Here is a 56925-nt window from a genome sequence, read left to right as displayed (position 1 = left end):
CCACGAGTTGTCCACCCGCCGCATGCACATCGCGAACCTGGCTGGCGCTCAGCACCGTGCCCGCGCCGACCATGGCAGCGGGCAGGGCTGCGGACATGGCTTCTATGCTTTGCAGCGGCTGTGGCGAATTCAGCGGGACTTCGATCAGCGTCCAGCCGACGCCTAGCAGCGCGTGGCTGACGGACAAGGCTTCATCAGACCGCAGGCCCCGCAGAATGGCGACCAGCGGCAGGACTTGCAGGGCGGCGGAAAATTTGTCGTGCGGTGTGTTCATGCCTGTTTATCCCAGCTTGGGTGAATGGTTTGGGCCAGCGCCCAGAGGCCGCACCAGGTGGCTTCGGCGCCGACAGCTTGCACAGAGGTTCCGCGCTGTGCCAGCGCGCGTTGGTAGCGCTCGGTCAATGTCGGTGCACCGACGACGATGACTTGCGCGCCGGAGTCCAGCGGCTGCGTGCGTATTTCCTCGCCAATCACCAGGCCCGACAGATAACTCGGCAGCTGCGCGGTGGCCATGCGCCCGAACAGCGACAGCGTGCGCACACTGAAAGCGGTCCGCAGCAGGCTGCTGCCGCGCAGTGCCAGCGCCACACCCTCGTCGAAGGCAACCCAGTCCACCTCGCCGTCGATGTCGGGCAGGCTGCGCGCCAGCAGCGAGTGCTGGCGCAGCAGTGCGTAAAACTCACCCGTCATGAAGGTGGAGAAGTTTTCTATCTTGCCGCCTCGCACCGTGACCCACTTGCTGTGGGTGCCGGGCAGCACCAGCAGGCCGTCCTGGATGCCCAGCAGTTGCAGTGCGCCAAACACCTGGGTTTCCTCGCCGCGCATCACGTCGGGGATGCCCTCACGTTCGCAGCTCAGGCCGGGCACGATGGCGATGCGTCCGGCCTCGACCCAGGCCAGTTGCGATGCGACTTCGTCAAAACCTGCGGGACAGGCGCAGTAGGGGGCTTTGAGCCAGCCCTGTTTGCTGCCAGCCATCCCGGAAATCAGGCAAAAAGTGCCTGCAGCTCTCGTCCAATGGGCGAAGCATGCTTCAAAAACAGTAGCAAATTCGCCGGGCGCCACAGTCAGGATGCCGCGCGGGAAAGAACGCTCCTTGAGGACCCGGCCCTGGCCGTCGAGCAAGGCGCCGCGCAGGGACGAGGTGCCCCAGTCCACCGCCAGCAGTTGCTTCATGGGCTGGCTGGCTTCGGCTGGTGCGGCAAGGCTCAATGGTTGTCCCGGGGCACAAACGCGCCGCGTTTGCCGACCAGAAAGTCTAGGTCCACGCCCTGGTCAGCCTGCAGCACATGGTCCACGTAGAGCTTCCAGTACCCCGAGGACAGCGGTGGCGGCGGCGCCGTCCACAAGCTCAGGCGGCGCGCCAGCTCCTCGTCGCTGATCAGCAATTGGAGGCGGCGCTCGGGCACGTTGAGTTCGATCATGTCGCCATTCTGGACGACGGCGAGCGGCCCGCCGGCCGCCGCTTCGGGCGCGGTGTGCAGCACCACGGTGCCGTACGCCGTGCCGCTCATGCGCGCGTCGCTGATACGCACCATATCGGTGATGCCTTTTTTGAGCACCTTCGGTGGCAGGGGCATGTTGCCAACCTCGGCCATGCCGGGGTAACCTTTGGGACCGCAATTCTTCAGCACCATGACGCAGGTTTCGTCGATGTCCAGGCCGTCGTCGTCGATGCGCGCGTGGAAGTCCTCGATGTTTTCAAATACCACGGCGCGGCCGGTATGCACCATGAGCGCGGGCGTGGCGGCGCTGGGCTTGATCACTGCGCCGCGCGGTGACAGGTTGCCGCGCAAGACCGCGATGCCGGCCCTGTCCTTGAAGGGCGTGGCCAGCGGCTGGATCACCTCTGTGTTGTAGTTCTGCGCGTCAGCAATGTTGGCGCCTATGGTCTGTCCGTTGGCTGTGATGGCGTCCAGGTGCAAATGCTGCGCGATTTCTTTCATGACCACCGGCAGGCCGCCGGCGTAACAGAAGTCCTCCATCAGGAATTTGCCCGAGGGCTGCAGGTTGACCAGGCAAGGCAACTCGCTGGCAAGACGGTCGAAGTCGTCCACCGTGAGTTTGACGCCGATGCGTCCGGCCATCGCAATCAGGTGAATCACCGCGTTGGTCGAGCCGCCAATCGCCGCCAGGGTCTTGATGGCATTTTCAAAGGCTTCACGCGTGAGGATTTTCGAGAGTAGCAGGTCTTCATGCACCATCTCGACCGCGCGCCGGCCCGCCATGCGCGCCAGCACATTGCGCCGGCCGTCTACGGCGGGGTAGGCCGCATTGCCCGGCAGGCCGATGCCCAGCGCCTCGACCATGCAGGCCATGGTGCTTGCCGTACCCATGGTCATGCAGTGGCCGTGGCTGCGGTGCATGCAGCTTTCGGCCTCAAAAAAATCCGCAAGCTTGAGCGTGCCAGCGCGTACCTGCTCGCTCATGCTCCAGACCCCGGTGCCCGAACCCAGTTCCTGGCCACGCCATTTGCCACTGAGCATGGGGCCACCGCTGACGCCCACGGTGGGCAAATCCACGCTGGAAGCGCCCATCACCAGCGCAGGCGTGGTCTTGTCGCAGCCCATCAACAGCACCACGCCGTCAATCGGGTTGCCGCGAATGCTTTCTTCCACGTCCATGCTGGCCAGGTTGCGGTACAGCATGGCGGTCGGGCGTAACAATGTCTCGCCCAGCGACATCACCGGAAACTCAAGCGGGAAGCCGCCGGCTTCGTAAACGCCGATCTTGACCTGCTCGGCCAGGATGCGGAAATGCGAGTTGCAGGGGGTCAGTTCGCTGAAGGTGTTGCAGATGCCGATGACCGGCCGGCCGTCAAACTGGTCATGCGGCACGCCCTTGCCCTTGACCCAGCTGCGGTAGGCAAAACCGTCACGGTCTTGCCTGCCAAACCATTGCTGGCTGCGCAGTTCTGAGGGCTTCTTTTTCGGCGTCTTGGGGTCGGTCATAGGGAAAATCCTTAATTGATAAACGTATTATCGTCATACCATTGCGCCGCGAATCCTAGTAATAACCAGCAAAGCACTTCGAGAAATTCAGAATTTCGGGATGAAGTGCCAGGCGCACGGAGCGTAGCCGCCGGAATGTACCCAGGTACATGAGGATGGCGAGCACCGCGCAACGACGCAATTCGCCCGAAAAATGAATTTACAGGTGTGTTTTTGATCAAGAACGTCCACGGCAATACGGTTGACCACCTCGGCGAAGCCATCGTCGCGGGACGTTATGGCGTGGGCGCATCGATCCCGCCCGAGCCGGTGCTGTGCCAGGAACTCGGCGTCAGCCGCACGGTGGTGCGCGAAGCCGTGAAGTCGCTGATCGCCAAGGGCCTGATCACCACCGGCCCCAAGGTCGGCACGCGAGTTTTGTCCGAGGACCACTGGAACTGGTTCGATCCCGACGTCATCATCTGGCAATCCAAGGCTGGCCTGACACCTGAGTTTCTGCGCGACTTGCAGGACTTGCGCCGCGTCGTCGAGCCCGCCGCGATGCGGCTGGCGGCGGAACGCGCTACGGCTCAGGACATCGCCGAGGTCGAGGCCGCCTACGCCGGCATGAAACACGCGGTCGAGCATGGCGGTGACTACGTGACGCATGACCTGCGTTTTCACCAGGGCTTGTTGCGTGCCAGCCGCAACCGCATGCTGGTGCAGATGAGCAAGGCGCTGGGCGCGCTGCTGCGCACCAGTTTTGAAATTTCCACGCGGCGCAAGGATGGCCCGGTGCATTCGTTGCCACTGCACCGCGCGGTGCTCGACGCAGTGATTGCACACCAGCCCGACGAAGCGGAAATCGCCATTCGTGTGCTGATCGATGGCGCCAAGGAAGACATCGAGGAAGTGCTGGCCTCGCGCCGTCGCCTTCCCGTGCTGAGCAGCCCGGCGCGGCAGCTCAAGGCCGCCTGAACAAGACGCAGGACAAGAGGAGACGCAAACGTGCAAAAAGCGGTCGATACATCGATTTACTGGTTCTACAAGCTGCTGGAGTTGCTGGTGGTGGTTTGCATGGTCGCCATGGTGGTCATGGTTTTTGGCAACGTGGTGCTGCGTTATGCCTTCAACTCCGGCATCTCGGTATCAGACGAGATGTCGCGCTACTTCTTCATCTGGCTGACCTACATCGGTGCCATGCTGGCCATGTACGAAGGCGGGCACCTGGGCGTGGACACCCTGATCAAGCACCTGCCCATCCTCGGCAAAAAAGTCTGCCTGTTTCTAAGCGAGGCCTTGATGCTGTTTTGCAATGTGCTGTTTTTCATGGGCACCTTCAAGATGCATGAGTTGCAGGTCAGCAATGTGTCGCCGGTCGTCGGTATTTCCATGATCTGGATCTACGGTATTGGCTACATCGTCAGCGTGGTGATGGCCATCATCAACCTCAATGTGCTCTTCCGGCTTGTCACCGGGCGCATCAGTGAGGAAGAACTGGTTCAGGTGATAGAAACCGAAGGCCTGGCCGATGTGGAAAAACAAATGCAGGGAAGCAAGGCATGACTGTTAGCGTTTTCATCCTGAGCCTGCTGGCGGCCATGGCCATCGGCATGCCGATCGCCTATGCGCTGCTGGTCTGCGGCGTCACGCTGATGGCTTTCCTCGCGGCCACCAGCGGCCTGGTGACTTTCGACAGCCAGATCCTGGCCCAGCGTTTTGTCGATGGCGCTGACAACTTCCCGCTGCTGGCCGTGCCCTTTTTTCTGCTGGCCGGCGAGTTCATGAATGCCGGTGGTCTGAGCCGCCGCATTGTGAATCTGGCGATGGCATGGGTTGGGCATTTTCGCGGCGGCCTGGGTTACGTCACGGTGATTGCCGCCGTCATCATGGCCTCGCTGTCCGGATCGGCGATTGCCGATACCGCCGCGCTGGCTGCGCTGCTGATCCCGATGATGCGGGCCGCCGGCTACAACGTCGGGCGCGCGGCTGGCCTGGTGGCGTCAGGCGGCATCATTGCACCGGTGATTCCGCCGTCGATTGGCCTGATCATCTTCGGCGTGGCCGGCAACGTGTCTATCACCAAGCTGTTTCTGGCGGGCATTGTTCCGGGCCTGCTGATGGGCGTGGCGATTGGCCTGACCTGGTGGTGGGTCGCCAGAAAGGAAAACGTCCCGTCAGCGCCCAAACTCTCGATGCCGGAGCGTTTGCACCTCACGGCCCAGGGCGGCTTTGCGCTGGCCTTGCCCATCGTGATCATCGGGGGCATGAAGTTCGGCATCTTCACGCCGACGGAAGCCGCCGTGGTGGCCGCGGTCTACAGCTTTGTGGTCGGCATGTTTATCTACCGCGAGCTCAAATGGTCGGAACTTTATGGCCTGATCCTGTCGGCGGGCAAGACGACGGCCGTGGTGATGTTCCTGGTCGCGGCCGCCATGGTCAGCGCGTGGCTGATCACCGTGGCCAACATTCCCACGGAAGTGGCCGCCATGATGGCGCCTTTCATGGGCAACAAGATGCTGTTGATGTTTGTCATGATGGTGCTGATCGTGATTGTCGGCACCGCGCTGGACTTCACACCGACGGTGTTGATCCTGACGCCGGTGCTGATGCCTGTGGTGCTCAAGGCCGGCATCGACCCGGTCTATTTCGGCGTGATGTTCATCATGAACAACGCCATCGGCCTGATCACGCCGCCGGTGGGCACCGTTCTCAATGTGGTCTGCGGCGTTGCCAAGATCAGCATGGACGACGCCTTCAAAGGCGTGCTGCCTTTCCTGATAGCGCAACTGGCCGTGCTTTTCCTGCTGGTGCTTTTCCCCGAGATCGTTACCGAGCCACTCAAGTGGTGGATGCGGTAACCACTTTTTTCCCAACCCTGTCGTTTATATAAAGGAGACAACCATGTTCAAACGCAGAACCCTCGCCTTGGCGGCCGCCGCCTTACTCGTCGCTACCTCGTCGTTCGCGCAGTTTGCGGATCGCACCATCAAGTTCACCAATGGCGTGAATGAAGACCACCCGGTCGGTGTCGGCGTCAAGAAGATGCAGGAAGTGCTGGCCGCCAAGACCGGCGGCAAGATGAAGATCAATGCCTTCTGGGGCGGCGCTGCGGGCGGTGACCTGCCGGCCACGCAGGCGCTGCGCGCCGGCACCCAGGAGATGGTCTGCACTTCTTCCTCGCCTCTGGTTGGCATCGTCAAGGAACTCGGCGCTTTCGACCTGCCTTTCCTGTTTGCCAATGAAAAAGAAGCTGATGCCGTGCTCGACGGACCGGCCGGCGCCTACTTCAACAAGAAGCTGGAAGAAGCCGGCCTCATCAACCTGGCCTACTGGGAAAACGGTTTCCGCAACCTGACCAACAGCAAGCGTCCGGTGGCAAAGGCCGAAGACTTTGACGGCGTCAAGGTCCGCGTGATGCAGAACAACATTTTCCTGGACACCTTCAAGACCCTGGGCACCAACGCCGTGCCCATGGCTTTCGGCGAGGTCTTCACCGCGCTGGAAACCAAGACCATCGACGGCCAGGAAAATCCGTTTGTGACCATCGAGACCTCGAAGTTCAATGAAGTGCAGAAGTATCTCAGCGTGACGCGCCATGCCTACACACCTTTCCTGGTGCTGTACAGCAAGAAACTCTGGGACCAACTTAACCCGCAGGAGCAGGCCGTGTTGCGTGAAGCCGCCATGGAAGGCCAAAAAGTCCAGCGCGCAGCCAACCGCAGCCTGAATGAAAAATCACTGACCAGCCTGAAAGCCAAAGGCATGCAGGTCAATGAAGTCAGCGCAGCCGAGCAGAAACGCATGTTTGACAAGGTCAAGCCGGTCTACGACAAAAACGTGCCAACGATTGGTGCCGAGCCGGTCAAGCTGGTGATGGACGCCCTGAAGAAGGCGCGCGGCGGTTAAACGGCTAAACAGAGCGCTATAGCCTGGAATCGTCCAAGGCCGCAAGGGTTCACTCTTGCGGCTTTTTTTTTCGGAGCCATTACTTGAAAATCACCAAAGTTGAAACCCTGAGACTCGGCGAGTTTCCCAACATCATCTGGGTCCGCATCTACACCGATGAAGGTCTGGTCGGACTCGGCGAAACCTTCATGGGCGCGCAGGCGGTGGAAGCCTACCTCCACGAGTGGGCCGGACCCAAACTGTTGGGCAAGGACCCGCTGGCCATCGAAGCGCGCAACAAGGACATCACCGGTTATTTGGGCTGGCGCGGCTCCGGCGTCGAGACGCGTGGCAACTCCGCCATCGACATCGCGCTGTGGGATATTTTTGGCAAGGCGGCCAACATGCCGCTGTACACCGCGCTGGGCGGCAAGAGCCGCGACAGCATACGCATCTACAACACCTGCGCCGGTTACCAGTACGTGCGCAGCACCGTCAACCAGAATACCGCCAACTGGGGCATAGGCGACGCCAAGAAAGCCAATGCCGGGCCTTATGAAGACCTCGAAGGTTTTCTGCACCACGCCGATGAACTGGCGCAATCGCTGCTGTCCGAAGGCATCACGGCGATGAAGATCTGGCCATTCGATCCGGCCGCTGAAAAAAGCGACGGCCAGTACATCAGCCATGGTGATCTGGAACTGGCGCTGGAACCGTTCCGCAAGATTCGCAGCGCTGTGGGTGAACAGATGGACATCATGGTCGAGTTCCACAGCCTGTGGCGGCTGCCGATGGCGCAGAAGATCGCGCGCGCGCTCAAACCCTTCAACACCTTCTGGCATGAAGACGCGATCCGCATGGATTCGTTGGACCTGCTCAAACAGTATTCGAAAGACTGCGACGCGCTGATTTGCGCCAGCGAGACGCTGAGCTACAAGTGGGGTTTCAAGGACTACCTGCAGACCGGTGTGGCCGGTGTCGCGATGCTGGACCTGAGCTGGTGCGGCGGCCTGACCGAAGCGCGCAAGATTGCCGCCATGGCCGACGCCTGGCAACTGCCGGTGGCGCCGCACGACTGCACCGGCCCAGTGGTCTGGGCCGCCTCCAGCCACCTGTCGATGCACGCGCCCAATGCGCTGATCCAGGAAAGCGTGCGCGCCTTCTACACCGGCTGGTACAAGGAGCTGGTGACCGAGCTGCCGACCGTTACCAAAGGCATGCTGAGCCTCAATGACAAGCCCGGCCTCGGCCTGGAGCTGCTGCCCGACCTGCACCTGCGCGCCGACGCCACGCTGCGTAGCTGTCTGCCCACCTGATGCCGAACACAACACCGGAGACTTTATGAAAATTACGTCCGTTCGTCCGTTCATCCTGCATGTTCCGGTCACTGGCTCGCAGATCGCCGACAGCACCCACAGCATCACGCACTGGGGCGTGGTGGGCGCACAAATTGATACCGACGACGGGCTGACCGGTTACGGTTTTACCGGCACCCATGCGCATCTGCCCAGTGATCAGCTGATCACGCGCTGTATCGAAACCTGCCATGCGCCCCTGCTGATCGGTGAAGACGTCAGTGACATCAACCGCCTGTGGAAAAAGCTGGCGCGCAACCCGGCGCTGCAGTGGGTGGGGCGCGCTGGAATTACCACGCTGTCGCATGCCGCGATTGATCTGGCGCTGTGGGACATAAAAGCAAAAGCTGCGCAACAACCCTTGTGGAAACTCCTGGGCGGCCAGGTGCGTGACAAGGTGAGGGCCTACAACACAGACGTCGGCTGGCTCAGTATCGACGACAACAAATTGGTAGCGGGCGCGCAAGCCGCCGTCGCCCAAGGCTTTACCGGCATCAAGATCAAGGTCGGCTCCACCGTCGAACGCGACCTGCGGCGCCTGGCTGCGGTGCGGCGGGCCATTGGCCCGGACGTGACGCTGGCCATTGATGGCAACGGCAAGTGGGACCTGCCGACCTGCCAGCGCTTTTGCCGCGCGGCGCAGGATGCGGACGTGTACTGGTTTGAAGAGCCGCTGTGGTACGACGATGTGAAAGGCCATTCGCAACTGGCGCGCGCTACATCCATACCGGTTGCGCTCGGAGAGCAGCTTTACACGGTCGATGCTTTTGCGGAGTTTTTCGCGCAGCAGGCCATTCACTGGGTTCAACCCGATGTGACGCGCATGGCCGGTCTGACTGAAGTGTTGCGTGTCTGCGAAACCGCGCAGGCTTTCCGCCTGCCAGTGGCACCGCACGCAGGCGACATGAGTCAGGTGCATGTCCACCTGTCGTATGCACACCCGGCCTGCGAGGTGCTCGAGTTCATCCCGTGGATCAAGGACTGTTTCACCGACCCGGCCGAGGTGGTGGACGGTTATTTTCGGCGCCCCGAGTTGCCTGGAGCCGGCACAACGCCGACGGCCGCCGCCTGGACGCAGTTCCGGCAGGCGACCGCCTGAGCAAGATCAGGCCTGTGTTCACGCGGAGGCAAAATAGGCGGTGATGAATTCCGACATTTTTGTGGTCATGGGGGTCAGCGGCTGCGGCAAAAGCACGGTGGGCGCGCTACTGGCCGAAGCACTGAAGTTGCCTTTTCTGGAAGGCGATGTGCTGCACCCTGAAAGCAACGTGGCGCGCATGGCCGCCGGTGTGGCCTTGAGCGATGAAGACCGTGAGGGCTGGTTGCAGGCGTTGGCCGAACGCCTGCGGCAGGCGCAGGCCGCCGCGCGGGGCCTGGTGCTGTCGTGTTCGGCGCTCAAGCGCTCTTACCGCGACATACTGCGCAGCGGCGCGCCCGGTTTGCATTTTGTCTACCTGCACGGTGAGTACGAACTGCTGGCGGTACGCATGGCGGCGCGGACCGGCCATTACATGCCGCTGTCCCTGCTGGCCAGCCAGCTTGCCACGCTGGAGGTGCCGGGCTTGGGGGAAAATGTGCAAAGTTTTGATGTGGCGGATCGGCTTGAAGACATCGTGGCTGCCGTGCTGGCTGGCCTGCCTGAAATGCGCAGCACGGCTTCTTGAGCTTCTTCCCAAGTTTTTCCAGTTTTCCCATTTCCGGATTGCCCATGACCGATTTCACCAAAGTCATCCTCTACACCGATACCGATGGGCGCGCCAAATTCCGCGAGGAACCTGTCGCGCTGAACGAAGGCACCCCGCAGGCCTTGCTGTCCCCGCTGGCGCCGTCCTCGGGTTACCAGTTGCGCCACAGCCCGGTGGGTTTTCGCAGCCAGTTCCACTGCACACCGACGCCGCAATGGGTGTTCATTCTGGGTGGGCAGATGGAAATCGGCTTGCAGGGCGGCGAGTCGCGGGTGTTCAAGCCGGGCGAACATTTTTATTCCGCCGACCTGCTTCCGGCAGGTGCCATTTTTGATGCTTCCGTGCACGGCCACTGGAGCCGCCAGGTTGGGCCGGAGCCGCTGGTCACGCTGTTTCTGCAGGGCTGACAGGCTGATTTGCTATTGAATCTATAGCTGCTTGCGCAAGCTGAATATGGCTTGGAGGCCAAAAACGCTTGAAGTTATCCACGAGGCTGCATCTCACCCGAAAGCAGAACCCTCTGGCCCGAGGGTGTGTTCTGCAGGGTGCGCACCAGCGCAGCGGCCACATCCGCAGCGGCAATGGCGCGGTAGTTGGCGGGTGTCACGGGCCTGAGCAGCCGCATCGTCGTTGCCGCAAATTTTTCGGCAGAGCGCCTGGCTTGCCCCAGGATGCTGCGGTCGCCGCTCAGCAGTGAGGGCCGGGCGAGCACCACGCTGTCATAGCCCAACCGGCTGACGGCAGATTCCATCTCGCCTTTGACGCGGTTGTAAAAGACACTGGATTTGGCGTCGGCACCCATGGCGCTGACGATGCCCAGCCTGCGTGCCCCGGCTGCGCGCGCCGAACGGGCCACAGCCAGTACCGCATCGAAATCGACAGCGCGGAAAGCCTGCTGGCTACCCGCGACCTTGATGGTGGTACCCAGGGCGATGAACACCTCGTTCGCTGCGGGGGCCTGGAATGTGGCGAAGTCTTCCGCAAGGTGGCTCACCAGTTTGGGATGCGTTATCCCAGGTTGTCGACGGCCTACACAGTGAACCGCCGAATAACCTTTATCGGCCAGTAAACGAGCCAGAATTTCCCGACCGACCAGACCCGTTGCCCCGGCCACCAGCGCCACCCGAGCGTCCGCCGCCACCGCCACCGCCACCGCCACCGCCTGCAGGGCGTCCGCCGCCACGGTAGTTGCCGCGGTTGCCGCCTGTGGGCTGGCCGGAAGAGGGGAAGCCGGAAGAGACGTGGCTGGCGGGTTGGGCATCATCATCGCGCTCCTGATTGTGCTGACGCGGTGGCTGGGCGTTGGGGTTACGCGCCTGCTGGTTGCCTTGGGAATAGCCCGAATTCTGGCGAGGCTGGCCGCCTTGAACACCTTGCGGCTGGCTGCGGCCACCATTGCCACCACCACCATTGCGACCACGGCCGCCGCCATTGCCGCCGCCGTTGCCACCACCTGCATTGCCGGCGCCACGGCCACCTTGCGGCTTGGTCTCGCGAATGCGCGTCATCATTTCGCTGCGGGCAGCCTTGGCGGCGGCCTGCATCACGTCACGGCTCGGCGGCTTGCCAATACCGCCCCAGATGGTCTGGCGGCCCATGGCCAGCGGCTCGGCTTTTTCGCCGGGCTCCGCTTCAAAACCGGGCACGGTGACTTTTTCGATGTTCTGTTTGGTGAAGCGCTCGATGTCCTGCATGAAACCTTCTTCATCCAGGCAGACCAGGCTCACCGCCTCACCGCTGTTGCCGGCGCGGCCGGTGCGGCCGATGCGGTGCACATAGTCTTCGCTGACGTTGGGGATTTCGTAGTTGACGACGTGTGGCAACTCATCAATGTCGATGCCGCGTGCGGCAATATCGGTGGCCACCAGGGCGCGTATGCTGCCGCTCTTGAAGTCGGCCAGCGCCTGGGTGCGGGCGGTCTGGCTCTTGTTGCCGTGCAGCGCCATCGCGGGGATGCCGTTTTTCGTCAGGTGTTCGGCTACATTGTTGGCGCCGAACTTGGTGCGAGTGAACACCAGCACCTGGCTCCAGTTGTGCTCATTGATGATGTGCGTGAGCAGCGCTTTTTTCTTGCCGCGGCCAACCGGGTGAATGGTCTGGGTGATGCGCTGCACGGTGGTGTTGCGAGGTGTCACCTGGATGCTTTGCGGGTTTTTCAACAGCCCGTTGGCCAGCTCGCGAATCTCGTCGCTGAAGGTCGCGCTGAACAGCAGCGACTGCTTCTGTTTGGGCACCAGCGCCAGCACTTTTTTGATGTCATGGATGAAACCCATGTCTAGCATGCGGTCGGCTTCGTCGAGCACCAGGATCTGCACCTGGCCCAAGTCCAGCGTGCCCTGGCTCGCGTGGTCCAGCAAGCGGCCGGGGGTGGCCACCAGGATGTCGACGCCGCGGCGGAGTTTTTCGATTTGCGCGCCCATGCCGACACCGCCGAACATGACCATGGAGCTGAGCTCCAGGTATTTGCCGTAAACGCGCACGCTTTCCTCGACCTGAGCGGCGAGTTCGCGCGTCGGGGTCATGATCAGGCAGCGCACGGCGTTGACGCCGCGCTTGTTTTTCAGGGAGGGCTCGCTCGACAGGCGCTGCAGCATGGGCAGCACAAAGGCTGCGGTTTTGCCGGTGCCGGTCTGGGCGCCGCCCAGCAGGTCCACACCTGCAAGCACGGCGGGAATCGCCTGGGCCTGGATCGGGGTGGGGGTGTCATAGCCCTGCTCAAGCACGGCTTTAAGAATGGCCGGAGCCAGATTCAGATTTTCAAAGGTCATTTTTTTGCACTGCTGGAGTGCTCAGGATCGGCCTGTGGGAGCTTGTGGGCGTCCCGCCAGTTAAAGGCAGATTGGGGTCAGGAGGTTGGGCCAAAACACCGCGCCTCGTTGCCGAAACTGTCACTGAGGTGTGCCCGAATGTTGCAGGTAACTGGAGCCAGCAACCCAAGTATTGTCGCACGGAACGATAATTGGAGAATTGCCGCAAAAAATCACCGAAAATCACGGGTTGGTTTTTGCGCTCACGCCTCCTTTTTGTTTTCCCTCTTTTAAGAAGTTGAATCCTGATGGCCCAGTACGTCTTTACCATGAACAAGGTCGGCAAAATCGTGCCGCCCAAGCGCCAGATCCTCAAGGACGTGTCGCTGAGTTTTTTCCCCGGTGCCAAGATCGGCGTACTGGGCACCAACGGTTCGGGCAAGTCCACCTTGCTCAAGATCATGGCCGGCCTCGACAAGGAAATCGAAGGTGAAGCCACCCCGATGCCGAACCTGAATATCGGCTATTTGCCGCAGGAGCCCAAGCTCGACCCCACGCACACCGTGCGCGAAAGTGTCGAAGCCGGCATGGGCGCGGTGTTCGCTGCCAAGGCACAACTCGAGGCGGTGTACACCGCCTATGCCGAGCCTGACGCCGATTTCGACGCGCTGGCCGCCGAGCAGGCGCGCCTGGAAGCCATCATTGCGACCTCCGGGTCCGATTCCGAGCACCAGCTCGAGATCGCTGCCGATGCGCTGCGCCTGCCACCCTGGGACGCTGTGATTGGTGTCTTGTCGGGCGGTGAAAAACGCCGCGTCGCGTTGTGCAGCCTGTTGCTGTCCAAGCCCGACATGCTGCTGCTCGACGAGCCGACCAATCACCTGGACGCCGAATCGGTGGACTGGCTTGAACAGTTTCTGCAGCGTTACCCCGGCACCGTGGTGGCCATCACCCATGACCGCTATTTCCTTGACAACGCCGCCGAGTGGATTCTGGAGCTGGACCGCGGCCGTGGCATCCCCTGGAAAGGCAACTACAGCACCTGGCTGGAGCAAAAGGGCGAACGCCTGGCGCAGGAGCAAAAGGGCGAGGAAGCCCGTGCCAAGGCCCTGAAGAAAGAGCTGGAATGGTCGCGTCAGAATCCGAAAGCGCGTCAGGCAAAAAGCAAGTCGCGACTGGCCCGCTTCGAGGAGCTGTCCGATTTCGAATACCAGCAACGCAACGAAACCCAGGAGATTTTCATCCCCGTCGCCGAGCGCCTGGGCAATGAAGTCATCGAGTTCAAGAACGTCAGCAAGTCCTTCGGCGACCGCCTGCTGATCGACAACCTGAGCTTCAAAATCCCGGCCGGCGCGATCGTCGGCATCATTGGCCCCAATGGTGCCGGCAAGTCCACGCTGTTCAAGCTGATCGCCGGCAAGGAGCAGCCGGACAGCGGTGAAGTCGTCATCGGCAAAACCGCGCGCATGGCTTTTGTGGACCAGCACCGCGATGATTTGGCCAACGAAAAAACTGTCTGGGAGGACATCTCCGGCGGGCTCGACATGTTGACCGTCGGAAAGTTCACCATGCCCAGCCGTGCTTATGCCGGCCGCTTCAACTTCAACGGTGCCGACCAGCAAAAACGCGTCGGCACCCTGTCGGGCGGAGAGCGCGGCCGTCTGCACCTGGCCAAGACCCTGATTGCTGGCGGCAACGTGCTGATGCTCGATGAGCCGTCCAACGACCTCGACGTCGAAACCCTGCGCTCGCTCGAAGACGCCTTGCTGGAATTTGCCGGTTCCATCATGGTGATCAGCCATGACCGCTGGTTTCTGGACCGCATCGCCACGCACATCCTCGCCGCCGAGGGTGACAGCCAGTGGACATTTTTTGACGGCAATTACCAGGAATACGAAGCCGACAAGAAAAAACGTCTGGGCGAAGAGGGCGCCAAGCCCAAGCGCATGCGTTTCAAGGCGTTGAAATGATGCCCCCACGCTGATGCTGATGCCCCCACGGTCGCTCACTTCGAGCCTGCGGCGGCTCCCTGCCCCTTGCACGAGAAAAGGGGCCGCTGCGCCTGCGGCCCGGCAAAGCTGGTTCCGCGGCCCCTGCTTGAATGGGAGAGGTGCGCTTGAACGACGCTGAAGTTCTTGCGGCAACGCGGCAGTGGCTCGAAAAAGCCGTGATCGGGCTGAACCTGTGCCCGTTCGCCAAGGCGGTGTATGTCAAAAACCAGGTGCGGCTGGTGGTCAGCAAGGCGCGACATGCGGACGACCTGCTGGAGGAACTGGACCGTGAGCTCGACTTGCTGGTGGCGACGCCGGCGGAAGAGATCGACACCACGCTGCTGATCCACCCGACCCTGTTCGACGACTTCCTGGACTTCAACGATTTCATGGAAATTGCCGAAAGCGTGGTGGACGAGCATGAACTCGAAGGTGTGCTGCAACTGGCAAGCTTCCATCCGTGTTTCCAATTTGAAGGCACCGACACCGACGATCTTGGCAACTACACCAACCGCGCGCCGTTTGCGATTCTGCATTTGCTGCGCGAGGACAGTGTGGAACGCGCGGTGCAGGCCTACCCGGATGCAGAGGGCATTTTCGAGCGCAATATTGAAACGCTCAATCAATTGGGCCTGGCGGGCTGGCAGGCACTGCATACCAAAAGCTGAAGTGCTAGCGCAGTGTTGCACGCGATCTGGAACCTAAAACCGCGTCTTTTGCGCCATGGCCAGGCTATGGCTGTGGTTTGCGCCTTGCCCTGACCCAAAATCCATCGCTTTGAGTTGTTCCAGCAGCATGCAACACTGCTCTAGCAGTTCGCGGCGCCGTCTGACAGCGCGCGTGCACCAGGTGTTTTATCGTAAGCCGAAGGGGGTTGTTGCACCCCTGCCGGAAAGGTCGACTCATGACAACCGCAGCTTCCCCTGCAGCGCTCCCGCTTGCACCACGGCCGGCGCTGCATCGCAGTCCCCGGACAAGGCGTTCCGGCCTGGTGTTGGCCTGGGCCAGGCACACCGATGAGTTGCGTGAGGCCCAGCGTCTGCGCTTTGATGTATTTTCTCGGGAACTCGGCGCGCGCCTGACCACGCCGCTGGCTGGCCATGACATCGACCGCTTCGACGATTACTGCGAACACCTGCTGGTACGCGACGCCGCGACCGGGGAGGTCATCGGCACTTACCGTGTGCTCACACCGGCCCAGGCGCGGCGCGCCGGCGGCACCTACAGCGACCAGGAGTTCGATCTGGCGCCTCTGGGCCCGCTGCGCGCGCGCATGGTCGAACTGGGCCGAAGCTGCGTGCATGTGCGACACCGGCACGGCGGTGTGGTGTTGGCTCTCTGGGGCGAGCTGGCTGACTTCATGGAGCGCAATACCTTGGACACCATGATTGGCTGCGCCAGCATTCCCATGCATCATCACGGCCCGCCCGGGGCCGCAGCCGTCTGGCAGCAACTGTGCCTGAATCATCTGGCGCCGGTGCGTTACCAGGTTCGTCCGCGCCTGGCCTTGCCGCTCGCGCATTCCATGTTGCCGGACGGCATGGCGGTGCCGCCGCTGATCCGCGCTTACCTGCGCCTGGGCGCCAGGCTGCTGGGACCACCGGCCTGGGACCCGACCTTTAATACCGCCGACCTCCCGATGATGATGCGCATGCAGGACCTGCCGCCCCGTTACCTTCAGGCCACAAGCCGTGGATAAGCCGCTCGCGACGAGTGTGCCGCGCGGCGCGCTCGAGGCTTTGCCGAAGTGGTTGATCTGTGTGCCGCTGGTGCTGCAGTGGCTGTGGCTATCGCTGCGTTACGGCAGCGCCACCCTGCCATCGGCGGTCAACCCGGCGATTACCGCGGGTGGTCTGGTCGGCGAGACCAAGCTGGAGTATTTTCGGGGCATGGGCGCGCTGGCTCGCGGTGCCACCGCACGCCACTGTGCCCTGCCGCCTGCGCGCCAGAACCTGGCGGGGCTGCGTATCGCGATGGCGCAGGCGGGACTGGTGTTTCCCATGGTGGTGAAACCGGATCTGGGCATGTGCGGTTTCGGTGTGCGTCTGGTCGGCGACGAGGCCGCGCTGATGGCTTACCTGGCGTTGTTCCCGCTGAACCAGCAACTGCTGCTGCAGGAGTACCTGCCGCAGGAAGGCGAGGCCGGGATTTTCTACGCGCGGAAGCCTGGAGCGGCTCAGGGGCGGATCATTGGTCTGGCGCTACGCTATTTTCCGCGTGTGACCGGCGACGGGATTGCTACCCTGGCGCAACTGATCGCCGCCGATCCGCGAACCAGCCGTGTGCAGGGCCGCCACGACCATGTCGCCGTGCCTGAGCCTGATCGCGTGCCGGCGCGCGGCGAGGTGGTCAGGCTCGCAACCATTGGCTCGACCCGCGTGGGCGGCCTCTACCGCGATGGTGCGACCTGCATCACACCGGCGCTGACGGCGGCGGTGGAAGCGATTGCGCGCGATATGCCGGCGTTTTACGCGGGGCGCTTCGATGTGCGTTTTGAGGACCTGCAGCATCTGTCCGAGGGCCGGGGCCTGAAGATCATGGAAGTCAACGGCGCCGGCTCTGAAGCGATTCAGGCCTGGGACCCCGACATCGGGCTGCTGGCCGCATTCCGCATTATTTTTGCCAAGCAGCGGGTGCTGTTTGCCATTGGCGCGGCGAACCGCCGCAGGGGGCACAGGCCCGTCAGCTTGTTCAGACTGGCGCAACTGCACATCATGCAGCAGCGGCTGCTGGAGGCCTACCCGCCATCGAATTGATCGTTGTTCAGCACCGTTAGCACTGCCCCCCACTGCCACAAGGGCGATGTCAGGATCTCGGGTGGTGGCCTTCCGTCGGCGTTCAGGGCGTGCTGCCGTCCGTACGCAACAGTTTTTTCCTCACCAGATGAATATTGCTGCGCAGCGCATACAACTCGTTGGTGTAAGACAGCGGCACGCTGATTTTTTCGGCGTGCGCCTCCATAGCGTTCAGTTCGTCGAGCAATGCCTTGTTCTCTCCTGCGGCCTCGATGCGATTTTCGATGTCCCGCAGCTGGCCGTACCATTTGAAGATCCGCGATCTCACGCGGAATTCGTACAGCGGCGGCACGATGCGCGACAAAGGCAGCATGACGGCGATGATGATGCCCATGACCAGCCACATGCGTTCGACCAGATTGGCAACCCAGAAGGGCAGATAACGCTGCAACAGCGGGGCGTCGTTCTTGATGGCCCGTTCGGCTTCCTTGGAAATCGGCAGTTCGCTGTTGTCGCGGTTGGGAAACTCACGCGCGTCCTTGAACCAGCCCGCCGGCCCGTGAATCACATTGCCGGCCTGCGCGAACAGTTGCTCCAGCGCTGGATGGGTGTCGCTTCGTGCGAGCAGTGAGGTGGTGGGGGCCACCAGGTTGACGTCCTCGGCCGGAATGTTCGCGGCCAGGTCCACCACGCCTTGCGGCAGGCGCGCCGTGCTCAAAAAGGTGAATCGTTTGGCATAGGCTTCACCTTGCGGGAAACTCATCAGTTTCACCCCGGGTGTCTGCAGCAGCATTTGCACCATCAGTGATTCAGGCGCGGAGGCAAACACGATGGCATCGAGCTCACCGCCCAGAAAGGCAACGGTTGCTGCGGTCTGGTCCAGATTCGACGTCCGCACGCTGGCCGGCTCCATGCGATTGCTCTCGAGCAGCCTGGTCATCAGGCTTGGGACGCCACTCCCTGCGGTTCCCACGTTGACGCGCAAACCCTGCAATTGTGTGAGGGAGTTGATAGCCGCCACGCTTGTCGCTTTCGTTTTCCGTTCGCCCTGAACTCGCCCGAGGGCATCTTCCCGGTAAAACAGCCACAGCGGTTCGACAAACAGGCTCCCAAGCGAGGTCAACGTTTCCGCGTCTGCTGCGCTGTAGGTGCTGGTGCCGCCTTGCACAAAACCGAGGTCAGCCCTGCCTTCGCGCAGCAACTGCAGGTTGTGAGCCGAGCCCTGCGAGGGCAGCAGCACGACCTCGATGCCGTCGTCGGCCAGAATTTTGGCGTAGCGTTTGCCAAACTCCTCGTAGGCGCTTTGCGCCGGGCCTGTAGCCAGCGTCACGCGTTTGGGCGGGTTCGGGTCCAGCCACCAGTAAGCCAACACCAGCAGTGTGATGGTCAGCACGATGAAAGGCCCGGCGGACACCCACAGGTCGCGCAGTGACAGCAGGGTGTAACGTATGGTTTTTGGCATGCACAACCATAGCATGCGGCGCCCGCCGCTGCACCCGGAAAAATATGAAGTCAAAAGTGCTGCCAGCCCATACAGGACAAGCATCAGTAGCTCCTGAAGTTATAGCATTAGAAACGGCTATGCGTCTGCTTTTTCTTCGACGAACGCGGCCTGTAGCAGAGGTTTTCGCCGCATCAGCAGGTAGGCCGCTGGAATCACAAACATTGAAAGAAGCGGCGCTGTAATCATGCCCCCCACCATGGATGCGGCAATGCGCTGCATCACTTCCGAGCCGGTTCCGGTGCCCCACATGATGGGAAACAAGCCGCCCAGGATCACCGCCACCGTCATTGCCTTGGGGCGAACCCGGAGCACGGCGCCTTCGACAATGGCTTGCGTCAAGTCATGGGGCGTGGTCTTGCCTTCCTCGATACGCTTGTCCCACGCCTGCTTGAGGTAAAGCAGCATGATGACGCCGAACTCGGCCGACACGCCCGCCAGCGCGATGAACCCCACCGCACCGGCCACCGAAAGGTTGTAGCTCAGCAGGTAGAGCAGCCAGATGCCACCAATCAGCGCAAACGGCAGGGTGGCCATGATCAGCAAGGCATCATCAAACCGCTTGAAGGTCAGGTACAGCAGCACGAAGATGATCAGGAGCGTGAATGGCACCACCACCTTGAGCTTGGCGGTGGCCCGCTCCAGAAACTCGAACTGCCCCGACCAGGAAATCGAGTAGCCCGGCGGCAGCTTGACCTTGGCAGCCACCGCAGCCTGCATGTCCTTGACGGCAGAGCGCAGATCCCGGCCGCGGATGTCCACGTAGACCCAGCCCGACAGGCGTGCGTTTTCACTGCGCAGCATGGGCGGGCCGTCGGTGATGCGGATGTCGGCCACATCTGACAGCACCAGGCGCGCGCCCCGCTCGTTGACGATGGGCAACTTGCGCAGCTTTTCCAGCGAATCACGAATTTCGCGCGGGTAGCGCACATTGATCGGGAAACGCTGCAGGCCAATCACCACTTCGCCGCTGCTTCCGCCCAGGTTCTCGCCGCCCACCGCCGCGCTGATCACCGACTGCACGTCGGCGATGTTCATGCCGAAGCGGGCCGCGTCATCGCGCCGGATGTTCACATCCACATAACGCCCGCCGGTCAAGCGCTCGGCCAGCGCGCTGCTGACGCCGGGCACGTCCTTGAGCACGCGTTCGATCTCGCCGGTGGCACGGTCAATGGTGGCCAGGTCGGCGCCTGCTACTTTCACGCCGACCGGGCTCTTGATTCCGGTGGCCAGCATGTCGATGCGGTTGCGAATCGGCGGCACCCAGATGTTGGCCAGCCCAGGGACCTTGACGATGCGGTCCAGTTCCTCGACCAGCTTGTCCTGGGTCATCCCCGGTCGCCACTGGTCCTTGGGCTTGAACTGGATGGTGGTCTCGAACATTTCCATGGGTGCGGGGTCGGTGGCGGTTTCGGCTCGACCGGCCTTGCCGTACACGCTGAGCACCTCGGGCACAGTCTTGATCAGTCGGTCGGTCTGCTGCAACAACTCCGCCGCCTTGCCCGCCGACAGACCCGGCAGGGCCGACGGCATGTAGAGCAGGTCGCCCTCGTCCAGGCGCGGCATGAATTCACCGCCAATATGCTGCAGGGGCCACAGGCTCAGGGCCAGCAGCAGCGTGGCGATGCCCAGCGTGAGCTTGGGCCAGTTCAGCACCGCGCCGAGAAGTGGCTGATACAGCCGGATCAACGCCCGGTTCAGCGGGTTGGCTTTTTCGTCTGGAATGCGGCCGCGGATCAGGTAACCCATCAAGACGGGGATCAGAGTGATTGACAGCCCGGCGGCGGCGGCCATTGCGTAAGTCTTGGTAAACGCCAGCGGCGCGAACAAGCGCCCCTCCTGCGCTTCCAGCGTGAACACCGGAATGAAAGACAGCGTGATGATCAGCAGCGAGAAAAAGAGGGCAGGGCCCACTTCCGTTGCAGAGTCGCCAATCACCTTCCAGCGCGCCTCGCCCGCCAAGGTGGCGTCGGGATGGTCGTGTTTCCAGTGCTCCAGGTGCTTGTGGACGTTTTCGATCATCACCACCGCCGCATCGACCATGGCGCCGATGGCAATCGCAATGCCGCCCAGTGACATGATGTTGGCATTGACGCCCTGGTAGTGCATGACGATGAAGGCTGCCAGAATACCCAGCGGCAGCGAGACAATCGCCACCAGCGCCGAGCGCAGGTGAAACAGGAAAATCAGGCACACCACCGCGACCACTGCAAATTCTTCCAGCAGCTTGAAACCCAGGTTGCTGACGGCCCGCTCGATCAAGCCGGAGCGGTCATACACCGGAACGATCTCCACGCCCTTGGGCAGACTGTCCTGAAGCTGCTGCAATTTTTTCTTGACCGCAGCAATGGTCTCCAGCGCGTTTTTTCCGGAGCGCATCACGATCACGCCGCCGGTGGCTTCACCTTCACCGTCAAGCTCGCCGATGCCGCGTCGCATCTCGGGGCCGAGCTGGATGCGCGCCACATCGCCGAGCCGGACCGACACACCCGCATCGGTGGTTGTCAAAGGCACCTTGCGAAAGTCGTCCAGTGTCTGCAGGTAGCCCGAGGCACGCACCATGTATTCGGCCTCGCCAAGCTCCAGCACCGAGCCACCGCTTTCCTGGTTGGCTTTTTGCATCGCGTCCAGGACGCGGGTGTGCGGCAGGCGGTAGGCGGCCAGTTTTTCCGGGTCCAGCACAATCTGGTACTGCCGCACCATGCCCCCCACCGACGCCACCTCGGCCACGTTCGGCACGGTTTTGAGCTCGTACTTCAGGAACCAGTCCTGCAGCGCGCGCAGTTGCGAGGCGTCCTGCGTGCCGCTGCGGTCTATCAGCGAATACTGGTAAATCCAGCCCACGCCGGTCGCGTCCGGCCCGAGCGAGGCCTTGGCCGCCGGCGGCAGGCGTGACTGCACCTGGTTCAAATATTCCAGCACGCGAGAACGTGCCCAGTACAAATCGGTGCCGTCCTCGAACAGCACATAAACAAAGGAATCGCCAAAGAAGGAGTAGCCGCGCACCGTCTTGGCGCCTGGCACCGACAGCATGGTGGTGGTCAGCGGATAGGTCACCTGGTTTTCGACAATGCGAGGGGCCTGACCCGGGTAGGAGGTGCGGATGATGACCTGCACGTCCGACAGATCGGGCAGGGCGTCCAGCGGCGTTTTCAGCACCGCATAAACGCCCCAGGCGCTGATCATCAGTGTGGCCAGCAGCACCAGGAAACGGTTGACGATGGACCAGCGGATGAGGCTGGCGATCATGGCTTGCTTCCCGAGGTTTTCGGCGCCGGGGCAGACGCCATCGGCGTGATGCCGGTCAGCCGCGGCAAGCCCTCGGCGTCCATGTAGAACTCGAAGGTCACCGCATCGCCGGACTGCACATTGCGCGGCAAACCGGTCTCGGGTAATTTGAAGTCCATGGTCATGGCGCCCCATTTCAGCGAGGCAATCGGGCCATGCGTCAGGGTCACCGTATCGCGCGCCACCGCATCGACCTTGGCCTCGCCCAGGTGCCGGGGCGCGGCGCTGGCACCCACAGCGGCGGCGGGTCCATTGAGCCGCGCTTCCACGCCCTTGAGGCTGGCTTCCGAATCAATCAGGAACTGGGACGAGACCACCACCTGCTGGCCGGCCTGCAGGCCACGAATAATTTCGGTCTGGCCGCCGCTTTCGATGCCGGTCTCGACTTCCACCGGCCGGAACCGACCCTCTTTTTCGGCGAGCATCACCACGCTGCGTTTGCCGGTCTGGATCACCGCTTCGGTTGGAATCAAAAGAACCGGGGCGGACCGCGTGTCCATGAGCTGCATTTGCACAAACATGCCGGGCACCAGCCGGGCGCCCGGGTTGGCCAGCTCCAGCCTGGCCTTGATGGTGCGTGTGCCGGCATTGACTTCCGGCAGGATGGCCTGCACCTTGCCGCTGAAAACCATGCCCGGCACTGCCGGGCTTCTGGCCTGCACCTTGGCACCAGGCCGCAGCGATGCCGCCTGGCTCTCTGGCACCTCGGCGTTCGCCCAGACGGTGGACAGCCCGTTGATGCGAAACAGCGTGGCGCCCGGCTGCACGGCCATGCCTTCGCGCGCCGCCAGCTCAGTGACAACGCCGGCAATCGGCGCGAACAGGGTGGTGCGGGCACGGGTTTGGCCGCTGGCCTGCACCGCTGCGATGTGCGCCTCGCTCATGCCGGCCTGGCGCATGCGCTGGCGCGCGCCATCGATCAGCCCGGTCAGGTTGGGTCCCTGCATGCGGCTGACCGCCAGAAATTCTTCTTGCGCGGCGACCCAGTCGGGCACATAGATATCCAGCAGCGGCTGGCCTTTGGCGACGCTGTCCAGGGTGGCACGAACATGAAGGCGCTCCACATAGCCCGCGGCGCGGGCCTGCACGATGACCTGGTCGCGCTCATTGAAGGCAATGCTGCCCACGGCAGACACCTCGGGGGAAAGCGTGCCCTGCGTGACCGGCGCCGTACGCACTCCCAGGTTTTGCTGGATGCGCGGGCTGACTGTGATTCTTCCCTGGTCGGTGTCGCCGCCTGCATACACTGGCACCAGCATCATGTCCATGAAGGGCGACTTGGCCGGCGTGTCAAACTTGTTGCCCGGCACCATCGGGTCGTGGTAGTACAGCACCCGTTGCCCGTTGGCCGGGTCGGTGTCACCGGCTTTGATGCCCGCGTTGATATGTCGCCGCGTGGCCTCTTCGCCCTGCGCGATGCTTTGTGGAACACCCGCGCCAGGCGTTTCTGTGGCGGTGGCGTCCCCGGCAGTGGCGACCGTGGCCGTGGAGGCACCGGTTTCTGCGGCCTGCATTCCGCGCTGCATGCCGAGGGTGTACAGACCGTACCCACCCCCACCGGCCAGAGCAATCAGAGCGACGGCCAGCAAAGGCGCAACAAATGTTTTTTTGATCATCATGGCTGGCCTTTGGAGGATTCAGAGGTGACCGCGAATGCGCTGGGCCCTATGCTGTTATCGGGTTTCAGATAGTTGAGTTGCGCCCACAAACGCGCTGTTTCCAGCTCCAGGCCCAGGGCCTGAATACGCGCAGTGAGCTCGTCGCGCCGCGCTGCCAGCACACTTGCAAGGTCGCCCTTGCCGACCCGGTAGGCCGTGAGCGCCGCCGCCGAGCGTTGCCTTGCCACTGGAATCATCTGGGCGGTATAACGCGCAATACGTTCCTTGCCGGTTTGCCAGTCATTGATCAGGCTGCGGACCTCGGCCTCGTAGGCCTGCAGGTTGTCCGCGTCATTGGCGCGTGCCTCGTCCACTGCGGCCAGTTTGGCGGCGGTCTCGCGGTTCTGGCGATTTTTAGGGTCCCACTGCAGGGGGATTGAAATGCCAATCGACACCATGTTGGAAAAGGCCGGTCCGCGCTGCTGGTAGGCGGCCTCCACGGTCCAGTCCGACTTGGTGTTCGCCTGGGCCAGCCTGGCCTCCGTTTCGGCGGCCTCCACGAGGGTCGCAGACAGCGTCAACTTGGGATGCTGCCTGAGTTCCCCGGCGGAAAGCATGGCGTCGGGGTGGGAGTTGTCCCGCATGGTTTTCCACATGGGCTCACCTGACAAGCTACGGTTCGCATCTGCACCGATCCAGCGCGCCAGCATCAGGCTGGCATTTCTGGCTTGACGGTCGATCTGGCTCAAGCGGTCATCAAGTTCAATCTGCGCAGCGCGCGCCGCAAACACATCGGCCTGTGCGCCCCGTCCCTCGCGGAACGCGATGTCGGCGCCTTGCTCCTGCAGGCGCGTTTCTTCAAGCTGCTGTTGCAACAGTGCGCGCATGGCATGTGCGTAATATCGCTCCAGCCAGGCCAGCGCCGTGCCTTGCTGCAAGCCCGCCAGTGCCAATTGCCGTTGGGCCTGGGCGCGCTCGGCATCGCGCTCGAAGCGCTCGGTTTTGAGCAGGCGTTTTTTCTCGCGCGGCAATTCCTGCATCAACCCGATACGGCGCATGGTCATGAAGTCGCGGCCCAGGCTTAGCCGGTCAGGACCCGTGACAGGCAGGTTGTCGATGCCGAGCTTGAGGACCGGGTCTGGCAACTGGCCAGCCGACACCGCCATCTCACGCGCCGCCCGGGTGGCTGCATCCTGTGCAAGCAGTTGCCCGGAGCGCGAGGCGGCGAGTTGCTGCGCTTCCCGCAAGGACAAAGGCTCTTCAGCCCGGAGCGAGCCCGCGATAGACATCAACAACGCAGCCGCAAACAGACACCGAATCAGCCGCGCTCGACAAGTAACGGAAAAAGCAAACATAAAACCTCCAGACAACATGGAAACCGCCAGGGCACATCGCGTGCCAGAGCAGAAAACAGGAAGAGGGAGGATTTAAAGCCGGAAGCAGCAGTGGCGCACCGCCACTGATCTCGCGTGGTTTCGCATCAAAAGTGGCGCTTCAAGAGGCGCAACCAGCGACGGCAGGTTCAGGCGCAACAGCGCATAGTCACTGGACAGCATGGCTGGCGCTGTCAATCCGGGTGAGGGGTTGGTATCAGCGCTTTGTTGGTCGGCCTTGCAATGTGCGGCGCACAGACTGGGTTGTTCGTTGTCCGTGACGAATGCGGTCATTGATTCAGCGCAAGGCATGGCTGAGTTTTCTGCCATCCCTGTCTGCTGCATGAGGCTCCCGGCCGGACACGCGTAAGCAGCCACCGCCAGTTGCATGAACAGCAGGCTCATCAGTGCAAAAAGCACAGTCACAAAACGTTGACGGCGGTTCCAGGTCATGGTGCGGGCGAGGTGGGCGAGGTGGGCGATAGCTGAAGTTGGCGAGGTAACACGCTTTAAGTTTAAGCGTATTGAGCAGTCCACGTGAAAAAGTTCCTGGCGGCTGCCTCGCCCGAGGAGATCAGGGCCCGGCGTGCGGGGTGGGCGGTGGCGACTTGCCGAGCGCATCCAGAATCGGGCAGTCCGGCCGGTGGTTGCCCTGACAGCAGTGAATCAAATGTTCGAGCGTCTGTTTCATTGCCGCCATCTCGGCCATCCGTTTGTCCAGGTCGTTCACATGCCCGACCGCAATACGCTGCACGTCCGCGCTGGAGCGACGGCGGTTTTGCCAGAGCTTGAGCAGCTTGGCGATCTCCGCCATGCTAAAGCCCAAATCGCGAGAGCTTTTGATAAAACGCAGGGTATGCACCTCTTTGCCGGTGTACTGCCGATAGCCCGCATCCGTGCGGCTCACGCCTGGCAGCAAGCCCAGCGACTCGTAGTGACGCACCATTTTGGGGGACACCCTGGATTGGCGCGCCGCTTCTCCGATGTTGAGGGGGCCGGACATGTCTGTTTCGCTCATGTGTTGCTCCCTTTCCAGCGGCGCAGCATCAGCGCGTTGGTCACCACGCTGACACTGCTCAATGCCATGGCTGCGCCGGCAATCATCGGGTTGAGCAGGCCAAATGCTGCCAGCGGGACACCAACGAGGTTGTAGATAAAAGCCCAAAACAAATTCTGCCGAATCTTGGCATAGGTGCGGCGCGAGATATCGATGGCGTCTGCTACCAGCGCGGGGTTGCCGCGCATCAGGGTGACACCCGCAGCGTGCATGGCCACGTCAGTCCCCGTAGACATGGCAATGCCGACATCTGCTGCGGCCAAAGCCGGGGCATCGTTGATGCCGTCGCCCACCATGGCGACGGTCACGCCGCCTGCCTTGAGCTCGCCCACAATCCTGGCCTTGTCTTCGGGCAAGACTTCCGCGCGGATTTCGTCGATACCCAGTTGTTCGCCCACCGCCTGCGCACTGCCCCGGTTGTCGCCGGTCAGGAGAACGGACCGCACACCTTGCGCGCGCAAGCTCGCAATGGCCAGCGCGGCCGTCGGCTTGACGGTGTCTCCAAAAGCCAGCAGACCGAGCAGGGCAGGCTGGCCAGTCACGTCGGCCACCCAGGAAATAGTGCGCCCCTGCGCCTCCAGCTCGACGGCCCGCAGCTTCAACGCACTCAGGTCTACTTTCAGCTCGTTCATAAACCGGGTGCTGCCCAGCCGCAGCTCGCGCTGCCCCACCACGGCTGCCATGCCCCGGCCCGCAATCGCGCGTACCTCGGAGGCTGGCTGAAGTGCCAGCTTGTCACGCACGGCAGCGTCAAGCACGGCCCGGGCCAGCGGGTGTTCGCTGCCCGCCTGAATGGACGCGGCTGCAATCAGAAAGGCGGCGAGGTTGTTGTTGACCGATTCAGCAGCCACCATCTCGGGCTTGCCTTCGGTGAGAGTCCCGGTTTTGTCAAACGCGACTACTTTCACCTTGTGCGCCACTTCCAGCGCTTCCGCGTCCTTGATCAAAATGCCGTGGCGTGCCGCGACTCCGGTACCGGCCATGATGGCCGTCGGCGTTGCCAGGCCCAAGGCACAGGGACAGGCAATCACCAGCACCGCGACGGCGTTAAGAATGGCCGTTTCCCAGTTTCCAGTGCCTAGTCCCCAACCCAGCACGGTCAGCAAGGCAACGCCAATCACCACAGGCACAAACACCTCGCTGACTTTGTCCACCAACCGCTGAATAGGCGCCTTTTTAGCCTGGGCAGACTCCACCAACCGGACGATGCGCGCCAAAGTGGATTCGGCGCCAATGGCTGTGGTCTGCACGATCAACAGGCCTTCTGCATTGACCGAACCGCCAGTGACCTTGTCGCCTTCATGCTTGGCCACGGGCAGGCTTTCGCCTGTGATTAAAGATTCATCAATCTGGCTCGCACCTTCCATCACCACCCCGTCCACCGGCACGCGTTCTCCGGGCTTGATGACCACCAAATCGCCATGGATGAGCTGGCTGACAGCGACTTCCTTGTCCTGGCCATCGCGCCGCAGGCGTGCAGTCTCCGGTTTGAGCGCATTCAAGGCCCGAATCGCCTCGGTCGTCTGGCGCTTAGCTCTGGTTTCCAGCCATTTGCCAAGTAACACCAAGGTGATGACGACGGCTGAAGCCTCGAAATACAGGTGCGGCATGCCATGCGCGGCATGGCGCAGCAACAGGTACACGCTCAAGCCATACCCGGCTGAGGTCCCGATGGCCACCAATAAATCCATGTTGCCAGCCCGCGCCTTGAGGGCTCGCCAGCCGGAGCGGTAGAAGCGGGCGCCCAGCCAGAACTGCACGGGCGTGGCAAGCGCCAGCTGAATCCAGCCCGGGAGCATCCAGTCGGCACCGAAGAAGCCTGCGATCATGGGAACCACCATTGGCACGGACAACATTGCCGCAACGGCCACGGGCCACAAGGCATTGACGGGTGGCGAGTTACTGGCCCCGTCCGGACTGATCTGCGCGGGTTTGGCGGTGTAACCTGCTTTTTCAACGGCGGCGCGAAGCACTTCAAAAGACACGTTATAGGCGGCAGTGACACTGGCAACTTCTGTAGCGAGGTTGACATTTGATTCGGTGACACCGGGCACTGCGGCCAGCGCTTTTTCAACACGGCCCACGCACGAGGCACAAGTCATGCCTTCTATGGGCAATTCCCATTGGGTCGGGTTTGTCTGGCTGACTGGGTGAAGCGATTCGGGTTGCCGTATTGCGGTTGTTTCCATGGTTGTCCTTTGGCGATGTTGCTTATAAAAGCGATACCGCAATTCTCAAGATTCCCACGATGGTAAGGTCAAGCGATCAAGCGTTAATTCCCCTTTGCCAGTAAGGGCATCACGCGAAGCCGGTTGACCTTGCCATAGTGGCAAGGTCTAAATTTCAGGCTTCCATCTTTTTAGGAGAACACAATGATTGAATTCGAAGTTAAAGACATGAGCTGCGGCCACTGCGTCGGCGTGGTCACTCAAACCGTCAAGCTCATTGATCCCAATGCAAAGGTCGAAATTGATCTGGGTGCCAAGAAAGTGAAGATCGAATCCGACGCGGATCGCTCATCCTTTGCCGAGGCCTTAACCACCGCAGGCTACCCCGCCGTTTGACGCGCCTGGCGATGCTGAAACCAGGTGTGGATTCCCACCACGCACAGGGTCAGCCAGGCAACAGCCACTGCGAACCCGCCCAGGACGTCACTGAGGTAGTGCACACCCAGGTATACGCGGCTGAATGCAACCAGCGCAACCATGGGCAGGGTGGTCAGGACAATGATTGAACGCAGTACCCAACTCCTGGTCTGTATCACAAGCATGGCGGCAATTACTCCGTAGAACAGGGTTGCGCCGACCGCGTGGCCGCTGGGAAAGCTGTAGGTGACCAGGGTGAGAACAGGGTCGTCGAAAGTCGGGCGTGCACGCTGAAATGCCAGCTTCATCAGGATGTTGAGCAGCATTCCGCCGGGGACGGCAAGCAGCACACTTAACAGCCAGACCCAGTTGCGTCTGTACAGCAGGAAAAGCGAGAGGCACATCACCACCACGCTCAGCATCCACGGGTCATGCATGTGTGAAATGACCAGCATGAAGCGGGTCAGCGTGGGGTCTGCCCGGACGTGCAGCCATTGCGCCAGCCACACATCGATCAGCGTCAGCGGGTCTCCGGTAACAACGTCCTCGGCAATGCCGCCAAAAAGCCAGCTAGCGCCTATCAATACCGCCACACCGACGGTGAGTTGCAAGCCCAAATAGCTGCCCGGCGACAGCCGAGCCTGGAGAAAAGAAAGCTGCGTTGCGTATCTGTGCCGCAAGGCGAGGACCCCTGGCCGTTCAAGTTGGAAAGAGATGCGTTTGGTCAGTCGCCGCACTGGGAGTCCTTTGTACATGCGGCAAGGCAGCACGGTCTGCTGAATGTACCTGCAGCCTGTGGTCACTGGCTGATACGTTCGGTGACAGTTTTCCAGCGATCCGTAGGACAGTATCGCCAATCACTGCTGACACCTGTTGACTGGGCTATGTTTGCCGACATGACCCAAGCACTCGCGCCCACGCTTTCCCTCACGCAACTTGTCTTCTATGGGGTGGGCACCATCGTTGGCGCCGGGATCTACACCATCATTGGCTCGGCGGCAGGCCTGGCAGGCACCGCACTGTGGGTAAGCATGCTGTTTGCGGGAGCGGCAGCATTTCTTACCGCGCTTTCCTATGCAGAGTTGATTTCCATGCTTCCCAAGGCCGGCGCGGAATACCAGTTTCTGAAAGCCGCTTTCCCCAAAGCGCCCCTTGTTTCGTTTCTGGCGGGTTTTTTGATTGCGCTCAATGCGGCTGCAACGTCGGCGACCGTGTCATTGGCCTTTGCGGGTTATCTTAGGGTGTTTCTTGAGGTGCCGGCGCCGCTAACGGCCTTTGCGTTGCTGACGATTTGCACGACTCTCAACATCGCGGGGTTGCGACAAGCGACCTGGGCGAGCATAGGCATGATCATCGTTGAAGTTGGCGGCTTGCTGCTGCTGATCGTGATGGGTTTGTACAAGGGGGACGCGGCCGACGCCATCACCTTACCCTCGTTCGGCGATACGCCCGGTATCTTTGCCGCGACAGCGCTGGTGTTCTTCGTCTACATCGGGTTTGAAGACGTGGCCAATCTGTCAGAGGAATCCATCAATCCGCGACGCGATGTGCCGCGCGCGCTGCTGTGGAGCGTGGCCGTGACCTCGCTGGTCTACATGCTGGTGGTATGGGCAGTTTTCTCTGTACTGGGTCCCGATGAACTGGCAAAAAGCGACTCCCCGTTGACCACCGCGGGGCGAGCGGTCGCACCGTGGCTGGGGCAGACCCTTGCAGTCACGGCCATGTTTGCCACGGCCAGCACGGCGCTTATATCGCTGGTGAGCATCAGCCGCCTGCTGTTTGGCATGGCGCGCGACGGCGATATGCCGGCGGCCCTGGCAAAGACATTGAGTCAGCGCAAGACACCCTGGGTGGCCGCTCTGGTTCTGTATTCCGCAGCCGGTGTTCTGTTACTACTGGGCGAGGTAAAAATCATCGCCAGTATCTCGGCGCTTGGTATTTTGCTGGTCTTCGTGGGGGTGCACTCGGCGGTGATTGTGTTGCGTTTCAAAGAGCCCGACCGGGAACGGCCTTTCCGCGGGCCGCTGCACATGGGTCGCCTGCCACTGTTGCCCCCACTGGGGATTGTCATTTGCCTGGCGCTAATGACCCAGTTTGAGCCGATTGTTTATGCCGTGACAGGCGGCGCTGTGCTTTTTGGTGTGGTGGTGTACGGGGTTCGTCGTTTGAGAAGTTAAAGAAATGATCGATTGAAACCCGCTCCGTCATGGCCTGCGTTGTGCTCATTCAGCAAACTGCGCAAGCGGGCGCATTGCGCGAGGAAAAAAGGGATTGCCGGGTGGGCAGCTCACCATCGATCTCAGAACCCGGCGGATCAACCCCTCAGGTGGTTTTGCTCTCAAGCCATTGGAGGGGCAATGGGTTGGGCCAGCAGCGAAGGCAGACGCACGACAAACTCACTCCCGTGGCCCAGGCCTTCGCTTGCCACTTGCACGGTGCCTCCGTGTAGTTCGACCAGCCGCCGCACGAGGGTTAGTCCGATCCCTAGTCCTCCGGCTCTGCTGCCTCCCCCAGACCCGACTTGGGTAAACAAGTCGAACACGCGAGACAGCATTTCCCTTGGGATGCCCACGCCGTTGTCTCGGATGCAGATTGCAACCGCACCGTCCTCTCTGGCTGCCGAAAGCCAGATAATTCCCCCCTCCGGCGTGTACTTGGCTGCGTTCGTCAGCAGGTTGGAGACGACTTGAATCAGCCGGGTAGGGTCGCCGCTTACCCACAACGGTTCGGGAAACTGCGCCACCTCCAGATGGTGCTTTCGGGATTCGATGAGCGTCAGGCCCATTTCGATGGCTTTTGAAAATACGGTCCACAAGTCAACAGACTCCCTGCGAAGCGAGACGTCGCCACGACGGACGCGTGATACGTCGAGAAGGTCTTCAACCAAGCGGACCATGTGCGTGGTCTGACGACCCAGCGCATCGACGGCCCGCTGTTGGGCGGCCGCGTCGGCCTGAGGGGAGCGCAGGATGTGCGCCAGGTTGGTGAGGACTGCCAGTGGGCTGCGGAACTCATGCGCGACCACGGCCAGAAATTGGTCCTTTTGCCGATCAGCTTCTTCCAACTCAAGGGTCCGCTCTCGCAATTCGTTCTCCAGACAGCGCTGCGCGGACATGTCGCGAATCGTGCTGGCGATCAGGATGCCTGCTTCGGGCGGCAGGGGGCTGAGGGAGACATCGATTGGAAACTCGCGCCCGTCCTTGCGCAAGCCGAACAGGTCGAGGCCGCGGCCCATCGACCGCGGCTGCGGGTCGGCGGTGAACGCCCGGCGCTTTCCAGCGTGCGTGCCGCGAAAACGCTCTGGCATGAGTACTTCGAGGGGGCGACCGAGTAACTCCTCGCGGGGGTATCCGAACAGTTTCTCGGTTTGGCTGTTGACCTGCACGATCATTCCGTCCCCGTCGACGATCACGACCGCGTCGGGGGCCGCATTGAGGAAGCCGTGGAAGAGCCGACCTGCCGGGATCGCGGGGCGTATCGGCTCACCCTTTGAGTCGGAAATACCAGTCAGCATACGAATCGCCTTCATGTCGGCCAGCTCGACATGTTTCTGAGTGTATACCCCGTTGGGCGACACGGAACAGGGCTTCGAGCTTGCAAACGGTCTCAGCATTTCTTTCTGTCAGCGGCGCCTGCTCTTGCGCCAGATCAAGAACATTCACGGCTGCCATGCACAAAATGGTGCGCAATAGTAATGAGGTTTCTCATGAACATATACAACGCGGGCATGGAGTCTTTCTTCATTAAGCGGCTCGCCCGGCGGGAAGCTGAGCTGCGTTATGTCCTTCAGTTCACCAATGAACTGATGCACGAAGCCAACGAGGCCGGGCCGCTTGGGGTGGTTGACTTCAAGGATGTGGCGGCGTCGCACGCGTTGGCCACTGTAGACGAGGTCAACGCCGAACACGCCGCCAGTGAGCTGGACGATGTGTTGGCCGCGCGCCGTCGCCTGGCTGACCGCAGTTACGGGAACTGCTCAGACTGCGGCGAAACGATTGATCTCGGCCGCCTGATGGCCTTGGTTGCTACCCCCTTCTGCACCGCCTGCCAGGCCGTTCGCGAACACGGACACAGCGCCAACCGACGCTGAACGTTTCCTCTGTCAGCCGCTCAGCGCAGTTGCGCCCCAGCAGCAGCCCTTACATTCTGTTTCCCGCGCTCTGCGTCGGGCTTGATCTGCATCAACACTACTCCGTCGGCGAAATTTCATACTGGGGCGAACAGGCTTGAGTCTGGAGAAGCGCTGAGTTAAAGCACCAAATGTCTGCAGCGCAGTATCAGGTGTGCAAAGCGCTATCCGGTTGAGAGCAATCTCAAAAGGAAATGTCGCCATGCAATCCCTCGTCTACCACGGCCCCGGCCTCAAGACTCTTGAGGAGCGTGACAAGCCGCTCATTCAAGCCCCCACCGACGCGATCATCCGCATCACCAGAACCACGATCTGCGGTACCGATCTGCATATTCTCAAAGGCGACGTAGCGACATGCAAGCCCGGCACGGTGCTGGGGCATGAGGGAGTTGGCATTGTGGACACCGTGGGCCCCGGCGTTAGTACTTTCAAACCTGGCGACCGGGTTCTTATCTCTTGCATCAGCGCCTGCGGTCGCTGCGAGTTTTGCCGCAGGAGCATGTATTCGCACTGCACCACCGGCGGTTGGATGCTGGGGCACACCATTGATGGCACTCAGGCAGAGTTCGTCCGCATTCCCCATGCGGAGTCCAGCCTGCACCCCATTCCAGACGGGGCTGACGAAGAAGCGCTGGTCATGCTGAGCGACATCCTGCCGACCGGTTTCGAATGTGGCGTGCTCAACGGCAAGGTCAAGCCGGGCTCCAGTGTCGCCATCGTCGGCTCCGGCCCGATCGGCCTGGCTTCTCTGCTCACTGCCCAGTTTTTTGCGCCGGCCGAAATTATCATGGTGGATGTGGACGATAGCCGCCTTGCCGTGGCCCAACGCTTTGGCGCAACCGCCACCGTTAACAGTGCTCAGGGCGATGCGGCCGCGCAAGTCATGAAGCTAACCGGCGGGCGCGGCGTGGACACGTCTATTGAGGCAGTCGGCATTCCGGCGACTTTCAAGCTGTGCCAGGACATCGTCGCGGCGGGAGGAACCATCGCAAACGTTGGTGTGCATGGCTGCAAGGTCGACTTGGACCTGGAGCGCCTTTGGTCGCATAACGTGACGATCACCACCGGGCTGGTCGACACGTTTTCAGTTCCCATGCTGCTCAAAACGGTGCAGTCCAAGCGTGTCGATGCCAAGCAGCTGATCACCCACCGATTCAAGTTGACTGAAATTCTTCAGGCTTACGACACCTTCAGCAGGGCGGCTGAAACCAAGGCCCTGAAAGTCATCATCGAGGTCTGAGGCGGCATCATGGAGCCACCAGACCGCAAAGGCAATCCGTCGATTACGGATGCTAGTGAAGTGGCAAGGGACTTCGGGGCAGACCTTGAAGCCGGACTCACGTCCCACGAAGCGGCCCGTCGTCTGGCTGCAGACGGTGCGAACGAGTTGCGCGCAGTCCCACCGGTACCTGCCTGGCGTCGTGTTCTGGCGCACTTTCAGGACCCCCTGGTCTACCTTCTGCTCGCTGCCATCGTCATCGCACTTGCCGCCTGGATGGTCGAAGGCGCGGCCGGCTTGCCGGTGGATGCCATCGTTATCGCCGCCGTTGTCCTTATCAACGCTGCGCTGGGTTATGTGCAGGAGGTCAAGGCGGTTGACGCCGTCGCCGCGTTGGACCGCATGACTGCCGCCACGTCGGCAGTCATGCGTGACGGCCGGGAGCTGCGTGTCCCCAGTGCTGAACTGGTACGGGGAGACCTGCTTGTTCTTGGCGAAGGTGACTCGGTGGGGGCAGATGGCCGCTTGGTTCAGACCGCAACCCTGCGCGTGCAGGAAGCGTCGCTCACCGGCGAGAGCGAGGCTGTAACGAAGGACCCGACCACGTTACCAAAGCCGCTGGCACTTGGAGATCAGCTCAACATGGTCTTCATGGGAACGGCCGTCGCGCAGGGGACCGCGCGCGTCGTGGTCACCGCAACCGGTATGGCGACCCAGATCGGCCTGATCGCCCACCTGCTTGAAGCCACACCTGAAAAGCCGACACCGCTGCAAAACGAAGTGGCCAGCGTCGGACGCATGCTGGGCATTGCGGTGCTGGTGATTGCCGCCGTGGTGGTGGCAACGCTTTTGATGATCTCCGACATCCGCAATGCTGCCGACGTGATTGCGGTGTTGCTGCTCGGCGTGGCCCTTGCAGTGGCGGCAGTGCCAGAAGGCCTGCCCGCGATCCTGTCGGTGGTGCTGGCCCTGGGTGTGCAGCGGATGGCACGGCACAACGCCATCGTCAAGAAGCTGTCCTCCGTGGAGACCTTGGGCAGCGCGTCGGTGATCTGCTCAGACAAGACGGGCACCCTGACCCGCGCGGAGATGACCATCGAGCAGGTGATGACTGCTTCGGGTGGCACCCATGTCACCGGCGTCGGTTACGAACCGCACGGACAGGTGGAGCGCGATGGCATGGCGCTGACTGTGGGGCCGCTGCACGCGGAGCAAATCGTGGTGCTCAGTGGCGGCAGCCTGGCCAGCAACGCGGACCTGCGCCAACAGGGTGGCGTTTGGGAGATTCATGGCGACCCCACCGAGGCAGCCTTTCTGGTGGCTGAGCGCAAGCTGGGCGTGAATGAACGGCGCGAGCAGCGATTCGAGCGCGTCCGGGAGGTCCCGTTCACCTCCGATCGAAAGATGATGTCCGCCATCGCAATTGACCATGAGCATGGGGGTGAGCGTGTGCTGGTCGCCAAGGGCGCGCCGGACGTGCTGCTTCAGAGGTGTACTCGGGTTCGAGTGGGCATGGAAGTGGTGGAGCTGGACCCCGCGCAGCGGGCCAGGCTGATGGCTGATGTCGATGCACTGTCTGATGCAGCGCTACGAACCCTGGCCGTGGCCTACCGACCGCTTGCTGCTAACGAGGATCTGGACGGTGGCGAGGCGCTGGAGCACGGCCTGATTTTCGCCGGCACGGCGGGCATCATCGACCCACCACGCGAAGAAGCGGTGGTTGCCATCCGCGAGGCCCGCCGCGCCGGCATCCGCACCGTCATGATCACCGGAGACCACCCGCGCACGGCGGCACGTATTGCTGCCGACCTTGGCATAGTGGAGGCCGGTGAGGCGGCGCTGACGGGACTGGAGTTGGATACGCTCGACGACGCAGCCTTGCGCGATGCGGTGCGCACAACGTCAGTCTTCGCGCGCGTATCGCCCCAACACAAGCTGCGCATCGTCAATGCGCTGCAGGCCGAGGGCCATGTCGTCGCCATGACTGGCGACGGGGTCAACGACGCTCCGGCACTAAAAACAGCCGATATTGGCGTTGCCATGGGCGTGACCGGTACCGAGGTAACCAAGCAGGCCGCCCGAATGATTTTGGCGGACGATAACTTTGCCACCATCGTTGAAGCGGTGCGCGAGGGACGCGCCATCCTGGACAACATCCGCAAATTCTTGCGGTACCTTTTGACTTCCAACATGGGCGAGGTGCTGACGGTCTTCCTGGGGGTGGTGGGGGCGGGGGTGATCGGGCTCCAGGGTGGGGGCGAGGCCGTGGTGTTGCCACTGCTCGCGACTCAGCTTCTATGGATCAACCTCATCACCGACTCCGGCCCCGCGCTGGCGATGGGGATCGATCCACCCACCGACGACTTGATGGGCCGCAAGCCACGCCACGCCAACGAACGCCTGATTGACCGTCGCATGTGGGCAACCGTCATTCAAACCGGCTTGGTGATTGCGGCGGTGACGTTGCTGACCATCGATTTGTACCTGCCCGGCGGGTTGATTGAGGGCACATTTGATCTTGCAACGGCCCGTACCGCTGGCTTCACAGTGCTGGTTTTCACCAGCTTGTTCACCTGCTTCACTGCCAGATCGGAAACCGCCAGTGCGTTCGCATCGCTGTTCGTCAACCCCTGGCTTTGGGCGGCGGTCGCGCTGTCGGCTTTGTTGCAGGTGGCTGTGGTTCATATCAACTTTCTGAACCTCGCGTTCGGCACCGCGCCATTGACGCTCGCTCAGTGGGGCGTCTGCGCGGCCATGGGCAGTGTTGTGCTGTGGTTCAGCGAACTGCGCAAGCTCGTGGGCCGTGCCCGCCACCAATCAGATGCAGATCACGGCGGGCCGGCACGAGCTCCACTCAGCCCCAGGTAACCAACGAAAGCCCCTCATGACCTCCCCATCAAGCGCTAATGTCGTCCAGGCCAAGCCAGCCGTAGCCGGCGGGACTGTCGTCGCGAAGCTTGGGCTTCTTGCTGCGATGGCCGCCTTGGTCGCTGTTTTGTGGATGCCGGCAGCGCAAGGCTTGCCGCTGGCTGGACAGGTGATGTTGGCCATTCTTGCCTTTGCCGTCATCGTATGGATGACAGAAGCGCTGGACTACGCCGTGAGCGCGGTGGTGATAGGCGCACTGATGGTGTTTTTGCTCGCCTACGTCCCCGATGCGGCTAAACCCACCGGCGCCGACATGGGCACCGGGGCGGCGCTGGCGCTGGCGCTCTCGGGTTTCTCCAACAGCGCAGTTGCGTTGGTAGCCGCTGCCTGCTTCATCGCTGCCGCAATGACTGCCACCGGCCTGGACAGACGCATCGCACTTCTGGTCTTGTCAAAAGTCGATGCCAAGACTAACCACATCGTCGTCGGGGCCATGGTCGTCGGTTTTCTGTTGTCCTTCATCGTGCCCAGTACAACAGCGCGCGTCGCCTGCCTGGTACCCATCATGATGGGCTTCATCCTGGCTTTCAAGGTGGACAAGCGCAGCCGCTTTGCCGGTTTGCTGGTGATCACCGCCGCACAGACTGCCAGCGTCTGGAATGTTGGCATCAAAACTGCTGCGGCGCAAAACATGGTCGCAATAGGATTTATAGAGAAGCAGTTCCAAACCACGATCACCTGGGCGGAGTGGTTCGTCGCCGGTGCTCCGTTTTCGGCTCTCATGAGTGTTGCGGTGTACTTCATCATGACGCGCATGATGAAACCTGAGATGGCAGAGATCGAGGGTGGCCGGGCGACGATACGCAGTCAACTCGATTCGCTTGGGAAGATGACTTCGAAAGAATGGAAACTTCTGACTATCGTACTGGTGCTGCTCGGTTTCTGGGCCACCGAGAAGGTGCTGCATAACTTCGACACCTCGTCGACCACCATTGCCGCAATTTCCCTCATGTTGTTACCCCGCCTGGGGGTGATGAACTGGAGCGAGTCCCAAAGGGGGTTTCCGTGGGGTACCGTAGTTCTTTTCGCCGTTGGTATAAGCATCGGGACCGCGCTGCTTAAAACCAACGCGGCTGGTTGGCTGGCCAACCTGATCGTGCAGAACCTGGGGCTGCAGCAGGCCAGCGCCTTCGCCATCCTGATGCTGCTGTCGCTTTTTCTGATTGTTATTCACCTGGGCTTCGCCAGCGCGACGGCGCTTGCCTCCACCATGATCCCGATCATCATCAGTGTTCTGATGGCTGTGCAGACCCCAGGCATCAATGTGATCGGCATGACCATGCTTTTGCAGTTTGTGGTGAGCTTTGGTTTCATTCTGCCGGTCAACGCGCCGCAAAACATGATCGCCTACGGCACGGATACGTTTGATGCGCCGGATTTCATTCGTACCGGGCTGGTGATCACCCTGGCGGCTTTTGCGCTGCTGGTCATCTTTGCGCTGACTTACTGGTCGTGGATGGGCTACCTGACCAAGACAGTTTGAGTTGATCCAGCTCAATGAGGTGCGTGACGAATTGCTTAACCTGAAGCTGTGCATCACCGTGTGAGTCAATCCAGAAGGAAATCATCATGAAAATTAACGAAGGTGTATTTGACCGTGGTCTGCGCGTCACTGCAGGCCTGATTCTGATCGGCTTGTCGATCTCCGGGACGATCGGGTTGTGGGGCTATGTCGGCTTGATCCCCTTGGTGACCGGTGCGGTCGGCCTGTGCCCTATCTACAGCTTGTTGGGCATTAACACCTGTCCCGCGCGCCAGGGCTGATGCAGCCATGTGTCGTACCAAGAAACTCGCATTTCCATAGTGACCCGAAAAATCATGTTGTTCATGGCCTTGGCGGGTGCCGGCGCCATGTCGTACGCGCAGCAGGTGCCCGTGGCAACGCGGGGACAGCTGCTGTACACGACCCATTGCGTCACCTGCCACACCACACAAATGCATTGGCGTAACGGCAAGCTCGCCTATGACTGGGACAGTCTCAAGCTTCAAGTAAGTCGCTGGCAGGGTACTGCTGGTTTGCAGTGGGATGACGCTGACATTGTCGAGGTCACGCGCTACCTCAATGACGCCATCTACCGATACTCCCAATCAGATGGCCGCGTGAGTTCCAGCAAATGAATGGCAAACGTGTTCTCCTTATTCAGGGGCACCCCGACGCGAGTGAGCCGCATTTGTGCCATGCGCTTGCCTCCTCTTACCCTGTGGGAGCAGAAGCAGCCGGCCACGTTGTGCGCAAAGTTGATGTGGCCGTGCTTAACTTTCCGTTGCTTGCAAGCCAGAAGGCTTGGGAGACGGGAGCACTGCCGGCAGGCCTTCAGCAAGCACAAGATGACATCCGCTGGGCCGAACACCTTGTGCTGTTCTTTCCCTTGTGGTTAGGCGACATGCCAGCATTACTAAAAGGTTTTCTGGAGCAAGTGGCTCGCCCCGGCTTCGCGTTCACGCGAGAGGTCGGCGGCAATCCCTTTGGAAAGAAAGGCCTGACAGGGCGCTCTGCGCGTGTCGTTGTGACCATGGGCATGCCAGTGATTGTCTACAAGTGGTATTTTCGCGCTCACAGCATCAAGTCTTTGGAGCGCAACATACTCGGTTTCGTCGGCATAGGCCCCGTGCATGAGACCTTGATTGGAATGACGGCGAATATGAAAACCGAAGACGCTGAACGCTGGCTAGAGAAATTGACGCGTCTTGGGCGTGGGGCGCAGTGACGAGGGGGCGAAATGAGTAAATGCAATGTGGTCGCCCTGTCAGGCCACAGCCGCACCGAATAGCGATCCCACGCCGGCAGTGACCGCCATCGCAAGCACGCCCCAGAAGGTGACGCGCCAAGCGCCAGCCAGAACGTTAGCCCCGCCTGCTCGGGCAGCGGCTATGCCTAGCAATGCAAGGAATACGAGTGACATTCCAGATACCCAAAATAGCAGCCCCCGCCCGGGGACAAGCCAGGCCACCGCCAACGGAAGTGCGGCTCCGAGCGCGAAGCTTGTGGCTGACGCGAATGCCGCCTGAACCGGCCGCGCGCTGAGGGTCTCGGAGATGCCAAGTTCATCGCGCGCATGAGCGCCGATGGCGTCATGCAGCGTCAACTGCTCTGCGACCTGTTGCGCCAGTTGAGGTGCAAGCCCTCGGGCAACATAAATGGCTGTCAGCTCTCTTCGCTCAGCTTCAGGATCGGCTAGAAGCTCAGCGCGCTCGCGTGCTAGGTCGGCCTTTTCGGTATCGGCCTGCGAGTACACCGAGACGTACTCACCCGCCGCCATCGACATAGAACCTGCCACCAAAGCCGCGACACCGGCCACGAGAATACTGCTTTGGTCGGCACTGGCGGCCGCAACGCCGACCAGCAGACTGGCAGTTGAAACGATACCGTCGTTGGCGCCTAGCACGGCGGCGCGCAGCCATCCGATGCGGTGGCTCCGATGGCGCTCAGGGTGAGTCGTGCGTGTCATGCAGTTTTCCTATTTACCTGGCATTGCCTGTGAGGGTAAATGTGATTGCAAAGATCTCACCTGCCGCTCCAGTGCTTCGATGCGATTGAGGTAGCCCAGCAGCATGGCCACTGCGAACAGGTCCAGATCGAAGTCGGCGCGCAGCTTGACCGCTGTGCGCAACTGCGTAATGCTATGCGCGCTGAAAATTTGGGCCGGTCGATCAGCTTCCAACGGCACCAGTGCGCCGTATTCAATCAGTTCATTCAGCTCGGTCGCGCTTATTTCGCACACGCTACACAACTCAGTCAGACTAACCGTTTCGCGCTCGTCGAGCCACATCCACTCAGCTTGCTGGGGTTTCATGCACACTCTCCTTGGTGATGGCCCGTGGGTTGAAGCGCGAAGAACGCGCCAGTTCCGAAAATAGTTCCCGCTCACGCTCTGAGAGCGTCGCGGGAACGTCAATTTGCACCACAGCGTATAAGTCGCCTCTAACGCTGTGGCCTTTGGACATACCTCGTCCGCGTACCCGCAGCTTGCGGGCCGAGCGGGTTCCGGGCGGAACAGTCAATAGCAGGGGACCGTCTAGTGTCGGCACTTCGACATCGGCACCCAATGCTGCTTCCCAGGGGGCTAGCAACAGGTCGAAATACAGGTCGTGATCATCGGCGCGAAACACCGGATGCGGTGCCAACGTTATGTGTAGGTAAATGTCTCCATCGGCGCCGCCGTTGCGGCCTTTGCCGCCCTTGCCACGCAGCCGCAGTTTCTGACCTTCCCGCACACCTGGGGGAATCGTCACCTCCAAGACGATCTGATCAGGGCCTTCGCCTAGGTACAAGCTAAGTACTGTGCCTCGGTGCGCTTCCTCCAGACTGATGCGTGTAGTGGTGTCGTAGTCACGCCCGGCCAGGGGTTGAGACCCGTGTTGAGCGCCGCGCTGCCCACGGTTCAGCGCGGCCAGTATATCGGCCAGATCCATCTCGTCGAACGACTGACCGCCCGATGCGTGTGTATCGCGCCATTGCGGAGGAGGTGCAAACTCCTCGCCCGGTGGTCGCCGGCCGAGCTCATCGTAGGCAGCCCGCTTCTCAGGATCTTTTAGCGTGGAATAAGCTTCCGCAGCTTCCTTAAAGTGTGCTTCGGCGTCGGACGCTTTCGAGAGGTCCGGGTGATGTTGACGAGCGAGTTTGCGATAGGCTTTTTTAATTTGATCCAAGTTGGCATCGCGGGGCACGCCCAAGGTCAGGTAGTAGTCTTTATATTTCATAGTTCAGTAGCAGTACTCCGAGTGTGCGCCACTTGAGGCATCTCGGTCTGTGCGGTAGGCCGCAAGCGTACTTTTTTTTCGCGTTGCGGAAAGGCCCACCATCGCTCTTATGGTCATGGCATTCCTGAAGATGCTGGCTGCAAGACAGCGGACCAACAAGGCCAACCGGCAATTGGGCTGCCTGCTGGCTTTCGTTGCCGGAGCCATCAACGCCGGTGGGTTTCTTGCGGTACAGCGATACACATCGCACATGACAGGCGTTGTCTCCGCAATTGCCAACGACCTGGTGCTGGGCCGAGCAGGGCTGGTTTTAGCAGGTATGCATTCCTGTTCGCGTTTCTTGTTGGAGCCGCTACTACCGCCGTGCTCATCAATTGGGCGCGGCGGCGAGTAATGCAGGGCGAGTTTGCCTTTCCGGTCATCATCGAGGTGGCCTTGCTCCTGATTTTTGGATTGCTGGGCGCCAATCTCAACATACTTGTCGAACTCTTCGTTCCCACCACCGTGCTCTTGCTGTGTTTCATTATGGGACTACAGAATGCCATTGTTACCAAAATTTAAATAGTCGAGATCCGGACCACGCACATGACGGGCGTCATCACCGATTTGGGTATCGAACTGGGCCGCCTGGCTACTGGAACAGGGGCAAAGATTCTGGAAGCCCGGTCAAAGCAGACCGTGATCGGCTCGTCATGCTCGCCGCTATCCTCGGCTTTTTTCTGGCGGGGGGCATTGGCGGAGCAGCCGCCTTCAAGGCTATTGGATACGCGGCCGTTCTGCCGATTGTTGCAGTGCTTGTTGCGATCTCGGCATTACATTTGGTTGCCAATGCCAAGCTTTTGTTGAAGCTAGCCGCAGGGCAACAAGGCAGGCACTGCCGGCTGCTGGTGGACCCCAGCAAGGGCGTTAACTGAACGGGCATCGGCTTTATTCGGTTTTGATGTGTTGCAACGCACAGACGTACCCCCAGCCCCGGCGCAAAGTCTCCTATCGCATCTTCAAAATGATCTGCGTAAACTTTCGCCAAATGCGTATCGCGCCTCGACTTGATACAGATCAATAAGTTCTGCGGGGGAGTGGCTTAGCATGAATGAAGCAGAAATCGAAATCAGATATGAAGTTTTTCTCCAACAATCACCTCAAACGCAAGACCACATCTGTCATGCTTGCATTGTGGTTGCTGGCCGCTGCCTCCGGGGTTGCAAATGCCTGCTTGCTGGATGCGCAGGAATCTACCTCTCATGGGGTCGTTGCCGAAACTATTGACAAAGCGCATGCACCAACTGTTCTGCACGCTCAACCTGCAGTGGCAACCTACCATGGCCAAGAGGCAGACACATCCAGATCGCAGTGCCTGAAGGTCTGCGATGACGGGTCGCAGGCTTTACAAAAGAAGAGCGCGGAATCGGACCTGACCTATCCCGGACCAGCGTTTGTTGTCGCCACACTCTGGGATGTCGCAACGCCCGTGTTGCTTGCCCTTCCCCCAAGAGAGGACCTGCCGCTTCTCATAGCAGGGCCCTCTTTGCAAATCCGCCATTCGCGGTGGGCCTTGTAGCCTTTTCTCAGGCCTGATCTGGAGCTTCGCGCTCCTTGGTCGGCGCGCGGTTTATCAACAGGTTTTAACCGACGCGATCCGATATTCGGATGCGATACATCGGGCTACCTGTTTCCGGGTGCGCACCATTCACTGTCTTTTAACCAATCAGGAGTTTTTCATGACCGCTTTTCGATTTTTCCCACTCGCCCTTGTCTTCACCGCTGCCAGCACCCTGGTTGCCTGTAACACAACTCCGTCAATGCCAATGGCCATGGCCGCTGGGCCCCGCGCGGCCCAGCCTGACCACATGGCACACATGGACACGCAGACAAAAGCCATGCAGGCCATTCACGAAAAAATGATGAGCGCCAAAACCCCGGAAGAGCGCAGCAAGCTGATGGCCGAACACATGAAGTCCATGCAGGACGGCATGAAGATGATGGAGAGCATGGCGAGCCCCGGCATGGCTGGCATGCAAGGCATGTCGGGCAGCATGGGCGCGCACCATTCCATGATGGAAAAGCGCATGGCGATGATGCAGACCATGATGAAAATGATGATGGAACGCATGCCCGCTGCGCCTGCGCGGTAAGGGGAAGCGCATGTTGCAAAGAAGACAGCTGCTCCTGTTTGCCGGCGTGGCGGCGGGGGCCGCTGTCGGCGGCGCCGCATGGATGTATTACGGCCCGCCACGCTCCAACCTGGTGGCGGGTGGACCCTTCCGGCACTACCCGTTCGATCCGGTGGCGGTAGAGAATTTTCAGCAAAAGCTTTTCATCCCGGTAGGCGACGGGCCGTTCGGCGTCTTGGATGTCGCCGGGCCCTTGAAAATTCGCGCCACTCCGGCCCGCTTTGCTTTTTTGCCAGGGCGCGAATCACCGTTCCTGCTGTACCTGACCGAACAGGCGGGCAAGGCCTACCAGAATCCGATTCTGCGCATCGAGAGCGGCATGCGCTTCACGGCCAGCCTGGACAACGGACTGGCGGAAGCAACCATCATTCACTGGCACGGCCTGCATGTGCCCGCCGCCATGGACGGCCACCCGGCCAGCACCATCGCGCCAGGTGGCCGCTACGACTATGACTTCAAGGTGAGCAACCGCGGCGGCACCTACTGGTACCACACACATGCACACGAGTTGACCGCCGAACAGGCCTACCACGGTCTGGCGAGCTTCTTCCTGGTGGATGACGACGATCAGCGCAGAGTCAACAAGGCACTTGATTTGCAGCTGGGCGTCACCGACTTGCCACTGGTCATCCAGGATAAGCAGTTCGATGCGCAGGGCAAGCTGTTGTACAAGCCTGATGCCCACGAAGCCATGATGGGCTGGCTCGGCGACACTTTGCTGGCCAACCTGACGCCCAATGCGGTCCATACCGTCACGCCGCGCACCTACCGCCTGCGGCTGCTCAACGGGTCGAATGCGCGCATTTACCGGCTTGCTTTTGTCAAGGGCAAGACGGCGCTGAACTTTACCGTCATCGGCACCGATGGCGGCCTGATTGAGCGGCCGGAAACGGTGGGCGAGGCCTTTCTTGCGCCTGGTGAGCGCCTTGATGTGCTGTTTGACGCGGGCCAGGCGCAGCCCGGTGAGGACATCTTCCTGAAAAGCCTGGCGTTCGATCCGATGGAGAACGAAGGCTCTTCAGCAGGCATGCCGGGCATGGGCGGCATGGGCATGGGACGGATGATGGCCAGCATGTCCTCATCGCGGCTACCGCTGGGCCTGGAGTTCAACATCTTGAAACTGTCGGTCACGGCTGGTGAGCGCATCGTCGCCAAACTGCCGACCACGCTGTCCCAGGTCAAGCCGATTCCCACTGGGGGCGCCGCGCAGCGCAAGATCGAACTGTCGATGGGGCAAATGCGTTTTCTGATCAACGGGTACACCTTCCGCATGGACGAGATCGCGTTCGACGTCAAACGCAGCGCGGTGGAAATCTGGAACATCAGCAACCCGACGCTGGGCATGCCGCACCCGATGCACATCCACGGTTTCTCGTTCCAGGTGCTCGAACGCATTGGCAGCCCACCCCAGGTCGCGGCCACGGCGCGGTTCGGCCAGGGCCGCACCGTGAGCGACCTCGGCTGGAAAGACACCGTGCTGGTCTGGCCTGGCGAGTCAGTACGCATTGCAATCGATTTCACCCACGATTTCTCCGGCGACCAGACCTATGTGTTTCATTGCCACAACCTGGAACATGAAGACGCCGGAATGATGATCAACTTCCGGGTGCAAGCGTAAAAGCCGATCAAAGAGGCCAGTGTAGGCAGTTCAACCTCTGGAGATTCAGATGGAACACGAAAGCAGTCATGGGCAACAACCCGGTCAGATGATTTCACCGCCGTTCTGGCGTTCAAGATACGGAATCGGTCTGCTCGTGTTCGGTGCCGTTGCCGCGTACTTTTTGCTGACGGAGCACCGTGCCCACTTCTTCGGCGCGCTGCCGTTCCTGCTGTTGCTGGCCTGCCCGCTGATGCATGTCTTCATGCATCGCGGCCATGGCAAACACCGTGGCGAGCAAGGCTCGAATACGTCGGTGGAACCGCGGACACCTGGCACCGGAGAACAGTTATGAACCACGATGCGCCCGCCTACGGATTGTGGCTGCTGGTCTTGTTCAATTCAGCCATTTTCCTGATGTTCGCCTTCAGCTTCTTCAAGCCGCACACCGCGCGCGACTGGCGCACCTTCGGGGCGTTCGCCGGATTTATCGTTGCGCTCTTCGTCGAAATGTATGGCTTCCCCCTGAGCATCTACCTGATGTCGGGTTGGTTGCAGACCAAATTCCCGGGCCTTGACTTGCTGTCTCACAACTCTGGTCACTTGTGGTCAACGCTTCTTGGCGAGAAGGGAGACCCTCACTTCAGTCCGCTGCACATCGCCAGTTATGCCTTTCTCGGATTTGGCTTTTATCTGTTGTCGAGCGCGTGGAATGTGCTCTACCACGCGCAGCTTAAGGGCACCCTGGCTACGAGCGGGACTTATGCGCACATCCGCCATCCGCAGTACGTGGCCTTCGTGCTCATTCTGCTGGGCTTTTTGTTGCAATGGCCGACGCTGCTTACCTTGCTGATGTTTCCAATCTTGCTGGTGATGTATGGGCGGCTTGCGATCACAGAAGAAAAGCAGATGCGCGAACAGTTTGGAGTCGAGTTTGAAGCCTATACCGCGCGTACGCCGCGCTTCTTTCCATCGTTCAAACAGGAGGCTTCAGCCGCCTGAAAACCATCGAACTCATTGTTCATACCCGTTGAGGTCTCAAGCGAGAAACATCGTGAAAACAAGCACCATCGAAGTTGCCGAACTGGTCTCTACCCTGAGCGCGGTGGGCGTCGAGCGCCAGCTCGGAACGCTCGTTGGTGTCCATCATGCGGACGTGAACTACGTTGCTGGCAGCGCCACAGTGCACTACGACGAATCAAAAGTCACGCTCGAAGCCATCCGCAAACGGGTAAGCGACTGTGGCTACCACTGCCGCGGTGAGCTCCTTCCCACGCATGTCTGCAACACAGCCGATCATCACGCCGGCGCAGAGGGTCAAGCTGGCCATGGGGAACATCGCGCTCTCGCAACGGCGGGCGGCTCGCCATCGCAGGACAAGGCCGACATGATGCACGATATGGGCCATGCGCCGGGTATGTCCATGCAGGACATGGCGCGTGATATGCGCAACCGCTTCCTGGTGGCCCTGGTGTTTGCCATTCCCGTCTTCCTGTATTCACCGATGGGAGAAATGTTTGGCGACTTTCCTGCGCCCTTTGGACTGGACCGCAAGCTTTTTCTGTTTGTCGCCGCTACCGGGGCCATCGCCTATCCGGGTAGGCCGTTCCTGGTCGCTGCCTGGCGGTCTGCCCGCAACAAGGTCGCCAACATGGCGACCCTGGTCGTGCTCTCGGTCGGCACGGGCTACATCTTCAGCGTCGGTGCGACCTTCTTTTACGAGGGCGAAGTGTTTTACGAAGCGTCGGCTGTGCTTCTGGTGTTCATTCTGCTGGGTCACTGGCTTGAAATGCGGGCCCGCGCCGGGGCCTCGGACGCGATCCGCGCGTTGATGGACCTGGCCCCGCCTTTGGCAACGGTGGTGCGCGGTGGCGCGGAGACCAAGGTGCCCACCTCAGAAGTGCTGACCGGAGAAATTGTTGTCATCAAACCCGGGGACAAAATTCCGGTTGATGGCGAAGTCACTGAAGGCAGCTCGCAAGTGGACGAGTCCATGCTGACGGGCGAATCGATGCCAGTCAAGAAAGTCACCGGTGCTTCAGTGATAGGCGCCACCATCAACAAGAGCGGAAGCTTTCGCTACAAAGCGACCAAAGTGGGTGCCGACACCGCCCTCGCTCAGATTGTCAAGCTGGTTCAGGAGGCTCAGAACTCCAAGGCGCCGGGGCAACTGTTGGCCGATCGGGCGTCGCAGTGGCTGGTATTGGCCGCCATCGCTATCGGTTTGTTGACCTTCAGTGTGTGGTTCTGGGTGCTGGGGGAGACTTTGCTGTTTGCCCTGACACTCACCATCACCGTGTTTGTGATCGCCTGCCCCGACGCGCTGGGGCTGGCAACACCCATGGCCATCATGGTGGGCACCGGCCTGGGTGCGATGAACGGCATTCTGTTCAAAAACGCTTCCGCGCTAGAGAACGCCACCAAACTGACTGTCATCGTCTTCGACAAGACCGGCACGCTGACCCTGGGTCAGCCGGATGTGGTTGAGATGGTGATGGCCCCCGGCGTCAGCGAAGCACAGTTGCTGGCCACTGCCGCAGCTGTCGAGAAGTTTTCCGAGCATCCACTGGCGCATGCGATTCTCAAGCGGGTTGGCACTGCCGCCGTCGAGATTGCCACGAACTTCACCAACATTGATGGGCAGGGCGCCCGCGCCACCATAGGCGCGGACTCCGTCTTGCTGGGAAACCGCAAACTGATGCAGGCTGAGAACATCAGCCTTGACGCGCTGTCGTCTGAGGCGAAGCGGCTGGAAAGCGGCGGACGCACAGCGGTGCATGTTGCCCGCGCGGGCAAGCTCATCGGTCTGATCGCCATTGCAGACGCGGTGCGGCCAACGTCGAAAGCCACCATCGCCAAGCTGCAGGAACGCGGGGTGAAGGTGGCCATGATGACTGGCGACAACCAGGCAACGGCCGACCGTATCGGCAAGGAACTGGGCATCGACATCGTGCTGGCCGAAGTCCTGCCCGGCCAGAAGGCAGAGAAGATCAAGGAGCTGCAGGATCAGGGAAACAAGGTGGGCATGGTCGGCGACGGCATCAACGATGCACCGGCACTGACCCAGGCGGATGTGGGTTTCGCCATCGGCGCAGGCACCGACGTGGCTATGGAGAGTGCTCAGGTGGTGCTGATGAAAAGCGACCCCTACGACGTCGTCGGCGCGATCGAGTTGTCGCGTGCAACGCTGCGCAAGATGCATCAAAACCTGTGGTGGGCGGTGGCGTACAACGTCATTGCCTTTCCGGTGGCAGCCGGCATTTTTTATCCATTCACGCTCTCCCCGGAAATTGCGGCGCTGTCGATGTCGGGCAGTTCGGCGCTGGTGGCGCTTAACGCACTGATGCTCAAGCGCACCCGACTGGCCGGCATCAAACCTGCGCGAACCGGCAAGGCATCAGCAACAACCCCGCCGGCGGTGTCCCGGGCATCGGCATGAACCAAAGCATCAACCCTTCACCAGAAAGTCGCTCATGAAACTTGCATTTCTAGGTGCCGCAGGCACCGTCACCGGGTCCAAAACCCTGGTCACGCACGCTGGGAAGCAGTTGCTCGTCGATTGCGGCCTGTTTCAGGGTTACAAGAACTTGCGCTCGATGAATTGGGAAGACTTTTCCTTTGACGTGAAGCAACTCGATGCCGTGGTTCTGACGCACGCCCACCTGGACCATTCAGGTGCCTTGCCACTGCTGGTGAAGCGGGGATTTCGCGGTCCGGTATTTGCTACTCCGTCCACGATCGAAATTTGCGAAATTTTGCTGCCCGACAGCGGACGGCTTCAGGAAGAAGATGCGGAGTACGCCGGCAGACGTCAGCGCTCCAAGCATCATCCTGCACTACCGCTCTACACCGAAGAAGATGCCAAACGGGCTTTGCGCCAGCTCAGGCCTCTGCCTTTTGAGGAGCGCTCTGACAGCATCACAGGCATGCAGTTGCGCTTGCGGCCTGCCGGCCACATTCTGGGCGCCAGCTCGGTCGAGTTGACTGCGGGGGAGACCACGGTGTTGTTCTCGGGCGATCTGGGGCGACCCGACGATCTCATCATGCGCGCCCCAGCGCCCATAGAGCGGGCCGACTACATCGTGGCCGAATCGACTTACGGCGACCGCCTGCACGAGGCGACGAATGCCGAGCAGTTGCTGGGCCAGGTGATTCAGCGCACGGCGGCGCGTGGCGGCATCGTGGTGATTCCCGCCTTTGCCGTCGGACGGGCGCAGTCGCTGCTGCATGCAATTTACCGGTTGAAGCAGCGCTCGGAAATTCCCGATCTACCCATTTACTTGAACAGCCCGATGGCCATCGACATGACCGACATCTATCACCGGCATCGCGCGGAGCACCGGTTGTCGGTAGAAGAATGCATCGGCATGGCCCAGGTTGCCACCATGGTTCGCACGCCAGATGAGTCACGTGCCCTGGTGGCCCGGTGCCAACCTGCCGTTATCGTGTCCGCCAGCGGCATGGCTACGGGGGGGAGGGTGCTGCATCACCTCAAGGCACTGGCGCCCCATGCGCGCAACACCATCGTGTTTGCCGGATTCCAGGCCGGCGGTACACGCGGCGGCCGAATCGTCGCCGGTGAAAGCAGCATCCGCATTCACGGCGAGGACGTGGCGATCAACGCAGAAGTCGTCTCCCTGCCCGGTATGTCGGCCCATGCCGATGCCGAGCAGATCGTGCAATGGCTCAAAACAGCGCCGAAGGCGCCCAAGGGCATCTACCTCAACCATGGTGAACCGGGCCCGGCGGACGCGCTACGGCAACGCATCGAGCGCGAGCTTGGTTGGCCTGCGAGCGTGCCCCGTCTGGGACAAACAGTGGAGGTTGCGTGATGAAGGGTCCCGGGCTTCAGTTGCGAGCCCTCGGGATAGACACGCACCAGAAGTTAGTGATCAATATGCGGCGCGACTGCCATGTCTGCAGGGCGGAAGGCTTTGAGGCGCAGTCACGGGTTGAAGTCACCTTGCGGGACCGCCACATCATCGCAAAGATCAATGTCGTGGGTTTTGAATTGTTGGCGCAGGCCCCACCGGCCACCACCGTGAAGGCGTGCTGGCATTCGAGGTTCCGCTGCCGCGGCCGGCTGCGGTTGAGCTCAAGATCGTGCGACCGGGTGAGTCCACACCCCAGACATTTCTCTGGCAACTCTGACCTCCTGAATGAGAAACGTATGGAACGTCTGAACCCGCTACCCTGACCCCAAAGCAATCACCGCCAAACTTGAAAAGAGCAAGACCATGCACACTGCAAGCACCACCAGCGCCGGCGGCCTTGTCGCCCCAACCTCGGGCGTTGATCCGGTCTGCGGGATGAGCGTCCAGGCCGACAAGGCTGCGGCCACCCTGCAGTTTGAAGGCAAGCAATATCTGTTCTGCTCCAACTCTTGTCGGAACAAGTTTGAGGAAGCGCCCCAACGCTATCTTGGTAATGCAGATACTGCTGTTTCCGCTCTGGCAGCGCCAGACCATGGCGCGCCCATGCAGGCGGCACTGGGGCGTGCGCTGTCGGGCCAGGCCAAAGACCCGGTCTGCGGCATGGTGGTGAACAAGGCGACAGCCCTGCGTTCTGACAGAAGCGGGCGCAGCTACTACTTCTGCAGCGCGGGCTGCCAGCGCACCTTCGATTCTCCGGAACAGGAAATGAAATCGATGCGCATGCGCGTCACAATTGCGCTGACCGGTGTGCTGGCGCTGGCCATCATGCGCGCCAGTGCCTTTCTGGCACTGGCCACCGGCGCCACCATCGTCAGCTGGGTGCCCATCGACGCGCTGCCGTGGCTCAACGGAGGCATGTGGCTGTTCCTGTTGGTAACGCCCGTGCAGTTTATCGGCGGCTGGAGCTTTTACGTTGGCAGCTGGAATGCGTTAAAAAACCGGTCCATCAACATGGATCTGCTCATCGCTCTCGGAACCACAGTCGCTTACCTTTACAGCGTGGCAGTGCTGTTCTTCCCCTGGGTACTGCCGATAGAGGTTGATCAGCGCGACGTGTACTTTGAAGTCTCGGCGGTGATCATCGCCTTTGTGTTGCTGGGCAAGTACATGGAGGAGATCATCAAAAAGCACTCTTCCGCTGCGGTGCGCAAGCTCCTGGACCTTAAACCCGCTACCGCCCAGGTGGTACGCGACGGGGTTGAGATGGAGGTGCCGGCCGACAGCCTGATGGTTGGCGAAACCGTTGTGGTGCGGCCGGGGCAGCGCATCGCCACCGACGGGCTGGTTCTGGACGGCGCGTCTGCAGTTGATGAATCGATGCTCACCGGTGAGTCCATGCCGGTGGAGAAGCAAGCCGGCGCCAGGGTGATCGGTGGAACGCTCAACCGCACCGGGTCTTTTCGCTTTCAGGCCACGCGCGTAGGTGCTGAGACCGCGCTGGCACAGATCATCAAGATGGTGGAGGACGCCCAGGCCAGCAGCGCGCCCATTCAACGCATCGCGGACCAGGTCACCCGCTACTTTGTACCCACCGTGGTGGCAACAGCCTTTCTGGCGTTCGCGGGCTGGTGGCTGATGGGAAACTTCTCCCAGGGGCTGCTGGCCTTCATCGCAGTGCTCATCATTGCCTGCCCCTGCGCGCTCGGCATCGCAACGCCCGCTGCTCTGATGGTGGGTGTAGGGCGGGGCGCGCAGGCCGGCATCCTGATTCGCGGTGGCGAGATTCTGGAGAAGGCGCAAAAGCTCGACACCGTGGTGTTTGACAAAACCGGCACACTCACACGCGGTGAGCCCAACGTCACCGACGTCTTGGTGCAGGAGGGGTGGACAAGGGCGCAGACCCTGGGCTTGGCCGCCAGTCTGGAAGCCGGCTCAGAGCACCCCCTGGCCGAGGCCATCGTCCGTGGCGCGCGTGAGGAGGGCGTGACAGCCACTGCGGTGGAGGGCTTTGACTCGATACCGGGTCATGGTGTGCAGGGCCGCATAAACGGCGCAGCCGTGCTGCTGGGAAACCGGCGACTGATGCAGCGCGAAGGTGTGGACACCGGTTCAGTGCAGTCCGCAATGGAGTTGCTGGAGGCGGACGGCAAGACTGCCATGCTGCTGTCCAGCGGCGGCCGCCTCGTGGGGGTAATTGCCGTGGCCGACACGGTGCGGCCGGAAGCGCAGGAGGCCATCGCCGCCCTGCGATCGGAAAAAATTCAGGTGATCATGTTGAGCGGCGACAACCAGCGCACTGCAGACGCTATCGGCCGAATCCTGGGCATAGATCGTGTCATCGCAGATGTCTTGCCGGCCGACAAATCAAAGGTGATCAAAGACTTGCAGGCGCAGGGCAGGGTTGTGGCGATGGTGGGTGACGGGGTTAACGACGCGCCCGCGCTGGCGACGGCTGACATCGGCATTGCCATCGGGTCTGGCTCGGATGTCGCCAAGGAAACCGGCGGGATTATCCTTGTGCGCAACGACGTGCGCGATGTGGTGACCGGGATTCGACTGTCACGCGCAACCATGCGAACCATCAAACAGAACCTGTTCTGGGCTTTTATCTACAACACCGGCGGTTTGCCGATTGCTGCCCTTGGGTTTCTCAATCCGATGATTGCGTCCGCCGCAATGGCGCTCTCGTCACTGTCGGTAATTATTAATTCAGCGCTTCTCAAGCGCGTCAAGCTGGGTGAGGTCACCATCAAGAAAGAGCAACATCATGTCTAGAAATCTCCGAGAGGCTTTATGCAGTTATCGGAACTGGGTGAGCGCAGCACTTCAGATCAGCCTGATGACGTGGAGCGGGGCCGCTTTCAGTGCAGACAAGGTGTATGTCGCCAATGAGGAGGCCGACACGGTGAGCGTGTTAGACGCCGCGTCATTCAAGGTGGTGGCCACGGTGCGCGCGGGCAAGATGCCGCATAACGTCCAGGTGTCGCCCGACGGCAAGCGGGTGTGGGTGACCAACAATGGAGAACCTGCACCTGCGGGCGCCCCAGTGCACCAGGCGATGGGCAAAGGCGAACACGCCGTGATGTCCAGGGCCGGTGCCGTATGGGTCATCGATACGGACCGCGATGCAGTGATGGCGAAGGTGCCCGTCGGTCTGCATCCAGCTCATGTCGTAATAACGCCTGACGGGCGCTTTGCCTACATAACCAATGGAGGGGACAACACGGTGAGTGTGGTTGATGCCGCGGCGCAGCGTGTGGTGGCCACCATTGCGGTGGGCAAGTTCCCGCATGGACTTCGGGTCAGTCCAGATGGGAAGCAAACTTACATTGCCAATTTGAAGGGAGGCACGGTGTCCGTGGTTGATATTGCCAGCCAAAAAGAAATTGCACAAATCCCGGTCGGTAAAGGACCAGCCCAGGTGGGTTTTACCGAGAACGGTCGCCTTGCTTTCGTATCGCTATCCGGGGAGAGCGCAGTAGCTGTCATTGATCCCGCCAGCCGCAAGGTGTTGCGCAAAGTCCCGGTGGGTGCGACGCCTATCCAGTTGTTTGCGACGCCGGATTCAGGCACCCTGCTGGTAGCCAATCAGGGATCGCGCAAGAAACCAGGAAAATCGGTGAGCATGATCGACTTGGAGAGCTACAAGGTGACGAAGACCGTAGAGACCGGCCCGGGTGCCCATGGCGTAGCCATTGACCGGGAAGGCCGGTACGCCTACATCACCAACACCTACGCTGGCTCAGTCTCAGTCATTGACATCAAGGCGCAAAAAGTCGTCGCTACGGTACCCGTCGGCAAAGGTCCCAATGGCATCAGCGTGCGGCCATGAAAACGTCAGATTTTCGGATGCAACTTTCTGGCAAGGTGTTCGCCGCTTGCGGGCTCTGGCTTGCTGCGCTCGGAGTCTATTTCCTGCTCCTGCGCCCGGCCCTTCTGCCTGAAGACCCGCGCTTCATGGGCGCCTCCATTGAAACGATCAGGGTTGCCGCTCCCGGGCTGGAGCGCTGGCTCAATCTGGTGTTCAACGTGATGAGCGGATTCATGATCGCCGCCGGTTCGCTGACCACGCTGGTGGCATGCCGCTATCTGGCAATCCGTGCACGCGGGACATTGACTGCAATGGTCGTGGCCGGCACTGCCAGTGTGGCGCTAATGAGTGCCACGAACTTCATGCTGCATTCGGACTTTCGCTGGCTGCTGCTGATGCCTGCGCTGCTGTGGCTGATAGGGGTGGTGTGTTTCCTGTGGGAGGGCGATCCTGAACCGACGATGGGAGTGAACTGAATGTGTTTCTCGGCCACCGCGAGTTTTTCTGCTGGCGTCGTTCTGCTGGGATTGGGTACGTTAACCCTTAAAGCGGTACGTCACCCACGCGAGCTGCTACTTGCCTCCATACCTTTGTTGTTTGGTATCCAGCAAGTGGTCGAGGGCGTGATCTGGTTGACGTTCCGTTACGAGGCGCCTTTCCTCAACGCGGTGATGACGCATCTGTACTCGTTTTTCTCTCACGTCCTGTGGCCGGTCTATGTGCCGGTGGCGGTGTTGCTGATTGAGCCGCCCGGGTGGCGCCGCAAAGCCGTGGCCCTCTTTGCAGCGGGGGGCTTTGTAGTGGGTGTTTACTTGATGTACGCCCTGGTGGCATTGCCCATCGTCTCGCGACCGACTGGCCAGCACATTGAGTATGTTGCGCCCCATTTCTTTGCAGCGACCGTGATGAGCCTATACCTGCTGTCGACCACGGTCAGCCCTGTTTTTTCCACGTATCGAACCGTAAAAGTCTTCGGTGTGCTGGCGCTCCTGTCATTTGGCGCGGTGTACTATTTTTATGCGGCATGGTTCATTTCGGTGTGGTGTTTTTTCGCAGCTATCCTCAGCGGCGTCATTTATTTTCACCTCGCTTTGCATCTTTCCGACCGCATCGAGGTACAGATTTAGGTTTGTCGCTGCTGTGGAGGCGGCCAGTCAGTCTTTTTTTGCCGAAGGTAACCCTGCTTTTACCTGAAGTGAATTGTGAAAGTGTCGCGGCATCGTCAGATGCTTGCCTCCGGCCTGATCGTTCGCATGCTGTAGGTTGCAGACTACGCGGCCTGGCGGCAATATCGCGGGCCGTTGGTTTTGGCAGGCGCGCACTGTGAACTGGTTGCGGCATTCTCGGCGCTGCAATTGCCTTCCACTGCCGACTCTGACCACCTACTGGAGAATCACCATGCCTCATCAACCCTACAACGCATGCATTGAAGCTTGCAACGCCTGCGCCGTGGCGTGTAACCATTGCGCTGCTTCCTGCCTGCATGAGGAGGACGTCACGATGATGGCCAGATGCATCGCACTGGATATGGATTGCGCCCAGATCTGTTCACTGGCTGCAGCTGCCATGGCCAGAGCCAGCATTCACGCCAAGGCGATCTGCGCACTTTGTGCTGACATCTGCCAGTCCTGCGGGGACGAATGTGCCAAACACGAAATGGTGCATTGCCAAGAATGCTCCAAGGCCTGCCATCAGTGCGCTCAAGAGTGCCGCAAGATGGCCTCCACGGCCTGAATTACCTTCGACATTCCAACTTCGACATCAGAAAGAATCAATCATGAAATTTCAACTAAAAATGATCAACCCCGCATCTCTGGCCCTTGCCGTTCTGAGCGTCGCGCTGCTTCAACCCCTGGCCTTTGCACAAATGCAGATGAAGCCTGGTAGCGAAGCCATGCCCGACGGAAAAGCCAGCACATCATCCATGCAAGGGGGTGCCATGGACATGAAGGGCATGGACATGAAAGGAATGATGAAAGACAACAACGACAAGATGTCGTCCATGAAAATGACGGGCAATACCGATGTTGACTTTGCAATGATGATGCGAATTCACCACCTGGGTGCGATAGACATGGCGCAGGCTGAGCTTCGCGATGGCAAAGATCCTCAGATGACGAAAATGGCCAAAGCCATCATCGCTGCGCAGAAGAAAGAAATTGCCCAGTTCGACAAGTTTCTAGCTAAAAATGGCCAGTCTGTCGACAAGATGAGCAAGTAGGCTGGCGGTCTCAGTCTCAACGCGTGGCTGAGACCGCTTCACTGCCGGCTTTATTTCGCCGGCAGGATATCAGTCACCACAAACGCTGTGCCGTCTTTCTCGGCCTTGAAACGGACCTTGTCGCCCGCTTTGACCTTGCCGAGCAGGGCTGGGTCTTTGGCCTGGAACACCATGGTCATGCCCGGCATGTCGAGGTTTTTGATCTCGCCGTGCTTGATGGTAATTTTTTTATTGTCCATATCCACTTTGCGGATTTCGCCATCGGCCATGTCTGCAGGTGCCGCCATGGCGCTGTCTTTTTTTGTATCGCCCATTGCCGCAGGCACTCCCGTGTGAGAGCTGGCAGACGCAGAGCCAGCCAGCAGTGCCGATAGGAGCAGCGCAGTGTGTAGTTGTTTCATGATGTTTTCTTTCAGGAGTTGACAGATTGAGTGGATGTTTTTGAAGGATAGGATTGATAAGTACGTGTGCTGCCATCCTTCAAAACCAGTAGCACGTCGTAGGGGTCTTTGCGCCCGCCATAAATCGGCGCATCCATCCC

53 protein-coding genes and 1 pseudogene (2 of these 54 cut by a window edge) are annotated in these 56925 nt (G+C 60.8%); 35 read left to right on the top strand and 19 right to left on the bottom strand.

Annotated elements, in window-relative coordinates; all coding sequences use genetic code 11:
* The 3 genes in view from IEX16_RS08800 to IEX16_RS08790 are tightly spaced (at most 32 nt apart) and all read right to left on the bottom strand, a layout consistent with a single transcriptional unit that may run on beyond the window.
* On the bottom strand, positions 1-274 hold the start of the coding sequence (locus IEX16_RS08800; protein WP_188707976.1) for a 2-dehydro-3-deoxy-6-phosphogalactonate aldolase. It extends 368 nt beyond the left edge of the window; the window shows 274 of its 642 coding nt (coding positions 1-274); its start codon is at positions 272-274; its stop codon lies off the left edge, out of view.
* Positions 271-1176, bottom strand: coding sequence for a 2-dehydro-3-deoxygalactonokinase (locus tag IEX16_RS08795; RefSeq protein ID WP_188708200.1), 906 nt, complete (start codon positions 1174-1176; stop codon positions 271-273). Before IEX16_RS08795 ends, IEX16_RS08800 begins: the two co-directional genes overlap by 4 nt.
* A gap of 32 nt (positions 1177-1208) precedes the next feature.
* Positions 1209-2951: an IlvD/Edd family dehydratase gene (locus IEX16_RS08790; RefSeq protein WP_188707975.1), complete on the bottom strand. Its 1743-nt coding sequence runs from the start codon at positions 2949-2951 to the stop codon at positions 1209-1211.
* A 213-nt stretch (positions 2952-3164) separates the two neighbouring features.
* Here IEX16_RS08790 and IEX16_RS08785 point away from each other — a divergent pair, with 213 nt between their 5' ends.
* The 8 genes from IEX16_RS08785 (at position 3165) to IEX16_RS08750 (ending at position 10265) form a co-directional block, all read left to right on the top strand.
* Positions 3165-3908 (top strand): FadR/GntR family transcriptional regulator, encoded by a 744-nt coding sequence (locus tag IEX16_RS08785; RefSeq protein ID WP_188707974.1) that lies wholly within the window; start codon positions 3165-3167, stop codon positions 3906-3908.
* Between the two features lie 30 nt (positions 3909-3938).
* The gene (locus IEX16_RS08780; RefSeq protein ID WP_188707973.1) at positions 3939-4496 is read left to right on the top strand and encodes a TRAP transporter small permease; all 558 of its coding nucleotides are present in this window, start codon (positions 3939-3941) and stop codon (positions 4494-4496) included.
* On the top strand, positions 4493-5791 hold the full coding sequence (locus IEX16_RS08775; RefSeq protein WP_188707972.1) for a TRAP transporter large permease subunit: 1299 nt from the start codon (positions 4493-4495) through the stop codon (positions 5789-5791). The genes IEX16_RS08780 and IEX16_RS08775 overlap by 4 nt, the downstream gene beginning before the upstream one ends.
* 43 nt (positions 5792-5834) lie before the next feature.
* The gene (locus tag IEX16_RS08770) at positions 5835-6839 is read left to right on the top strand and encodes a TRAP transporter substrate-binding protein (RefSeq protein ID WP_188707971.1); all 1005 of its coding nucleotides are present in this window, start codon (positions 5835-5837) and stop codon (positions 6837-6839) included.
* Positions 6840-6922: 83 nt separating this feature from the next.
* Positions 6923-8134: a mandelate racemase/muconate lactonizing enzyme family protein gene (locus IEX16_RS08765; protein WP_188707970.1), complete on the top strand. Its 1212-nt coding sequence runs from the start codon at positions 6923-6925 to the stop codon at positions 8132-8134.
* A gap of 25 nt (positions 8135-8159) precedes the next feature.
* The gene (locus IEX16_RS08760) at positions 8160-9272 is read left to right on the top strand and encodes a mandelate racemase/muconate lactonizing enzyme family protein (RefSeq protein WP_188707969.1); all 1113 of its coding nucleotides are present in this window, start codon (positions 8160-8162) and stop codon (positions 9270-9272) included.
* 43 nt (positions 9273-9315) lie between these two features.
* Positions 9316-9837 (top strand): gluconokinase, encoded by a 522-nt coding sequence (locus IEX16_RS08755; RefSeq protein WP_188707968.1) that lies wholly within the window; start codon positions 9316-9318, stop codon positions 9835-9837.
* Positions 9838-9881: 44 nt separating this feature from the next.
* Positions 9882-10265: a cupin domain-containing protein gene (locus IEX16_RS08750; RefSeq protein WP_188707967.1), complete on the top strand. Its 384-nt coding sequence runs from the start codon at positions 9882-9884 to the stop codon at positions 10263-10265.
* A gap of 74 nt (positions 10266-10339) precedes the next feature.
* On the opposite strand, the gene IEX16_RS08745 is transcribed toward IEX16_RS08750, so the two are convergent.
* Both IEX16_RS08745 and IEX16_RS08740 read right to left on the bottom strand, forming a co-directional pair.
* A complete protein-coding gene (locus IEX16_RS08745; RefSeq protein WP_229676262.1) occupies positions 10340-10852 on the bottom strand; it encodes a Rossmann-fold NAD(P)-binding domain-containing protein in 513 nt (170 codons plus the stop codon).
* A gap of 61 nt (positions 10853-10913) precedes the next feature.
* Positions 10914-12626, bottom strand: a complete 1713-nt coding sequence (locus IEX16_RS08740) for a DEAD/DEAH box helicase (RefSeq protein ID WP_188707966.1) — start codon at positions 12624-12626, stop codon at positions 10914-10916.
* Positions 12627-12913: 287 nt separating this feature from the next.
* Between IEX16_RS08740 and ettA the strand changes: the two genes are divergently transcribed.
* The 4 genes from ettA (at position 12914) to IEX16_RS08720 (ending at position 17352) form a co-directional block, all read left to right on the top strand.
* Positions 12914-14575 (top strand): energy-dependent translational throttle protein EttA, encoded by a 1662-nt coding sequence (gene ettA, locus IEX16_RS08735; protein WP_188707965.1) that lies wholly within the window; start codon positions 12914-12916, stop codon positions 14573-14575.
* A gap of 131 nt (positions 14576-14706) precedes the next feature.
* Positions 14707-15264 (top strand): DUF1415 domain-containing protein, encoded by a 558-nt coding sequence (locus tag IEX16_RS08730; protein ID WP_373288308.1) that lies wholly within the window; start codon positions 14707-14709, stop codon positions 15262-15264.
* 236 nt (positions 15265-15500) lie between these two features.
* Entirely contained in the window at positions 15501-16295 is a 795-nt protein-coding gene (locus IEX16_RS08725) for a GNAT family N-acetyltransferase (RefSeq protein WP_188707963.1), read from the top strand.
* On the top strand, positions 16288-17352 hold the full coding sequence (locus IEX16_RS08720; protein WP_188707962.1) for an ATP-grasp domain-containing protein: 1065 nt from the start codon (positions 16288-16290) through the stop codon (positions 17350-17352). Before IEX16_RS08725 ends, IEX16_RS08720 begins: the two co-directional genes overlap by 8 nt.
* An 82-nt stretch (positions 17353-17434) precedes the next feature.
* On the opposite strand, the gene IEX16_RS08715 is transcribed toward IEX16_RS08720, so the two are convergent.
* The 7 genes from IEX16_RS08715 to IEX16_RS08685 all read right to left on the bottom strand — a co-directional run bounded on the left by IEX16_RS08715 (position 17435) and on the right by IEX16_RS08685 (position 28337).
* Positions 17435-18793, bottom strand: coding sequence for a TAXI family TRAP transporter solute-binding subunit (locus tag IEX16_RS08715; RefSeq protein WP_188707961.1), 1359 nt, complete (start codon positions 18791-18793; stop codon positions 17435-17437).
* Between the two features lie 117 nt (positions 18794-18910).
* Entirely contained in the window at positions 18911-22081 is a 3171-nt protein-coding gene (locus IEX16_RS08710) for an efflux RND transporter permease subunit (protein ID WP_188707960.1), read from the bottom strand.
* A complete protein-coding gene (locus tag IEX16_RS08705; RefSeq protein ID WP_188708197.1) occupies positions 22078-23736 on the bottom strand; it encodes an efflux RND transporter periplasmic adaptor subunit in 1659 nt (552 codons plus the stop codon). Before IEX16_RS08705 ends, IEX16_RS08710 begins: the two co-directional genes overlap by 4 nt.
* Positions 23736-24971, bottom strand: coding sequence for a TolC family protein (locus IEX16_RS08700; protein ID WP_229676261.1), 1236 nt, complete (start codon positions 24969-24971; stop codon positions 23736-23738). Before IEX16_RS08700 ends, IEX16_RS08705 begins: the two co-directional genes overlap by 1 nt.
* Before the next feature lie 174 nt (positions 24972-25145).
* A complete protein-coding gene (locus IEX16_RS08695) occupies positions 25146-25544 on the bottom strand; it encodes a hypothetical protein (RefSeq protein ID WP_188707958.1) in 399 nt (132 codons plus the stop codon).
* 121 nt (positions 25545-25665) lie between these two features.
* Positions 25666-26109 (bottom strand): Cu(I)-responsive transcriptional regulator, encoded by a 444-nt coding sequence (gene cueR / locus IEX16_RS08690; protein WP_229676260.1) that lies wholly within the window; start codon positions 26107-26109, stop codon positions 25666-25668.
* A complete protein-coding gene (locus tag IEX16_RS08685) occupies positions 26106-28337 on the bottom strand; it encodes a heavy metal translocating P-type ATPase (RefSeq protein WP_188707957.1) in 2232 nt (743 codons plus the stop codon). The genes cueR and IEX16_RS08685 overlap by 4 nt, the downstream gene beginning before the upstream one ends.
* Before the next feature lie 183 nt (positions 28338-28520).
* Between IEX16_RS08685 and IEX16_RS08680 the strand changes: the two genes are divergently transcribed.
* Positions 28521-28712, top strand: coding sequence for a heavy-metal-associated domain-containing protein (locus tag IEX16_RS08680; protein WP_188707956.1), 192 nt, complete (start codon positions 28521-28523; stop codon positions 28710-28712).
* Here the strand turns inward: IEX16_RS08680 and IEX16_RS08675 are convergent.
* The gene (locus IEX16_RS08675; protein WP_188707955.1) at positions 28697-29344 is read right to left on the bottom strand and encodes a phosphatase PAP2 family protein; all 648 of its coding nucleotides are present in this window, start codon (positions 29342-29344) and stop codon (positions 28697-28699) included. The two genes, IEX16_RS08680 and IEX16_RS08675, sit on opposite strands and share 16 nt — an antisense overlap.
* A 285-nt stretch (positions 29345-29629) precedes the next feature.
* Here IEX16_RS08675 and IEX16_RS08670 point away from each other — a divergent pair, with 285 nt between their 5' ends.
* Entirely contained in the window at positions 29630-30910 is a 1281-nt protein-coding gene (locus IEX16_RS08670; protein ID WP_188707954.1) for an APC family permease, read from the top strand.
* 161 nt (positions 30911-31071) lie between these two features.
* Here the strand turns inward: IEX16_RS08670 and IEX16_RS08665 are convergent, their stop codons facing one another.
* A complete protein-coding gene (locus IEX16_RS08665; protein ID WP_188707953.1) occupies positions 31072-32262 on the bottom strand; it encodes a PAS domain-containing sensor histidine kinase in 1191 nt (396 codons plus the stop codon).
* Positions 32263-32439: 177 nt separating this feature from the next.
* On the opposite strand from IEX16_RS08665, the gene IEX16_RS08660 reads away from it, so the two are divergent.
* The 7 genes from IEX16_RS08660 (at position 32440) to IEX16_RS08630 (ending at position 39717) form a co-directional block, all read left to right on the top strand.
* Entirely contained in the window at positions 32440-32823 is a 384-nt protein-coding gene (locus tag IEX16_RS08660) for a TraR/DksA family transcriptional regulator (protein ID WP_188707952.1), read from the top strand.
* Positions 32824-33064: 241 nt separating this feature from the next.
* Complete coding sequence (locus IEX16_RS08655) at positions 33065-34102, top strand: zinc-dependent alcohol dehydrogenase family protein (protein WP_188707951.1); 1038 nt, start codon at positions 33065-33067, stop codon at positions 34100-34102.
* A 9-nt stretch (positions 34103-34111) separates the two neighbouring features.
* The gene (locus tag IEX16_RS08650; protein WP_188707950.1) at positions 34112-36949 is read left to right on the top strand and encodes a cation-translocating P-type ATPase; all 2838 of its coding nucleotides are present in this window, start codon (positions 34112-34114) and stop codon (positions 36947-36949) included.
* A gap of 16 nt (positions 36950-36965) precedes the next feature.
* Positions 36966-38492 (top strand): SLC13 family permease, encoded by a 1527-nt coding sequence (locus tag IEX16_RS08645; RefSeq protein ID WP_188707949.1) that lies wholly within the window; start codon positions 36966-36968, stop codon positions 38490-38492.
* A gap of 86 nt (positions 38493-38578) precedes the next feature.
* On the top strand, positions 38579-38773 hold the full coding sequence (locus IEX16_RS08640) for a YgaP family membrane protein (protein ID WP_188707948.1): 195 nt from the start codon (positions 38579-38581) through the stop codon (positions 38771-38773).
* A 39-nt stretch (positions 38774-38812) separates the two neighbouring features.
* Positions 38813-39127 carry a cytochrome C gene (locus IEX16_RS08635; protein ID WP_229676259.1) on the top strand — a complete coding sequence of 105 codons (315 nt, stop codon included), beginning with the start codon at positions 38813-38815 and terminating at the stop codon, positions 39125-39127.
* Positions 39124-39717, top strand: a complete 594-nt coding sequence (locus tag IEX16_RS08630) for an NAD(P)H-dependent oxidoreductase (protein ID WP_188707947.1) — start codon at positions 39124-39126, stop codon at positions 39715-39717. The genes IEX16_RS08635 and IEX16_RS08630 overlap by 4 nt, the downstream gene beginning before the upstream one ends.
* Positions 39718-39756: 39 nt before the next feature.
* On the opposite strand, the gene IEX16_RS08625 is transcribed toward IEX16_RS08630, so the two are convergent.
* From IEX16_RS08625 to IEX16_RS08615, 3 genes are read right to left on the bottom strand one after another with little or no spacing between them, the layout of a single operon-like run.
* Complete coding sequence (locus tag IEX16_RS08625) at positions 39757-40458, bottom strand: VIT1/CCC1 transporter family protein (protein WP_188707946.1); 702 nt, start codon at positions 40456-40458, stop codon at positions 39757-39759.
* Between the two features lie 9 nt (positions 40459-40467).
* The gene (locus IEX16_RS08620; protein WP_188707945.1) at positions 40468-40803 is read right to left on the bottom strand and encodes a chaperone modulator CbpM; all 336 of its coding nucleotides are present in this window, start codon (positions 40801-40803) and stop codon (positions 40468-40470) included.
* Positions 40784-41710 carry a J domain-containing protein gene (locus tag IEX16_RS08615; RefSeq protein ID WP_188707944.1) on the bottom strand — a complete coding sequence of 309 codons (927 nt, stop codon included), beginning with the start codon at positions 41708-41710 and terminating at the stop codon, positions 40784-40786. The genes IEX16_RS08620 and IEX16_RS08615 overlap by 20 nt, the downstream gene beginning before the upstream one ends.
* Before the next feature lie 109 nt (positions 41711-41819).
* Here IEX16_RS08615 and IEX16_RS08610 point away from each other — a divergent pair.
* The 14 genes and pseudogenes from IEX16_RS08610 to IEX16_RS08545 all read left to right on the top strand — a co-directional run bounded on the left by IEX16_RS08610 (position 41820) and on the right by IEX16_RS08545 (position 56384).
* A pseudogene (locus IEX16_RS08610) lies at positions 41820-42624 on the top strand (YoaK family protein).
* A gap of 176 nt (positions 42625-42800) precedes the next feature.
* On the top strand, positions 42801-43268 hold the full coding sequence (locus IEX16_RS08605) for a hypothetical protein (RefSeq protein ID WP_188707943.1): 468 nt from the start codon (positions 42801-42803) through the stop codon (positions 43266-43268).
* Positions 43269-43428: 160 nt separating this feature from the next.
* The gene (locus IEX16_RS08600) at positions 43429-43842 is read left to right on the top strand and encodes a hypothetical protein (protein ID WP_188707942.1); all 414 of its coding nucleotides are present in this window, start codon (positions 43429-43431) and stop codon (positions 43840-43842) included.
* Positions 43843-43852: 10 nt separating this feature from the next.
* A complete protein-coding gene (locus IEX16_RS08595) occupies positions 43853-45499 on the top strand; it encodes a multicopper oxidase family protein (RefSeq protein WP_188707941.1) in 1647 nt (548 codons plus the stop codon).
* A gap of 49 nt (positions 45500-45548) precedes the next feature.
* The gene (locus IEX16_RS08590; protein WP_188707940.1) at positions 45549-45833 is read left to right on the top strand and encodes a DUF2933 domain-containing protein; all 285 of its coding nucleotides are present in this window, start codon (positions 45549-45551) and stop codon (positions 45831-45833) included.
* Positions 45830-46480, top strand: a complete 651-nt coding sequence (locus IEX16_RS08585) for a methyltransferase family protein (protein WP_188707939.1) — start codon at positions 45830-45832, stop codon at positions 46478-46480. The genes IEX16_RS08590 and IEX16_RS08585 overlap by 4 nt, the downstream gene beginning before the upstream one ends.
* A 52-nt stretch (positions 46481-46532) precedes the next feature.
* Entirely contained in the window at positions 46533-48917 is a 2385-nt protein-coding gene (locus IEX16_RS08580) for a heavy metal translocating P-type ATPase (protein ID WP_188707938.1), read from the top strand.
* 34 nt (positions 48918-48951) lie between these two features.
* Positions 48952-50310 carry an MBL fold metallo-hydrolase gene (locus tag IEX16_RS08575; RefSeq protein ID WP_188707937.1) on the top strand — a complete coding sequence of 453 codons (1359 nt, stop codon included), beginning with the start codon at positions 48952-48954 and terminating at the stop codon, positions 50308-50310.
* A 405-nt stretch (positions 50311-50715) separates the two neighbouring features.
* Entirely contained in the window at positions 50716-53127 is a 2412-nt protein-coding gene (locus IEX16_RS08570) for a heavy metal translocating P-type ATPase (protein ID WP_229676258.1), read from the top strand.
* Positions 53120-54184, top strand: coding sequence for a YVTN family beta-propeller repeat protein (locus tag IEX16_RS08565; RefSeq protein ID WP_188707936.1), 1065 nt, complete (start codon positions 53120-53122; stop codon positions 54182-54184). Before IEX16_RS08570 ends, IEX16_RS08565 begins: the two co-directional genes overlap by 8 nt.
* Positions 54181-54639 (top strand): hypothetical protein, encoded by a 459-nt coding sequence (locus IEX16_RS08560; RefSeq protein ID WP_188707935.1) that lies wholly within the window; start codon positions 54181-54183, stop codon positions 54637-54639. Before IEX16_RS08565 ends, IEX16_RS08560 begins: the two co-directional genes overlap by 4 nt.
* On the top strand, positions 54640-55290 hold the full coding sequence (locus tag IEX16_RS08555; protein WP_188707934.1) for a DUF6629 family protein: 651 nt from the start codon (positions 54640-54642) through the stop codon (positions 55288-55290). It abuts the gene before it with no gap.
* A 271-nt stretch (positions 55291-55561) separates the two neighbouring features.
* Positions 55562-55897, top strand: coding sequence for a four-helix bundle copper-binding protein (locus IEX16_RS08550; RefSeq protein ID WP_188707933.1), 336 nt, complete (start codon positions 55562-55564; stop codon positions 55895-55897).
* A 43-nt stretch (positions 55898-55940) separates the two neighbouring features.
* Positions 55941-56384, top strand: a complete 444-nt coding sequence (locus IEX16_RS08545; RefSeq protein WP_229676257.1) for a DUF305 domain-containing protein — start codon at positions 55941-55943, stop codon at positions 56382-56384.
* Between the two features lie 50 nt (positions 56385-56434).
* Here the strand turns inward: IEX16_RS08545 and IEX16_RS08540 are convergent, their stop codons facing one another.
* Positions 56435-56785, bottom strand: a complete 351-nt coding sequence (locus IEX16_RS08540; RefSeq protein ID WP_188707932.1) for a copper-binding protein — start codon at positions 56783-56785, stop codon at positions 56435-56437.
* A gap of 11 nt (positions 56786-56796) precedes the next feature.
* A protein-coding gene (locus IEX16_RS08535; RefSeq protein ID WP_188707931.1) for a DUF411 domain-containing protein crosses the window boundary here: on the bottom strand, positions 56797-56925 show its final stretch. It continues 360 nt past the right edge of the window; only the last 129 of its 489 coding nucleotides appear in the window; its start codon lies off the right edge, out of view; it ends in the stop codon at positions 56797-56799.

The sequence above is a fragment of the Polaromonas eurypsychrophila genome, from assembly GCF_014641715.1.
In the GTDB taxonomy this organism is placed as follows: domain Bacteria; phylum Pseudomonadota; class Gammaproteobacteria; order Burkholderiales; family Burkholderiaceae_C; genus Polaromonas; species Polaromonas eurypsychrophila.
The sequence above is the reverse complement of the archived record's forward strand: the minus strand, read 5'-3'. Positions and strand labels throughout refer to the sequence as shown.

Excerpts from the sequence above, each read along its gene's own strand:
- IEX16_RS08795 (WP_188708200.1), bottom strand. The coding sequence starts at position 1,176 with ATGAAGCAACTGCTGGCGGTGGACTGGGGCACCTCGTCCCTGCGCGGC.
- IEX16_RS08790 (WP_188707975.1), bottom strand. The coding sequence starts at position 2,951 with ATGACCGACCCCAAGACGCCGAAAAAGAAGCCCTCAGAACTGCGCAGC.
- IEX16_RS08775 (WP_188707972.1), top strand. The coding sequence starts at position 4,493 with ATGACTGTTAGCGTTTTCATCCTGAGCCTGCTGGCGGCCATGGCCATC.
- IEX16_RS08770 (WP_188707971.1), top strand. The coding sequence starts at position 5,835 with ATGTTCAAACGCAGAACCCTCGCCTTGGCGGCCGCCGCCTTACTCGTC.
- IEX16_RS08760 (WP_188707969.1), top strand. The coding sequence starts at position 8,160 with ATGAAAATTACGTCCGTTCGTCCGTTCATCCTGCATGTTCCGGTCACT.
- IEX16_RS08755 (WP_188707968.1), top strand. The coding sequence starts at position 9,316 with ATGAATTCCGACATTTTTGTGGTCATGGGGGTCAGCGGCTGCGGCAAA.
- IEX16_RS08750 (WP_188707967.1), top strand. The coding sequence starts at position 9,882 with ATGACCGATTTCACCAAAGTCATCCTCTACACCGATACCGATGGGCGC.
- IEX16_RS08740 (WP_188707966.1), bottom strand. The coding sequence starts at position 12,626 with ATGACCTTTGAAAATCTGAATCTGGCTCCGGCCATTCTTAAAGCCGTG.
- ettA (WP_188707965.1), top strand. The coding sequence starts at position 12,914 with ATGGCCCAGTACGTCTTTACCATGAACAAGGTCGGCAAAATCGTGCCG.
- IEX16_RS08730 (WP_373288308.1), top strand. The coding sequence starts at position 14,707 with ATGGGAGAGGTGCGCTTGAACGACGCTGAAGTTCTTGCGGCAACGCGG.
- IEX16_RS08725 (WP_188707963.1), top strand. The coding sequence starts at position 15,501 with ATGACAACCGCAGCTTCCCCTGCAGCGCTCCCGCTTGCACCACGGCCG.
- IEX16_RS08715 (WP_188707961.1), bottom strand. The coding sequence starts at position 18,793 with ATGCCAAAAACCATACGTTACACCCTGCTGTCACTGCGCGACCTGTGG.
- IEX16_RS08710 (WP_188707960.1), bottom strand. The coding sequence starts at position 22,081 with ATGATCGCCAGCCTCATCCGCTGGTCCATCGTCAACCGTTTCCTGGTG.
- IEX16_RS08705 (WP_188708197.1), bottom strand. The coding sequence starts at position 23,736 with ATGATCAAAAAAACATTTGTTGCGCCTTTGCTGGCCGTCGCTCTGATT.
- IEX16_RS08695 (WP_188707958.1), bottom strand. The coding sequence starts at position 25,544 with ATGACCTGGAACCGCCGTCAACGTTTTGTGACTGTGCTTTTTGCACTG.
- cueR (WP_229676260.1), bottom strand. The coding sequence starts at position 26,109 with ATGAGCGAAACAGACATGTCCGGCCCCCTCAACATCGGAGAAGCGGCG.
- IEX16_RS08685 (WP_188707957.1), bottom strand. The coding sequence starts at position 28,337 with ATGGAAACAACCGCAATACGGCAACCCGAATCGCTTCACCCAGTCAGC.
- IEX16_RS08680 (WP_188707956.1), top strand. The coding sequence starts at position 28,521 with ATGATTGAATTCGAAGTTAAAGACATGAGCTGCGGCCACTGCGTCGGC.
- IEX16_RS08670 (WP_188707954.1), top strand. The coding sequence starts at position 29,630 with ATGACCCAAGCACTCGCGCCCACGCTTTCCCTCACGCAACTTGTCTTC.
- IEX16_RS08665 (WP_188707953.1), bottom strand. The coding sequence starts at position 32,262 with ATGAAGGCGATTCGTATGCTGACTGGTATTTCCGACTCAAAGGGTGAG.
- IEX16_RS08660 (WP_188707952.1), top strand. The coding sequence starts at position 32,440 with ATGAACATATACAACGCGGGCATGGAGTCTTTCTTCATTAAGCGGCTC.
- IEX16_RS08655 (WP_188707951.1), top strand. The coding sequence starts at position 33,065 with ATGCAATCCCTCGTCTACCACGGCCCCGGCCTCAAGACTCTTGAGGAG.
- IEX16_RS08650 (WP_188707950.1), top strand. The coding sequence starts at position 34,112 with ATGGAGCCACCAGACCGCAAAGGCAATCCGTCGATTACGGATGCTAGT.
- IEX16_RS08645 (WP_188707949.1), top strand. The coding sequence starts at position 36,966 with ATGACCTCCCCATCAAGCGCTAATGTCGTCCAGGCCAAGCCAGCCGTA.
- IEX16_RS08640 (WP_188707948.1), top strand. The coding sequence starts at position 38,579 with ATGAAAATTAACGAAGGTGTATTTGACCGTGGTCTGCGCGTCACTGCA.
- IEX16_RS08630 (WP_188707947.1), top strand. The coding sequence starts at position 39,124 with ATGAATGGCAAACGTGTTCTCCTTATTCAGGGGCACCCCGACGCGAGT.
- IEX16_RS08625 (WP_188707946.1), bottom strand. The coding sequence starts at position 40,458 with ATGACACGCACGACTCACCCTGAGCGCCATCGGAGCCACCGCATCGGA.
- IEX16_RS08620 (WP_188707945.1), bottom strand. The coding sequence starts at position 40,803 with ATGAAACCCCAGCAAGCTGAGTGGATGTGGCTCGACGAGCGCGAAACG.
- IEX16_RS08615 (WP_188707944.1), bottom strand. The coding sequence starts at position 41,710 with ATGAAATATAAAGACTACTACCTGACCTTGGGCGTGCCCCGCGATGCC.
- IEX16_RS08605 (WP_188707943.1), top strand. The coding sequence starts at position 42,801 with ATGAAGCAGAAATCGAAATCAGATATGAAGTTTTTCTCCAACAATCAC.
- IEX16_RS08600 (WP_188707942.1), top strand. The coding sequence starts at position 43,429 with ATGACCGCTTTTCGATTTTTCCCACTCGCCCTTGTCTTCACCGCTGCC.
- IEX16_RS08595 (WP_188707941.1), top strand. The coding sequence starts at position 43,853 with ATGTTGCAAAGAAGACAGCTGCTCCTGTTTGCCGGCGTGGCGGCGGGG.
- IEX16_RS08590 (WP_188707940.1), top strand. The coding sequence starts at position 45,549 with ATGGAACACGAAAGCAGTCATGGGCAACAACCCGGTCAGATGATTTCA.
- IEX16_RS08585 (WP_188707939.1), top strand. The coding sequence starts at position 45,830 with ATGAACCACGATGCGCCCGCCTACGGATTGTGGCTGCTGGTCTTGTTC.
- IEX16_RS08575 (WP_188707937.1), top strand. The coding sequence starts at position 48,952 with ATGAAACTTGCATTTCTAGGTGCCGCAGGCACCGTCACCGGGTCCAAA.
- IEX16_RS08570 (WP_229676258.1), top strand. The coding sequence starts at position 50,716 with ATGCACACTGCAAGCACCACCAGCGCCGGCGGCCTTGTCGCCCCAACC.
- IEX16_RS08565 (WP_188707936.1), top strand. The coding sequence starts at position 53,120 with ATGTCTAGAAATCTCCGAGAGGCTTTATGCAGTTATCGGAACTGGGTG.
- IEX16_RS08560 (WP_188707935.1), top strand. The coding sequence starts at position 54,181 with ATGAAAACGTCAGATTTTCGGATGCAACTTTCTGGCAAGGTGTTCGCC.
- IEX16_RS08555 (WP_188707934.1), top strand. The coding sequence starts at position 54,640 with ATGTGTTTCTCGGCCACCGCGAGTTTTTCTGCTGGCGTCGTTCTGCTG.
- IEX16_RS08550 (WP_188707933.1), top strand. The coding sequence starts at position 55,562 with ATGCCTCATCAACCCTACAACGCATGCATTGAAGCTTGCAACGCCTGC.
- IEX16_RS08545 (WP_229676257.1), top strand. The coding sequence starts at position 55,941 with ATGAAATTTCAACTAAAAATGATCAACCCCGCATCTCTGGCCCTTGCC.
- IEX16_RS08540 (WP_188707932.1), bottom strand. The coding sequence starts at position 56,785 with ATGAAACAACTACACACTGCGCTGCTCCTATCGGCACTGCTGGCTGGC.